General features: G+C 57.2%; 56 protein-coding genes and 1 pseudogene (1 of these 57 cut by a window edge). 11 read left to right on the top strand and 46 right to left on the bottom strand.

Annotation, left to right across the window (positions count from 1 at the left end; all coding sequences use genetic code 11):
- A protein-coding gene (gene uvrA / locus IM284_RS13230; protein ID WP_041911534.1) for an excinuclease ABC subunit UvrA crosses the window boundary here: on the top strand, positions 1-317 show its 3' end. 2506 nt of this gene lie to the left of the window's left edge; the window shows 317 of its 2823 coding nt (coding positions 2507-2823); the start codon falls outside the window, past its left edge; the stop codon is at positions 315-317.
- 3 nt (positions 318-320) lie between these two features.
- On the opposite strand, the gene IM284_RS13225 is transcribed toward uvrA, so the two are convergent.
- The 6 genes from IM284_RS13225 to dnaB all read right to left on the bottom strand — a co-directional run bounded on the left by IM284_RS13225 (position 321) and on the right by dnaB (position 5949).
- A complete protein-coding gene (locus IM284_RS13225; RefSeq protein ID WP_047366860.1) occupies positions 321-674 on the bottom strand; it encodes an MmcQ/YjbR family DNA-binding protein in 354 nt (117 codons plus the stop codon).
- A 2-nt stretch (positions 675-676) separates the two neighbouring features.
- Entirely contained in the window at positions 677-1093 is a 417-nt protein-coding gene (locus IM284_RS13220; protein WP_041911536.1) for a secondary thiamine-phosphate synthase enzyme YjbQ, read from the bottom strand.
- Positions 1094-1205: 112 nt separating this feature from the next.
- Positions 1206-1919, bottom strand: a complete 714-nt coding sequence (aphA, locus tag IM284_RS13215; RefSeq protein ID WP_047366859.1) for an acid phosphatase AphA — start codon at positions 1917-1919, stop codon at positions 1206-1208.
- Positions 1920-2137: 218 nt separating this feature from the next.
- On the bottom strand, positions 2138-3331 hold the full coding sequence (tyrB, locus tag IM284_RS13210) for an aromatic amino acid transaminase (protein ID WP_045260940.1): 1194 nt from the start codon (positions 3329-3331) through the stop codon (positions 2138-2140).
- Positions 3332-3440: 109 nt separating this feature from the next.
- Positions 3441-4520 carry an alanine racemase gene (gene alr, locus IM284_RS13205; RefSeq protein ID WP_028015170.1) on the bottom strand — a complete coding sequence of 360 codons (1080 nt, stop codon included), beginning with the start codon at positions 4518-4520 and terminating at the stop codon, positions 3441-3443.
- 16 nt (positions 4521-4536) lie between these two features.
- Positions 4537-5949: a replicative DNA helicase gene (gene dnaB, locus IM284_RS13200; protein WP_008503375.1), complete on the bottom strand. Its 1413-nt coding sequence runs from the start codon at positions 5947-5949 to the stop codon at positions 4537-4539.
- A 66-nt stretch (positions 5950-6015) separates the two neighbouring features.
- Here dnaB and IM284_RS13195 point away from each other — a divergent pair, with 66 nt between their 5' ends.
- The gene (locus IM284_RS13195; RefSeq protein WP_193055824.1) at positions 6016-6999 is read left to right on the top strand and encodes a quinone oxidoreductase; all 984 of its coding nucleotides are present in this window, start codon (positions 6016-6018) and stop codon (positions 6997-6999) included.
- 184 nt (positions 7000-7183) lie between these two features.
- Here IM284_RS13195 and pspG read toward each other — a convergent pair whose 3' ends face one another.
- The 4 genes from pspG to IM284_RS13175 form a co-directional block, all read right to left on the bottom strand.
- On the bottom strand, positions 7184-7426 hold the full coding sequence (gene pspG / locus IM284_RS13190) for an envelope stress response protein PspG (protein WP_028015168.1): 243 nt from the start codon (positions 7424-7426) through the stop codon (positions 7184-7186).
- A gap of 135 nt (positions 7427-7561) precedes the next feature.
- Entirely contained in the window at positions 7562-8557 is a 996-nt protein-coding gene (dusA, locus tag IM284_RS13185; RefSeq protein ID WP_047366857.1) for a tRNA dihydrouridine(20/20a) synthase DusA, read from the bottom strand.
- A gap of 82 nt (positions 8558-8639) precedes the next feature.
- Complete coding sequence (gene traF, locus IM284_RS13180; protein WP_226838756.1) at positions 8640-9899, bottom strand: conjugal transfer protein TraF; 1260 nt, start codon at positions 9897-9899, stop codon at positions 8640-8642.
- A gap of 225 nt (positions 9900-10124) precedes the next feature.
- On the bottom strand, positions 10125-10613 hold the full coding sequence (locus IM284_RS13175) for a cupin domain-containing protein (RefSeq protein ID WP_045260944.1): 489 nt from the start codon (positions 10611-10613) through the stop codon (positions 10125-10127).
- Positions 10614-10728: 115 nt separating this feature from the next.
- On the opposite strand from IM284_RS13175, the gene zur reads away from it, so the two are divergent.
- Positions 10729-11241, top strand: coding sequence for a zinc uptake transcriptional repressor Zur (gene zur / locus IM284_RS13170; RefSeq protein WP_028015164.1), 513 nt, complete (start codon positions 10729-10731; stop codon positions 11239-11241).
- A gap of 48 nt (positions 11242-11289) precedes the next feature.
- Here the strand turns inward: zur and IM284_RS13165 are convergent, their stop codons facing one another.
- The 5 genes and pseudogenes from IM284_RS13165 to IM284_RS13150 form a co-directional block, all read right to left on the bottom strand.
- A complete protein-coding gene (locus IM284_RS13165; protein WP_014882139.1) occupies positions 11290-11499 on the bottom strand; it encodes a CsbD family protein in 210 nt (69 codons plus the stop codon).
- A 49-nt stretch (positions 11500-11548) separates the two neighbouring features.
- Positions 11549-11623, bottom strand: a pseudogene (locus tag IM284_RS23765) (hypothetical protein); the annotation flags it as partial.
- Positions 11620-12957, bottom strand: a complete 1338-nt coding sequence (gene dinF, locus IM284_RS13160; RefSeq protein ID WP_045631375.1) for an MATE family efflux transporter DinF — start codon at positions 12955-12957, stop codon at positions 11620-11622. The gene dinF and the pseudogene IM284_RS23765, both read right to left, overlap by 4 nt.
- A gap of 63 nt (positions 12958-13020) precedes the next feature.
- Positions 13021-13629 carry a transcriptional repressor LexA gene (lexA, locus tag IM284_RS13155; RefSeq protein WP_028015162.1) on the bottom strand — a complete coding sequence of 203 codons (609 nt, stop codon included), beginning with the start codon at positions 13627-13629 and terminating at the stop codon, positions 13021-13023.
- Between the two features lie 108 nt (positions 13630-13737).
- The gene (locus tag IM284_RS13150; RefSeq protein ID WP_014830281.1) at positions 13738-14106 is read right to left on the bottom strand and encodes a diacylglycerol kinase; all 369 of its coding nucleotides are present in this window, start codon (positions 14104-14106) and stop codon (positions 13738-13740) included.
- A 154-nt stretch (positions 14107-14260) separates the two neighbouring features.
- On the opposite strand from IM284_RS13150, the gene plsB reads away from it, so the two are divergent.
- Positions 14261-16681 (top strand): glycerol-3-phosphate 1-O-acyltransferase PlsB, encoded by a 2421-nt coding sequence (gene plsB, locus IM284_RS13145; RefSeq protein WP_028015161.1) that lies wholly within the window; start codon positions 14261-14263, stop codon positions 16679-16681.
- Positions 16682-16783: 102 nt separating this feature from the next.
- Here plsB and gntU read toward each other — a convergent pair whose 3' ends face one another.
- The 5 genes from gntU to IM284_RS13120 form a co-directional block, all read right to left on the bottom strand.
- A complete protein-coding gene (gene gntU, locus IM284_RS13140; protein ID WP_047366855.1) occupies positions 16784-18124 on the bottom strand; it encodes a gluconate transporter in 1341 nt (446 codons plus the stop codon).
- Positions 18125-18127: 3 nt separating this feature from the next.
- Positions 18128-18655, bottom strand: a complete 528-nt coding sequence (gntK, locus tag IM284_RS13135) for a gluconokinase (RefSeq protein ID WP_045260947.1) — start codon at positions 18653-18655, stop codon at positions 18128-18130.
- 126 nt (positions 18656-18781) lie between these two features.
- The gene (gene gntR, locus IM284_RS13130) at positions 18782-19777 is read right to left on the bottom strand and encodes a gluconate operon transcriptional repressor GntR (protein WP_014882133.1); all 996 of its coding nucleotides are present in this window, start codon (positions 19775-19777) and stop codon (positions 18782-18784) included.
- A gap of 91 nt (positions 19778-19868) precedes the next feature.
- Positions 19869-20564 carry a pirin family protein gene (locus IM284_RS13125; protein WP_003861565.1) on the bottom strand — a complete coding sequence of 232 codons (696 nt, stop codon included), beginning with the start codon at positions 20562-20564 and terminating at the stop codon, positions 19869-19871.
- A gap of 123 nt (positions 20565-20687) precedes the next feature.
- The gene (locus IM284_RS13120) at positions 20688-21725 is read right to left on the bottom strand and encodes an oxidoreductase (protein ID WP_047366854.1); all 1038 of its coding nucleotides are present in this window, start codon (positions 21723-21725) and stop codon (positions 20688-20690) included.
- A 256-nt stretch (positions 21726-21981) separates the two neighbouring features.
- Here IM284_RS13120 and yhhY point away from each other — a divergent pair, with 256 nt between their 5' ends.
- A complete protein-coding gene (yhhY, locus tag IM284_RS13115; protein WP_028015158.1) occupies positions 21982-22470 on the top strand; it encodes an N-acetyltransferase in 489 nt (162 codons plus the stop codon).
- Between the two features lie 48 nt (positions 22471-22518).
- Here the strand turns inward: yhhY and ggt are convergent, their stop codons facing one another.
- Positions 22519-24264 (bottom strand): gamma-glutamyltransferase, encoded by a 1746-nt coding sequence (gene ggt / locus IM284_RS13110; protein ID WP_074171895.1) that lies wholly within the window; start codon positions 24262-24264, stop codon positions 22519-22521.
- Positions 24265-24387: 123 nt separating this feature from the next.
- On the opposite strand from ggt, the gene IM284_RS13105 reads away from it, so the two are divergent.
- Positions 24388-24759 (top strand): DUF2756 family protein, encoded by a 372-nt coding sequence (locus tag IM284_RS13105; RefSeq protein ID WP_045260950.1) that lies wholly within the window; start codon positions 24388-24390, stop codon positions 24757-24759.
- Here the strand turns inward: IM284_RS13105 and ugpQ are convergent.
- The 10 genes from ugpQ to livK form a co-directional block, all read right to left on the bottom strand.
- Positions 24749-25489, bottom strand: a complete 741-nt coding sequence (gene ugpQ, locus IM284_RS13100) for a glycerophosphodiester phosphodiesterase (protein ID WP_047366853.1) — start codon at positions 25487-25489, stop codon at positions 24749-24751. The two genes, IM284_RS13105 and ugpQ, sit on opposite strands and share 11 nt — an antisense overlap.
- Positions 25486-26556, bottom strand: a complete 1071-nt coding sequence (locus IM284_RS13095; protein ID WP_047366852.1) for a sn-glycerol-3-phosphate import ATP-binding protein UgpC — start codon at positions 26554-26556, stop codon at positions 25486-25488. Before IM284_RS13095 ends, ugpQ begins: the two co-directional genes overlap by 4 nt.
- A 1-nt stretch (position 26557) precedes the next feature.
- Positions 26558-27403, bottom strand: coding sequence for a sn-glycerol-3-phosphate ABC transporter permease UgpE (ugpE, locus tag IM284_RS13090; RefSeq protein WP_028015153.1), 846 nt, complete (start codon positions 27401-27403; stop codon positions 26558-26560).
- Positions 27400-28287: a sn-glycerol-3-phosphate ABC transporter permease UgpA gene (gene ugpA / locus IM284_RS13085; protein WP_047366851.1), complete on the bottom strand. Its 888-nt coding sequence runs from the start codon at positions 28285-28287 to the stop codon at positions 27400-27402. Before ugpA ends, ugpE begins: the two co-directional genes overlap by 4 nt.
- 106 nt (positions 28288-28393) lie before the next feature.
- Complete coding sequence (ugpB, locus tag IM284_RS13080) at positions 28394-29710, bottom strand: sn-glycerol-3-phosphate ABC transporter substrate-binding protein UgpB (RefSeq protein WP_023310025.1); 1317 nt, start codon at positions 29708-29710, stop codon at positions 28394-28396.
- A 256-nt stretch (positions 29711-29966) separates the two neighbouring features.
- Entirely contained in the window at positions 29967-30680 is a 714-nt protein-coding gene (livF, locus tag IM284_RS13075) for a high-affinity branched-chain amino acid ABC transporter ATP-binding protein LivF (RefSeq protein WP_082131782.1), read from the bottom strand.
- A gap of 1 nt (position 30681) precedes the next feature.
- The gene (livG, locus tag IM284_RS13070; RefSeq protein WP_028015149.1) at positions 30682-31449 is read right to left on the bottom strand and encodes a high-affinity branched-chain amino acid ABC transporter ATP-binding protein LivG; all 768 of its coding nucleotides are present in this window, start codon (positions 31447-31449) and stop codon (positions 30682-30684) included.
- Positions 31446-32723: a high-affinity branched-chain amino acid ABC transporter permease LivM gene (locus tag IM284_RS13065; RefSeq protein WP_045631383.1), complete on the bottom strand. Its 1278-nt coding sequence runs from the start codon at positions 32721-32723 to the stop codon at positions 31446-31448. The genes livG and IM284_RS13065 overlap by 4 nt, the downstream gene beginning before the upstream one ends.
- Positions 32720-33646 (bottom strand): high-affinity branched-chain amino acid ABC transporter permease LivH, encoded by a 927-nt coding sequence (gene livH / locus IM284_RS13060; protein WP_028015147.1) that lies wholly within the window; start codon positions 33644-33646, stop codon positions 32720-32722. Before livH ends, IM284_RS13065 begins: the two co-directional genes overlap by 4 nt.
- A 46-nt stretch (positions 33647-33692) precedes the next feature.
- Positions 33693-34802 carry a high-affinity branched-chain amino acid ABC transporter substrate-binding protein LivK gene (livK, locus tag IM284_RS13055; RefSeq protein WP_028015146.1) on the bottom strand — a complete coding sequence of 370 codons (1110 nt, stop codon included), beginning with the start codon at positions 34800-34802 and terminating at the stop codon, positions 33693-33695.
- A gap of 424 nt (positions 34803-35226) precedes the next feature.
- On the opposite strand from livK, the gene panM reads away from it, so the two are divergent.
- A complete protein-coding gene (gene panM / locus IM284_RS13050) occupies positions 35227-35610 on the top strand; it encodes an aspartate 1-decarboxylase autocleavage activator PanM (RefSeq protein WP_047366850.1) in 384 nt (127 codons plus the stop codon).
- 177 nt (positions 35611-35787) lie between these two features.
- Here the strand turns inward: panM and livJ are convergent, their stop codons facing one another.
- The 6 genes from livJ to ftsY form a co-directional block, all read right to left on the bottom strand.
- Positions 35788-36888 carry a branched chain amino acid ABC transporter substrate-binding protein LivJ gene (gene livJ, locus IM284_RS13045; protein ID WP_072201786.1) on the bottom strand — a complete coding sequence of 367 codons (1101 nt, stop codon included), beginning with the start codon at positions 36886-36888 and terminating at the stop codon, positions 35788-35790.
- Between the two features lie 197 nt (positions 36889-37085).
- A complete protein-coding gene (locus tag IM284_RS13040) occupies positions 37086-38351 on the bottom strand; it encodes a 4-aminobutyrate--2-oxoglutarate transaminase (RefSeq protein WP_193055823.1) in 1266 nt (421 codons plus the stop codon).
- Positions 38352-38487: 136 nt separating this feature from the next.
- Entirely contained in the window at positions 38488-39345 is an 858-nt protein-coding gene (rpoH, locus tag IM284_RS13035) for an RNA polymerase sigma factor RpoH (RefSeq protein ID WP_028015143.1), read from the bottom strand.
- Positions 39346-39596: 251 nt separating this feature from the next.
- The gene (gene ftsX, locus IM284_RS13030; protein ID WP_028015142.1) at positions 39597-40652 is read right to left on the bottom strand and encodes a permease-like cell division protein FtsX; all 1056 of its coding nucleotides are present in this window, start codon (positions 40650-40652) and stop codon (positions 39597-39599) included.
- Positions 40639-41310: a cell division ATP-binding protein FtsE gene (gene ftsE / locus IM284_RS13025; protein ID WP_003861525.1), complete on the bottom strand. Its 672-nt coding sequence runs from the start codon at positions 41308-41310 to the stop codon at positions 40639-40641. The genes ftsX and ftsE overlap by 14 nt, the downstream gene beginning before the upstream one ends.
- 2 nt (positions 41311-41312) lie before the next feature.
- Positions 41313-42773 carry a signal recognition particle-docking protein FtsY gene (gene ftsY, locus IM284_RS13020; protein ID WP_041911558.1) on the bottom strand — a complete coding sequence of 487 codons (1461 nt, stop codon included), beginning with the start codon at positions 42771-42773 and terminating at the stop codon, positions 41313-41315.
- 127 nt (positions 42774-42900) lie between these two features.
- Here ftsY and rsmD point away from each other — a divergent pair, with 127 nt between their 5' ends.
- The gene (gene rsmD, locus IM284_RS13015) at positions 42901-43503 is read left to right on the top strand and encodes a 16S rRNA (guanine(966)-N(2))-methyltransferase (RefSeq protein WP_028015140.1); all 603 of its coding nucleotides are present in this window, start codon (positions 42901-42903) and stop codon (positions 43501-43503) included.
- Positions 43487-43768, top strand: coding sequence for a DUF1145 family protein (locus IM284_RS13010; protein ID WP_014882110.1), 282 nt, complete (start codon positions 43487-43489; stop codon positions 43766-43768). The genes rsmD and IM284_RS13010 overlap by 17 nt, the downstream gene beginning before the upstream one ends.
- Positions 43769-43827: 59 nt before the next feature.
- Here the strand turns inward: IM284_RS13010 and IM284_RS13005 are convergent, their stop codons facing one another.
- Positions 43828-44184 carry a DUF2500 domain-containing protein gene (locus IM284_RS13005; protein WP_047366847.1) on the bottom strand — a complete coding sequence of 119 codons (357 nt, stop codon included), beginning with the start codon at positions 44182-44184 and terminating at the stop codon, positions 43828-43830.
- Positions 44185-44313: 129 nt separating this feature from the next.
- Here IM284_RS13005 and IM284_RS13000 point away from each other — a divergent pair, with 129 nt between their 5' ends.
- Together IM284_RS13000 and zntA are read left to right on the top strand one after the other, a co-directional pair.
- Complete coding sequence (locus IM284_RS13000) at positions 44314-44940, top strand: lysoplasmalogenase (protein WP_028015138.1); 627 nt, start codon at positions 44314-44316, stop codon at positions 44938-44940.
- A gap of 76 nt (positions 44941-45016) precedes the next feature.
- Complete coding sequence (gene zntA / locus IM284_RS12995; protein WP_047366846.1) at positions 45017-47188, top strand: Zn(II)/Cd(II)/Pb(II) translocating P-type ATPase ZntA; 2172 nt, start codon at positions 45017-45019, stop codon at positions 47186-47188.
- A 93-nt stretch (positions 47189-47281) separates the two neighbouring features.
- On the opposite strand, the gene IM284_RS12990 is transcribed toward zntA, so the two are convergent.
- The 8 genes from IM284_RS12990 to malK form a co-directional block, all read right to left on the bottom strand.
- Complete coding sequence (locus IM284_RS12990; protein ID WP_045260960.1) at positions 47282-48568, bottom strand: TRAP transporter large permease; 1287 nt, start codon at positions 48566-48568, stop codon at positions 47282-47284.
- A gap of 10 nt (positions 48569-48578) precedes the next feature.
- Entirely contained in the window at positions 48579-49088 is a 510-nt protein-coding gene (locus IM284_RS12985; protein ID WP_047366845.1) for a TRAP transporter small permease, read from the bottom strand.
- 12 nt (positions 49089-49100) lie between these two features.
- Positions 49101-50072: a TRAP transporter substrate-binding protein gene (locus IM284_RS12980; RefSeq protein WP_041911564.1), complete on the bottom strand. Its 972-nt coding sequence runs from the start codon at positions 50070-50072 to the stop codon at positions 49101-49103.
- Positions 50073-50273: 201 nt separating this feature from the next.
- Positions 50274-51143, bottom strand: a complete 870-nt coding sequence (ubiA, locus tag IM284_RS12975; protein ID WP_028015133.1) for a 4-hydroxybenzoate octaprenyltransferase — start codon at positions 51141-51143, stop codon at positions 50274-50276.
- A gap of 12 nt (positions 51144-51155) precedes the next feature.
- Positions 51156-51653, bottom strand: a complete 498-nt coding sequence (gene ubiC, locus IM284_RS12970) for a chorismate lyase (RefSeq protein ID WP_014882105.1) — start codon at positions 51651-51653, stop codon at positions 51156-51158.
- Positions 51654-51833: 180 nt separating this feature from the next.
- On the bottom strand, positions 51834-52787 hold the full coding sequence (malM, locus tag IM284_RS12965) for a maltose operon protein MalM (protein ID WP_047366844.1): 954 nt from the start codon (positions 52785-52787) through the stop codon (positions 51834-51836).
- Between the two features lie 113 nt (positions 52788-52900).
- Positions 52901-54256, bottom strand: a complete 1356-nt coding sequence (locus IM284_RS12960) for a maltoporin (protein WP_047366843.1) — start codon at positions 54254-54256, stop codon at positions 52901-52903.
- A gap of 71 nt (positions 54257-54327) precedes the next feature.
- A complete protein-coding gene (malK, locus tag IM284_RS12955) occupies positions 54328-55437 on the bottom strand; it encodes a maltose/maltodextrin ABC transporter ATP-binding protein MalK (RefSeq protein WP_028015130.1) in 1110 nt (369 codons plus the stop codon).
- Between the last annotated feature and the right edge of the window lie 307 nt (positions 55438-55744).

The raw sequence follows: 55744 nt of genomic DNA, 5'->3' as shown, positions 1-55744 counted from the left end.
AGCGCGTGAAGCTGGCGCGCGAGCTGTCCAAGCGTGGTACCGGCCAGACGCTCTACATTCTGGATGAGCCGACCACCGGCCTGCACTTTGCGGATATCCAGCAGTTGCTTGAGGTGCTGCATCAGCTGCGCGATCAGGGCAACACGATTGTGGTCATCGAACATAATCTGGACGTGATTAAAACCGCGGACTGGATTGTCGATCTCGGCCCGGAAGGCGGCAGCGGCGGGGGTGAAATCCTCGTCTCCGGTACGCCAGAGACCGTTGCAGAGTGCGAAGCCTCGCACACCGCGCGCTTCCTTAAACCGTTGCTGTAATTGTTACACGGAGAGCTGCTGTCGGGTCGCTTCCGGCAGCAGCTCAACCGCCTGCTTGTAGGACGCATCCACCAGATAGTAAATTTGCGAGCCGGGCAGCGAGCCGTCCAGATAAACGGTACTCCAGTGCGCCTTATTGAGGTGCTGGCTCGGCCTCACATCATCATGCTGCTGACGTAATAGATCCGCCAGTTCCGGACTGGTTTTCAGCGACGCCGCCGGGCGCCCTTCAACCTCTTTCACCATCGCAAACAGCACGTCTCCCACTTTGATCTGCGTGGCTTTCCAGTCGCTGTGAACGCTTTGTTCCGCGCCAGGCTTGCTCATGCAGTACTGAAGTATCTCCGAAAATGTCATCTTTATTCCCCTTGTAGCGTTGCGATAATTTTACGCGAACCACCGTGAATGCGATGTTCTCCCAGCCAGATCCCTTGCCACGTTCCCAGCATTAGCCGCCCGTTATGAACCGGCAGCATCAGCGATACGCCCAGCAGAGAAGATTTGATATGCGAAGGCATGTCATCTGCGCCTTCATAATCGTGCTCGTAGGGGGCGTTGTCCGGAACCGTCTTCAGGAAATGGTGTTCCATATCAGACCGGACGGTAGGGTCGCAATTTTCATTAAGCGTGAGGGAGGCTGACGTGTGCTGAAGCAGCAGATGCAGTAAACCCGTTTTGACGCGCGACAGGTCGCGGAGTTGCCCGATGACTTCGTCCGTCACAAGGTGAAACCCGCGGGGTTTAGCGCTTAAGGTCAGGGTCTGTTGATACCACATGAGCTGCTCCGTTCTGAAAGATGAATCTTTCTAAGTGTGCAGCAAGAAGGCGAAAGGTAAAACCCGCAGCGGCGGATTTGTTCAAAAAAGAATCAAACCCGCCGATCAAGAACTAATACTCGGAGTTAACAATCACCTCCTCGCCAAACTTGCCTGCCATCGGCAGCGGTCGATAGGTCGAGTTAGAGGCACGCAGCACCCGGATCGCTCTGGCCCCCACATCCTGCGCCGCGGTAATGTCGTTATCCGAATCACCGTAGAACACTTTGATGTTTTTCTGCTCCAGCCACTGGGTTTTGGTGTTTTGTCCCTCTTTATCACCGGCAAAAATGACCGGATTCATGCTGGCCGCCGGGATCTGAAAATCGTCCTGCAGGGTTTTGGAGACGGTCTCCGTTTTGGTCTGGCTACGGCCGGTGACAAAGTAAATGCTGTCGCCGCGCTTAACGTGCATGGCGATCAGCGCGCGGGCCACCTCTTTCGGAATGCTGAACTCATCCCAGCCGTTATTCATTTTTTCCCAGAACTCCGGGTTCTTCAGATACGCTTCGCTGTCCGGAGAATACGTTTTCTTGCCACGCCAGAAGCCAGGGCTTGAGAACAGCACGGTATCGTCAATGTCGAAGCCCACGGCCATTGGCGGGCGGCCCACCAGGCTGTTTTCGATTTGGGCCACGGAAACCCAGTGAATGGGTGCCTGCTCGGCAAGGATAGCGGCGGTGGTGCCGGTGTAAAGCGGCGTCGGTGCGGAAGCGCGCGCGACGACGGCGCTATTAAGCGAGAACAATAAGCAGGCGGCGCTGAGCGCCAGTGTGATCTTGCGCATATTTTCCCCTGAATATTCAGTTTGTTATCTTTATATTTTGAGTGGATGGTCAAAAATCTATCCGACCATAACCCCGGCGGGAGGGGAAGGAAAGGAGTTTTTACTTATAAAGATGAATAAAAAGAAGACGATCACAAAGTGCCGGGGGACGTGTTTATGCGGTCTGATGCCCTCACCCCAGCCCTCTCCCACGGGGAGAGGGCTGGGTTAGTGAGCATTTACATTACAGCAGCAAACGCCTGCGCCACGCGCTGGACGTTGCCGGCATTCAGGCCCGCCACGCACATACGGCCGCTGGCGATCAGGTAGACGCCGAACTCGTCACGCAGGCGATCGACCTGTGCCGCGCTCAGTCCGGTATAGCTGAACATCCCGCGCTGCTTGAGCAGATAGTCGAAGTTATGCCCCGGCACCGCCTCTTTCAGCACGTTAACAAGTTCCTGACGCATCGACAGAATGCGCTTGCGCATCGCTTCCACTTCCGCAAGCCAGGTGGCTTTCAGCTGTTCGTCGCCCAGAACGGTCGCCACCACCTGCGCACCAAAGTTCGGCGGGCTGGAGTAAATACGGCGGACCGTCGCTTTCAGTTGGCCGAGAACGCGCCCCGCGGCTTCGGCGTCTTCACACACCACGGACAGACCGCCAACGCGCTCGCCGTAGAGAGAGAAGATTTTTGAGAAGGAGTTGCTGACCAGCGCTGGCAGCCCGGCGCTGGCAACGGCGCGGATGGCGTAAGCATCTTCTTCCATGCCCGCGCCAAAGCCCTGATAGGCGATGTCGAGGAACGGGATCAGGTTACGTGCCTTCAGCACCTCGATCACCGCATCCCACTGGGCATTGGTGAGGTCCGCCCCGGTCGGGTTATGGCAGCATGGGTGCAGCAGCACGATGCTGCGCGCCGGCAGGGTGTTAAGCTTTTCCAGCAGCGCTTCGACGCGCACGCCATTGGTTTCGCTGTCGAACCACGGATAGGTCTCGACCTTAAAGCCCGCACCTTCAAAGATGGCCACGTGGTTTTCCCACGTCGGGTCGCTGACCCACACGCCGGAATCCGGGAAATATTTTTTCAGGAAATCTGCGCCTACCTTCAGCGCACCCGAGCCGCCCAGCGTCTGGATAGTCGCCACGCGCTTTTGCGCGAGCACCGCGTGGTCCGCACCAAACAGCAGCGGCGCAATCGTATTACGGTAGGTGTTTAACCCTTCCATCGGCAAATAAAGCGAAGCACCGTGCGGGGTTGCGTTAAGACGCGCTTCGGCTTCGGCAACGGCTTTCAGTTGAGGAATGATGCCGTCCTCGTTGTAATAAAGACCAATGCTGAGGTTCACTTTATCGCTGCGAGGATCTTCTTTGAAACGCTCCATCAAGGAGAGTATAGGGTCGCCGGCGTAGGCGTCTACTTTCTGAAACACGCGATGTTCTCCGGATTATTATGAGGCAGGGTTTTCAACAATAAACCGGAAGCGGAATAAGATCGAGGGGATGTTAACACAAGCGGGATGCATCGCATCCCGTTAAAGCTCAGTCGATGTATTTCATCGCCACCCGCGACGTCAGACGCGTAATAAGTTCGTAAGCACTCACTTTTGTAATTTCAGCAATGCGTTCAACGGGCAGACCTTCACCCCACATCACCGCATCGTCGCCCGCTTTATCCTGCGCGCCGGGCCCAAGATCCACGCAAATCATATCCATCGCCACGCGGCCGACAATTTTCACTTCACGACCATTGACCAGCACCGGCGTGCCCGTTGGTGCCGCGCGCGGATAGCCGTCGCCGTAGCCCATCGCCACCACGCCAAGCCGCGTGTCGCGCTCGCTGGTCCAGGTACCGCCGTAACCCACCGGCTCGCCCGCTTTGTGCTCTCGCACGGCAATCAGCTTTGATACCAGCGACATCACCGGCTTAAAGCCTAAGTCCGGCCCCCAGGGTTTATTCTCAAGCGGGGAAACGCCATACAGGATAATCCCCGGACGCGCCCAGTCGAAGTGGGATTGCGGCCACAGCAGAATGCCGCCGGATGCCGCAATGGAGCGCATTCCCGGCTTGCCTTCGCAGAAGGTGTTGAAGATATCAAGCTGCTGCTCGGTTGCGCCACATTCGGGCTCATCGGCACGGGCGAAGTGGCTGACGATATTGACCGGCTGACGCACATTTTTGCACTGGCACAAACGCTGATAAAACGCCTCCGCGTTTTCCGGACGCACGCCCAGCCTGTGCATGCCCGTATCGAGCTTCATCCAGACGGTGACCGGCTCGCTCAGTTCAGCCGTTTCCAGCGCGGCCAGTTGTTCTTCGTTGTGTACCGCCGTGTGCAGCTGCTGGTCTGCAATGGTCGGCAGATCCGAGGCTTCAAAAAAGCCTTCAAGGAGCAGAATCGGTTGCGTAATGCCGCCTGCGCGCAGGCGGAGAGCTTCTTCGAGACGGGCGACGCCAAAGGCGTCGGCATCGGGGAGCGTTCGCGCGGTCTCAAGAAGACCGTGTCCGTAAGCGTTCGCTTTCACGACTGCAACGAGCCTGCTGGCGGGCGCCAGTTCACGCAGACGTTGCAGGTTGTGTCGCAGAGCGCGGCGGTTAATAACAACAGTTGCCGCTTGCATTTGAATTCCTTAGAAATTACTCATCATCATATTGAGGACCGGCATAGTTGTCGAAACGCGACCACTGTCCGTTAAAGGTCAGACGTACCGTACCGATGGGGCCGTTACGTTGCTTACCAATAATAATTTCGGCGATCCCTTTCAGGTCGCTGTTCTCGTGATAGACCTCATCACGGTAGATGAACATGATTAAGTCGGCATCCTGCTCAATGGAGCCGGATTCACGCAGGTCGGAGTTGACCGGGCGTTTGTCTGCACGCTGTTCCAGGGAGCGGTTAAGCTGCGACAGCGCCACTACCGGCACGTGCAGCTCTTTAGCTAACGCCTTGAGCGAGCGGGAAATCTCTGCAATTTCCAGCGTACGGTTGTCGGAGAGCGACGGGACGCGCATCAACTGAAGGTAGTCGATCATGATAAGGCCGATGCCGCCGTGTTCACGGGCGATGCGGCGCGCGCGGGAGCGCACTTCCGTCGGCGTCAGGCCGGAGGAGTCATCGATATAGATGTTCCGTTTTTCCAGCAAAATGCCCATGGTGCCGGAGATGCGCGCCCAGTCCTCGTCGTCGAGTTGGCCGGTACGGATGCGGGTCTGATCCACGCGCGACAGGGATGCCAGAGAACGCATCATGATCTGCTCCGAGGGCATCTCGAGACTGAAAATAAGCACCGGCTTATCCTGCAACATCGCCGCGTTTTCGACGAGGTTCATCGCAAATGTCGTTTTACCCATCGACGGACGCGCCGCGACGATAATTAAATCCGACGGCTGTAAACCGGCAGTTTTTTTGTTCAGATCGTCATAGCCTGTGTTCACCCCGGTCACACCGTCGTGCGGCTGCTGGAAAAGCTGCTCTATACGCGCAACGGTGGCGTCGAGCACGTCGGCGATGTTTTTCGGGCCTTCATCTTTGTTGGCACGGCTTTCGGCGATTTTAAAGACGCGGGACTCAGCAAGGTCGAGCAGGTCTTCGCTGGTGCGGCCCTGCGGGTCGAATCCGGCTTCGGCGATTTCGTTCGCTACCGAGATCATCTCGCGGACGACGGCACGTTCGCGCACGATGTCGGCGTAAGCGCTGATGTTCGCCGCACTTGGCGTGTTTTTTGACAGCTCTGCCAGGTAGGCAAAGCCGCCGACGCTGTCCAGCTGCCCCTGACGCTCCAGCGATTCCGCGAGCGTGATCAGGTCAATCGGGCTGCCGGACTCCTGCAGGCGCGCCATTTCGGTAAAGATATGGCGGTGCGGACGGGTGTAGAAATCTTCAGACACTACGCGCTCGGCGACGTCGTCCCAGCGTTCATTATCCAGCATTAAACCGCCCAACACCGACTGTTCCGCTTCAATCGAGTGCGGCGGGACTTTTAACCCTGCGACCTGGAAATCACGCTCGCGAGGTTCAGTCTGTTTGTTGAAGGGTTTGTTTCCTGCCATAGTGAATGGAGTTACCGAGATAAAGAGTGGGTCGAAAGATTACCATATTTTTCTTACGGAGGGAGCATGGCAACGCGCATTGAGTTCCAGAAACACGGCGGTCCTGAAGTGCTGAAAGCGGTGGAGTTTACCCCCGCTGCGCCTGGCGAGAACGAAATCCAGGTGGAAAACAGAGCTATTGGCATTAACTACATTGATACCTATATTCGCGGCGGTCTCTACCCGCCTCCGTCAATGCCGAGCGGCCTGGGCACTGAAGCGGCCGGCATCGTCAGCAAAGTGGGCAGTGCGGTTAAGCACATTAAAGAAGGCGATCGTGTGGTGTATGCACAGTCTGCCCTGGGCGCTTACAGCTCCATCCACAACGTCCCGGCGGATAAAGCCGCCCTGCTGCCGAACGCCATCACCTTTGAGCAGGCGGCCGCCTCATTCCTGAAAGGGCTGACGGTCTATTACCTGCTGCGCAAAACCTACGAAATTAAGCCCGATGAGCAGTTCCTGTTCCATGCTGCCGCCGGTGGCGTGGGGCTGATTGCCTGCCAGTGGGCAAAAGCCCTGGGCGCAAAGCTGATCGGCACCGTGGGCAATGCCCAAAAAGCCCAGCGTGCGCTGGACGCGGGCGCGTGGCAGGTGATCAACTACCGGGAAGAGAGCATCGTCGAGCGGCTAAAAGAGATTACCGGCGGCAAAAAAGTACGCGTCGTGTATGACTCGGTGGGGAAAGACACCTGGGAAGCGTCGCTGGACTGCCTGCAGCGTCGCGGACTGATGGTGAGCTTTGGTAACGCCTCAGGCGCTGTCACCGGCGTCAATCTCGGCATTCTGAATCAGAAAGGGTCGCTGTACGTGACGCGCCCTTCTTTGCAGGGTTACATCACCAACCGGGAAGAACTGGAGGAAGCCAGCAACGAGCTGTTCTCGCTAATAGCCAGCGGCGTGATTAAGGTGGATGTGGCGGATGCGCAGAAATACCCGCTAACCGATGCGCAGCGCGCGCATGAGGTGCTGGAAAGCCGGGCGACGCAGGGTTCAAGTTTGCTAATTCCCTGACCCCCAAAAAGAAATTGGGCTTCCCGTGGGAAGCCCTTTCTTTTTTTAGTTCGGCTGTATGTAGGGTACAGCTCGATGAATTCTGTAGCGGCAGCCATAGTGACAGATTCGATAAGTAAATCCTATTCTGTTCTAAGCCATGCTGCCGGAAAAGTTACAAGTATGTGACGAACCCCTCAATACCTTAGTAACGGAAGCGGTTATTGCGCTGATAAGTCGGCAGTTTTGGCGCTTTAATCGCCCGTATTACCCACACCACGGCGATAGCCAGCAGCAGCCACGGCAGCAATTTGATCGTCAGGGCAAATAATCCGCCGATAAACATAACCACCGTAGCCACAACGAGCGCGGCCAGAATGCCGAGCAGCGACACGCCCGTGACCATCAGCATGACAAAAAAGCCAATCACAAAAAGTAGTTCAAGCATGGTGCTCTCCCACGAGTTCCCGAATGATGCTGCAATCATTACAAGAATCATGCCAAAACTAACCTATTGTTCTTAAAGCAAAACGCCCCGCGAGGATCCGCAGGGCGTGGTGAATTTGACGATCTTTTAGCGAAATTATCGCTTATCCGCCACCAGCCGCAGCGCATGTTCCAGCACCTCAATATCGGCACCGGCTTTATGCGCGTTCTCACTGAGGTAGCGACGCCACTGGCGCGCGCCCGGAATACCCTGGAACAGGCCAAGCATATGGCGGGTGATGTGGCCAAGATAGGTGCCATTGCTCAACTCGCGCTCAATGTAAGGGTACATGGCACGCACGACGGTAACCGGATCGGTGTCTGCGCCTGCAACGCCAAAGATTTCGCGGTCGACCGTCGCCAGAATGCCCGGATTTTGATACGCCTCGCGCCCAACCATCACGCCATCCATATGCTCAAGGTGCGCTTTCGCCTCTTCCAGCGACGTAATACCGCCGTTGATTGACATCGTCAGGTGCGGGAAATCACGTTTCAGCTGGTACACGCGCGGGTAGTCCAGCGGCGGGATCTCACGGTTCTCTTTCGGGCTAAGGCCTGAAAGCCAGGCTTTGCGGGCGTGGATGATAAACATCTCACACTCTCCTTTCCCTGACACCGTATTGATGAAATCACACAGGAATTCGTAGCTGTCCTGGTCGTCGATGCCGATACGGGTTTTGACCGTCACCGGAATGGAGACCACATCGCGCATCGCTTTGATGCAGTCCGCCACCAGCTGTGCGTTGCCCATCAGACAGGCGCCGAACATGCCGTTTTGCACGCGGTCGGAAGGGCAGCCAACGTTCAGGTTGATCTCGTCGTAGCCGCGTTCTTCCGCCAGCTTTGCACACTGGGCCAGCGCGACCGGATCGCTGCCCCCCAGCTGCAGCGCAACCGGATGCTCTTCTTCACTGTATGCCAGGTAGTCGCCCTTACCGTGAATAATTGCGCCCGTGGTCACCATTTCGGTGTACAGCAGCGTATGGCGGGAGAGCTGGCGCAGGAAATAGCGGCAGTGTCTGTCCGTCCAGTCGAGCATCGGCGCAATAGAGAAACGGTGTGCAGGAAAAGCGGTCTGGTGTTCTGACAACATGGCGAAGTTTTAAGCATCTGGTGGAAAAGGGGCGCTACTATAGCACAAAGAAAAGCCGGAGGCGCAGCGCCTCCGGTGTACTTTAGAACGTCATGCTCAGCTGAGCCCCTGCGCCCCAGGTTTCGTCCTCGCCATACAGGCCCATCAGGTCAACATGAACGGTATTGAACGGCGCGAAACCGACACCGCCGGTAAAGACGTTGCTGTCGTTCCCTTTCATATCCGCACGATAACCGGCACGCACCGCCAGCCAGCTCAGCGGAGTCACTTCAGCACCGACCCCAACATACTGCGACGTATCTTCGCTCTTAAAGCCTTTGGTTTCGGTCAGATCGCCATCGGCGGTCAGGGTCACCAGATCGTTGTGCCAGGCAGCGCCCGCGGTCACCAGCGGACGGATCTGGTAGGTGTCTTTATAGCTCACCACTTCCCCCGTACGCCCGTTGCGGATGCGGATATCTTTGGTGTCGATATCGCGCGACATCAGGTTTTGCCCGCTCACGCCGACCGTCCAGTTTTCGCCAAAATCAGCGGCAATACCGGCATCGACGTTAAAGCCGGTATCGTCTGTACGGTAGCGGCTATCGTTCCACTTATTACTGTCGTAATCGTAGATCGAGGTGGTGTAGTTATAGATCCAGCTTTTTTGCAGTTTTGGCGTCACGCCCACGGAAACCGGAACGCCGCCAAGGTCAAACTGGCGGGCAACGGCAATACCGTAGTCGGAAATAATCGCCGCCCGACCGGACGCCGTTGAGTTGAGGTTTTTAGTGATCTGGTCCGTGCCATTCAGCGCAGCGTCCAGGGCAACGCCGGCAGCCACCAGATTGCTTCTTTGAATACCGCGCAGATAATCAATATCCTGCTGGTCGATAGACGAACTTACCCGGCCATGGGCGTACCCTTTCGCCATAAAGGCCACGGAAAGCACATCGTTAGGGATACTCACGGAAAGGCCTGCTCCTGCCGTCGCGCGAGCGGTTTTGCCCTTGAGATAGTCCAGCTCATCGGCCAGATCTTTGGCCGCGCCCTGGAACTGGTTGATGGAGCCTAACGGATTAGTAATAACCTCGATTGGCGTAAGGTTATCAACCACATCCTTATAGTGATTGATTTTGTCGTTGATGGTATCAATCTCATCCTGAAGATTGTCCTCATCCGTTACCTGCACCCCAACGGATGGCAAAATAACCGTCACGTCATCGTCCGGTTTTGCCTTTGCCAGCAGCGCGGGGTTAATTAACGCCCCGCTACCATAATTGCCCGAAGCAACGCCGGTGCCCCCCATCGCGTCGCTACGTGATTCTGTCCAGGTATTGGCTGCTCCCGCCTGATTTGCCATAAACAAGGAGACAGCGATGCTAACCACCGAAAATTTAAAATGTTTTTTCACAGTATGCCCGTCTTATAGTCTGTTATGAAATAACCCCTGTCTGTTATCCCCCAAACAGGCGCGAACTATTGCTGTGAATAAAGATAAAAAGACCCGCTAATTCATTCCCTAAGTAAAACTTCCTTACGGCCTGTTGTAATTTGTGACGGCCCTCAATATTTATAGAAGAGGAAATTATTTTTTCCCAGGTTTTCCATCGTGCGGCCCAAAAAACTGTGGCGGATGGTCTACCCAGCGATCTTCCCGCGTGGCGGCATAAACCGGGTTAAGCGGATAGTAGATGCGGTTGTGCTTCTTGTTGGCCTCCCCCACCACCAGTAGCCGAACCTCTTCCTCTGTGTTGTTGATAAAGGTGTGGCACACCCCCGTTCCGGCGGGAAAGCCCACGCTGTCTCCGGGTTCGAGTTTCCACAAATAGCCATTAATCCAGGCTTCAGGATAGCCCTCAAGCACGTAGATAAACTCTTCTTCGTCACTTTCCGCATGGGGATAGGACGTCCGACGCCCCGGCGGTAAACGTTCATGATGAATGCCTATACGCCTGAGGCCCAGGCTGCGCGCCAGCGGCGATCCGATGGAAAAAAGCTCGTTACTGTCGGGGTAGGTGGCGTCATCTGGCCCTTCTACGTCGCGCCAGTGCTTGATACAGTCTGGTTTTTTCATTGTTACATTCCCGGTTTGCGATGCGTCAGGTATAGCACAGCCTGGCGGATATCGGTGTTTTTGCCAGAACATGATAAAGTGAGGGTTTTATCTCCCAGAACATCCGAGGTGCTAAATGGATAAGTCCACAAAAGAGCTGTTAGCGCAGGCCGAAAAGCTGTGCGCGCAACGCAATGTGCGCCTGACCCCGCAGCGCCTTGAAGTCTTGCGCCTGATGAGCCTGCAACAGGGGGCGATCAGCGCCTACGATCTACTCGACCTGCTCCGCGAAAGCGAGCCGCAGGCTAAACCGCCCACGGTATATCGCGCGCTGGATTTCCTGCTGGAACAAGGGTTTGTGCATAAAGTCGAATCCACAAACAGCTATGTCCTGTGCCATCTTTTCGATCAGCCAACGCATACATCGGCCATGTTTATCTGCGATCGTTGCGGCGTGGTGAAAGAAGAGGGAGCGGAAGGCGTTGAGGACATTATGCACACGCTGGCGGCAAAAATGGGTTTTGCCCTGCGTCATAACGTGATTGAAGCGCACGGGCTGTGTTCTGCATGCGTTGAGGTGGAAGCCTGTCGACATCAGGATGCGTGTCAGCACGACCACTCAATTCTGATAAAGAAAAAGCCGCGTTAGCAGCAAAATAAAGGCGGCTCTTAAGCCGCCTCTGTGGGTTATTCAGCGTTACCAGCGGTAATCGTTACGCGTTTCCCAGTCTTTGACTTCGTTTTCCGCCTGGTCTTTCGCGTAGCCGTAACGTTCCTGAATTTTACCGACAAGCTGATCGCGCTTGCCTTCAATGACGGTCATATCGTCATCAGTCAGCTTACCCCACTGTTCTTTCGCTTTACCTTTGAACTGCTTCCAGTTGCCGCCGATTTCGTCTTTATTCATCATCGTGTCCTCTTAGTTAAGCGTCGGGTCGTAACGTCCGTTACGTTCTTTTCTGCTGGACGTGATAATAATTGTAGCTAAGGATTCGGCAGTTAATTTCATATTCGGAATCTTTAACCGTCACGATATATCGTGACGGGAAGGAAGCCAGGTATTATTTTGCCAGTGGCGATGCCAGATAAAGGCAAGGGAGAGGCCGCGCAGGGAGAGAAAGACCGCAAGCGCCAGCCACAAACCGTGATTACCCAGCCACGGAAGCGTCAGCAGCGTCAAACCAAACCCCGCCGCCGCAACCGCCATACTGTTGCGCATTTCCGCTCCGCGCGTCGCACCGATAAACATACCGTCCAGCAGATAACACCACACTCCCACCACCGGCAAGATCACCTGCCAGACGATGTAGTGGTCCGCCAGTTCGCGTAAAGCCGGGATCGAAGTGAGTAATGCAATAATGTCACGGCCAAAACAGGCATAAATCAGTGCAAACGCCAGCGCGACCAGTCCCGCTTGTCGACAGGCTGCCCGCCAGACATCCCTAAGCTGGCCACTTTCCCGCGCGCCGTACGCCTGCCCGGAATGCGCCTCAACGGCGTAGGCGAAGCCGTCCAGCGCGTAGGCGGTAAACGTCAGCAATGTCATCAGGACCGCATTCACCGCGACGATCTCAGGCCCAAGACGGGCACCAAAAACCGTCAATGCGCCAAAACAGAGTTGTAGCAGAAGCGAGCGCAGCATGATGTCACGGTTGAGCGCCAGCAGTTTACGGATATTGCCGCGCCATGCGGTTTTCAGCATTACGAGAGATATCCCGCGCAGGGCCAGCACGCGCCAGACCATCCACAGCCCAATGAGTAAGGTTCCGTATTCGGCAATCGCTGTCGCCAGTGCCGCACCGCGCACGTCCATATGCAGGCCCATCACCAGCCAGAGATCGAGCACAATGTTGAGAAGGTTTCCCACGACCAGCAAAATCACTGGCGCACGGGCGTATTGCACACCCAGTAACCAACCCAGCAGAACCAGGTTTGCCAGCGAAGCGGGCGCGCTGAGCCAGCGGATTTCCAGGAAGCGACGCGCCTGCTCCAGTACCGCCTCGCTGCCACCAACAACATGGAGCGCAAGGTCTATCAGGGGCGTGCGCAGTAAAACAATGAGTACCCCCGCGCCAAGCGCCAGGATCAGCGGCTGCACCAGCGCACGCGCCAGACGTAACGGATCTTTCGCACCATACGCCTGTGCCGTGAGCCCGGTGGTGCTCATACGCAAAAAGAGCAGCAGCATAAACAGAAAGCTGGTTGCCGTCGCGCCAATCGCCACGCCGCCAAGATAAACAGGGGAATCGAGATGACCAATAACGGCCGTATCGACCAGACCCAGCAAGGGCACGGTGATATTGGAGAAAATCATCGGCAGGGCAAGACGCCACAATGCCTTATCAGATGCCGTCAGCAGTGACATGAGAGATACCGGGAAGGGTAAATGAAGCAGGCTACAGCGGAAGCGTAGCCTGTCAGGAAGAGATTACAGCCATTCGCCGTTACGAATCACGCCAACAGCCAGACCTTCAATAGAGAAGCTCTGTTCGCGGAGGTCGACCACAATCGGGGTGAACTCGTTGTTTTCGGGCAACAGCTGAACAGTGTTACCCTGTTTTTTCAGGCGCTTAACGGTCACTTCGTCATCAATGCGCGCAACCACCACCTGGCCGTTTCGCACATCCTGCGTTTTGTGAACGGCCAGAAGATCGCCATCAAGAATGCCGATGTCTTTCATCGACATCCCGCTAACGCGCAGCAGAAAATCAGCGCTCGGCTTGAACATACCAGGATCGACCTGGTAGTGACCTTCAATATGCTGTTGTGCCAGCAGCGGTTCACCTGCGGCAACGCGGCCTATCAGCGGAATGCCCGTCTCTTCTTCTACCAGCAGGCGGATACCACGCGACGCGCCTGACACAATCTCAATCACACCCTTACGCGCCAGCGCTTTCAGGTGTTCCTCGGCAGCATTCGGAGAACGGAAACCCAGACGCTGCGCGATTTCCGCACGCGTGGGTGGCATACCCGTCTGGCCGATATGATCCCGAATGAGATCAAACACCTCTTGCTGCCTGGTCGTTAATGCTTTCATTCCGCCCCCTGGGTGTATATACAGTTATGCTGTGAGTATATACAGTCAAAGGCGATTTTGGAACCAAAAACTGCACAAAAAACCAGGGACTTAATTATTCCTCGAGCATCATCGGAAATGTGACCAAAGCAGCGTGACCCAGGTAATGGCTGCGGTGATAATCGCCAGCAGGACAGCGGCGGAGCCCATATCTTTCGCGCGGCCAGAGAGCTCGTGAAAATCAGAGCCGATCCGGTCGACCACGGCCTCAATAGCGCTATTGAGAATTTCCACTATCATCACCAGAAGTACGGAACCGATGAGAAGCACGCGGGTAATGGCATCTACATCAAGGAAACAGGCGATGATAACCGCGACGATAGCGGCGACACCTTCCTGGCGAAAAGCAGCTTCATTGACCCACGCGGCACGGAAACCTTTCCATGAATAGCCGGCGGCTTTGATGATACGCGTCAACCCAGTGGTATTATTGGCCATTAAAAGAACCTTTTTTAAAAAAGAGCGTCAGTAACAGGAGCTGCAGCGCGTTTCGCTGCCGCCTGAAGTATGACGGGTAACAACAGAAATTTTGCGCGCTTTCTGTTATCCTTGCGCCGCAATTGCATTATTAACCAGAGGCTTTACATCGTTTATGTCCGGCTGGCCACGAATTTACTACAAATTACTTAATTTACCATTAAGCATACTGGTAAAAAGCAAGTCTATCCCAGCAGAACCCGCGCTGGAACTGGGGCTCGATACGTCGCGCCCTATTATGTACGTTTTGCCTTATAACTCTAAGGCAGACCTGCTAACGCTCCGTGCCCAGTGTCTGGCGCATGATTTACCCGATCCGCTTGAACCACTGGAAGTTGACGGCACTTTGCTGCCGCGCTACGTGTTCATTCACGGCGGGCCGCGCGTGTTTACCTATTACACACCGAAAGAAGAGTCCATCAAGCTGTTCCACGACTATCTCGACCTGCACCGCAGCAATCCTGACCTGGATGTGCAGATGGTGCCGGTATCGGTGATGTTTGGTCGCCGTCCGGGCCGCGAAAAAGGCGAAGAGAACCCGCCGCTGCGCATGCTTAACGGCATCCAGAAGTTCTTCGCGGTCTCCTGGCTGGGACGCGACAGCTTTGTGCGCTTCTCCCCTTCCGTCTCCCTTCGCCGAATGGCGGACGAGCACGGCACTGACAAGATCATCGCGCAAAAACTGGCGCGCGTGGCGCGTATGCACTTCGCCCGTCAGCGCCTGGCGGCCGTAGGGCCACGTCTTCCGGCGCGTCAGGACCTGTTCAACAAACTGCTGGCCTCCAAAGCGATCGCCCGCGCCGTTGAAGACGAAGCGCGCAGCAAGAAAATTTCCCATGAGAAAGCCCAGCAGAACGCCATTGCGCTGATGGAAGAGATCGCAGCGAACTTCTCCTACGAGATGATTCGCCTGTCCGATCGTATTCTCGGCTTTACCTGGAACCGTCTGTATCAGGGCATCAACGTGCATAACGCTGAGCGTGTACGTCAGCTGGCGCACGATGGCCATGAGATTGTCTATGTCCCCTGCCACCGCAGCCACATGGACTACCTGCTTCTCTCCTACGTGCTCTATCACCAGGGACTGGTACCGCCGCACATTGCCGCCGGTATTAACCTGAACTTCTGGCCAGCAGGCCCGATTTTCCGCCGCCTGGGCGCGTTCTTTATTCGTCGTACCTTCAAGGGCAACAAGCTCTACTCCACCGTGTTCCGCGAGTATCTCGGCGAGCTGTTCAGCCGCGGCTACTCCGTAGAGTACTTCGTCGAGGGCGGGCGCTCCCGTACCGGTCGTCTGCTCGATCCGAAGACCGGCACGCTGTCGATGACCATTCAGGCGATGCTGCGCGGCGGTACGCGTCCAATCACGCTCGTGCCAATTTACATTGGCTATGAGCACGTGATGGAAGTGGGCACGTACGCCAAAGAGCTGCGCGGCGCGACCAAAGAGAAAGAGAGCCTGCCGCAGATGCTGCGCGGCCTGAGCAAGTTACGCAACCTGGGTCAGGGCTACGTAAACTTTGGCGAGCCGATGCCGCTGATGACGTATCTGAACCATCATGTTCCGGATTGGCGCGAGTCTATCGATCCTATCGAAGCGGTGCGTCCGGCCTGGCTGACGCCAACGGTGAACGGTATCGCGTCCGAACTGATGGTGCGCATTAACAACGCCGGTGCGGCCAATGCGATGAACCTGTGCTGTACGGCGCTGCTGGCTTCACGTCAGCGTTCCCTGACCCGTGAACAGCTCACGGAGCAGCTGGACTGCTATCTGGACATGATGCGCAACGTGCCATACTCGGTTGATTCGACAGCCCCTTCTGCTACCGCCAGCGAGCTTATCGATCACGCGCTGCAGATGAACAAGTTCGAAGTCGAGAAAGATACGATCGGCGATATCATCATTCTGCCGCGCGAGCAGGCCGTACTGATGACGTACTACCGCAACAACATCGCTCATATGCTGATGCTGCCGTCGCTCATGGCGGCCATTATCACCCAGCATCGCCGTATTTCACGTCAGGAGCTGTTGCGCCACGTTGAGACGCTCTACCCAATGCTTAAAGCGGAGCTATTCCTGCGCTGGAGCAAGGAAGAACTGGCCGTTGAGCTGGATAAACTGACGGAAGAGCTGCGCCGTCAGGGGCTGATCACCGTTGCGAACGACGAGTTGCACATCAATCCGTCACGCTCCCGTACCCTGCAACTGCTGGCGGCCGGTGCGCGCGAAACGCTGCAGCGCTACGCCATTACGTTCTGGCTGCTGAGCGCGAACCCGTCGATCAACCGCGGCACGCTGGAGAAAGAGAGCCGGACGCTGGCGCAGCGCCTGTCCGTTCTGCACGGCATTAACGCCCCGGAATTCTTCGACAAAGCGGTCTTCAGCTCGCTGGTGCTGACGCTGCGTGACGAAGGCTTCATCAGCGATACGGGCGATGCCGAGCCAGAAGAGACGCTGAAGGTTTACCAGATGCTGGCTGAACTGATTACGTCGGATGTGCGCTTGACGATTGAGAGCGCGACGCAGGGCGAGTAACACAATGCCGGGTTATGGCCCGGCCTGATGCCCTGGATAATAAAAAAGGCCCGGTAAGCGATGACGCTACCGGGCCTTTTTTGCCTTGTTAAATCATTGCATTTAGCTGAGCAGCGTAAAGGCAATCATCCCGACAATGGCCCCGGTGGTGCCGAGGATGGTTTCCATCAGCGTCCAGGTTTTCAGCGTTTGCGCTTCGGTGGCGCCAGTAAACTTGCCGAACAGCCAGAAGCCAGCGTCGTTAACGTGAGAGACCACAATTGACCCGCCCGCGATGCAGATAGACAGCGCAGCCATCTGCGCACCGGAGTAGTTGAGCTGTTCAATTACCGGCATCACCAGACCCACGGCGGTTAAGCACGCCACGGTTGCAGACCCCTGAATGATACGCACCGCCGCAGCCAGCACGAAGCAGGTTACCGCAATCGGCAGGCCCATTCCGGTCAGTGCTTCACCCAGAGCCGGGCCCACGCCGGAATCCACCAGCACCTGCTTGAACACGCCGCCGGCACCGATCACCAGCAGGATAATACCCGCAGGCTGCAGCGCGGCACCACAGATCTCCATCACGCGGTCTTTCGGCATACCCTGGCGCATCGCCAGGCCGTAAATCGCCACCAGACACGCCACCAGAATCGCCGTGAACGGGTGACCGATGAACTCAAACCATTCGTACGCGGCAGAACCGACCGGCACAAAGCGCGCGGCGATGGTTTTCAGGCCCACCAGCACCAGCGGGAGCAGGATCAAAGAAAGGCTAAAGCCGAATGACGGCATTTTGCCTTCGCCCAGGTGCGGCTCGGTGATGTCGTCCGGAATGTGCAGCTCAACGTAACGGCTGATGAAATTGCCCCACAGCGGACCGGCGATAATCATCCCCGGGATGGCCGCACACAGGCCAATCAGGATCATCCAGCCAAAGTCCGCGTGCATCTGGGAGGCCAACAGCATAGGGGCAGGCCCGGGCAGCAGAAACGCCGCAGCCGCCGCCACGCCCGCAAACAGCGGAATGACCAGCTTCACGAGGTTAGTGCCGGTATGGCGCGCCATGGAGAAGGCGACGCTGATGAGCAGCACCACCGCCACTTCGAAGAACAGCGGCAGTGCGCAAATCAGACCGGCCAGGCCAATCGCGTAGTGCGCGCGGCTGTGCCCGAAGGATTTGAGCATTTTGACGGCAATCTGGTCGACCGCGCCCGTCTCATGCAGAATCTTGCCAAACATCGCGCCCAGCGCGACCACAATCGCCAGGAAGCCCAGCGTGCCTCCCATCCCTTTTTCCATCGTCGCGGCGATCTTGTCGAGCGGCATACCGGAAAAGAGACCTGCACCAATAGAAACCACCATCAAAGCAACGAAGGCGTGCATACGCGCCTTCATCACTAAAAACAGCAGCAGCAATACCGAACCCACTGCTGTCAAAACTAGCGTTAATGTACTCAAAACTTACTGCCTTTTGTTAATGACCTCGATGGTGCTGGCTACAACACCTTCCAGCGGCTGATCGATATCAACCACTAAGACGTCTTTTTCATCTTCACCCGGCTCCTGAAGCGCTTCGAACTGCGTCACCAGCATCTGGGTTTTAAAGAAGTGGCCTTTACGCGCTTTCAGACGGCTTTCAATCACCCCGAAATCGCCTTTCAGGTAGATGAACGAGAGGTTCGGATTGCCGTCGCGCAGCAGGTCGCGGTAGGTTTTTTTCAGCGCGGAGCAGACGATCAGGGAAACTTTGTTGGTGCGCTGCATCGCGAACGCGGCGTCATTCAGCGCCTGCAACCACGGTTTGCGGTCGTCGTCGTTCAGCGGCTCGCCGGAAGCCATTTTCATGATGTTGCTGCGCGGATGGAGGAAGTCACCATCAAGAAACGCAGCCTGAAGTTGATGCGCCACTTCGCTCGCCACGGCAGATTTACCGCTACCGGACACGCCCATCAGGACGTAAACGTGGTGATCGTGATTAGTCGTGCTCAAAGGGTGTCCCTCAGTCAATTGTTACGGGTAACAGTTATCGGTAACATTGTCCTGCTGGGGCAAAAGAGAAGCAATATCCAAACGTGCGCGAAGTGAATAAGTGTGAGCTACTTCAAATTTGTCAGTTCAAATAGATCCACCCGGTGACAAGGTGAAACCTAAATCTAACATTTTAGGGGTAACCGTCTCTCCACGAATGCGCGCCAGCAGGCGTTCTGCGCCAATGCGGCCCATGCGTTCACGCGGTGTCAGAACGCTCGCCAGACGCGGCTCCATCACCTGACCAATATCGTGGCCGTGGAAGCCGGCAATCGCCATATCCTCAGGGATCTTCAACCCCAGACGCTGGCATTCGAACGCTGCACCGACCGCAAGGTCATCGTTGGTACAGAAAATACCGTCCAGTTGCGGATACTCGCGTCGTGCCTGACGCATCAGCTCAATACCCGAGGTGTAAGATGAGGACTGCTCCACCATCACGCTGTACGGGGTTAAATTTGCGTCGAGCATCGCCTGCTCGTATCCCTTCTGTTTGATGATAGTACGTTCATCAAGACGCGCACCCAGATAGGCAATATGACGATGACCGCGGGCGATGATCGCCGCTGTCATCTGACGAGCCGCTTCAAAGTTATCGAACCCAACGGCGATGTCGAGGCATGGCGACTGGCTGTCCATGAGCTCCACCACCGGAATACCGGCGACTTCAATCATTTTGAGCGTGCGGGCAGTGTGGGTACGTTCGGTTAAAATCAGGCCGTCAATGTTCCAGGAAAGCATTGATTCAAGACGTTCCTCTTCCAGTTCCGGCTTGTACCCATAGTGAGCGAGCATGGTCTGGTAGCCAAACGCATCGGTGACGCTTTCAATGCCGCGCAGAACTTCAGCGAAAACCTGGTTGGTCAGGGAAGGAAGCAGAACGCCCACCGCACGGCTGGTCGCATTGGAGAGAATATCGGGGGCGCGGTTGGGAATATAACCCAGTTCATCAAGGGCGGCGGCAATCTTGCCACGCAACGCCACGGAAACCTGTTCCGGGTTACGTAAAAAACGGCTGACCGTCATTTTGGTCACACCGACGCGATCGGCGACATCCTGAAGTACGGGGCGTTTCTTTTTCATCGTCCTGAGAAATCTTGAAGTGAGAGATTTGCTCAGTTTATCACGGACAAAGCTCAACCTTCCCCGTTTAAAGGGAAGGTTGAGAAATTATTTAGACCGGAGGCAGGTCAAACAGCAGGATTTCGCTTTCGCTGTCGGCGTGTACGGAGAGCGCCTGCTCATCCCAGACGGCCAGACCATCGGCGGTGGTGGCTTTGGTGCCGTTGATAGACACTTCCCCTTTCACCACCTGGATCCAGACGCGGCGGTTGGCGGCAATCTGGTGCACGGACTGTTCGTCTTTCGCCAGCGCCCAGCGGTACAGCTCCATATCCTGATGCACTTTCAGGGAACCTTCACGCGCGTCCGGGGACAGCACCAGCTGTTTGCCCTGTTTCGCGTCGAAGCGGCGCTGCTCGTAGCGTGGCGTGATGCCGGTCTCTTCTGGAATGATCCAGATTTGATACAGGTGCAATTTTTCCGTTTTGCTCGGGTTGTACTCAGAGTGACGCACCCCGGTACCCGCGCTCATAATCTGGAACTCGCCCGCCGGCACCTGCTCTTTGTTGCCCATGCTGTCCTGGTGCTCAACCGCCCCTTCCAGCACGTAGGTCAGGATTTCCATGTCTTTGTGCGGGTGGGTACCGAAGCCCTGGCCTGCATCAATCACGTCGTCGTTAATCACGCGCAGCGCGGAGAAGCCCATGAAGTTCGGGTCGTAGTAGTCGGCAAACGAGAATGAATGCCATGAGTCCAGCCAGCCATGATTTGCGTGACCGCGTTCGTTTGCTTTGCGTAAGTAGATCATTGTTTTCACCCTCAGTTCGTTTCGATGGAGTAAGTGTGGACTCAAACGGTCGGGGATCATAGAGGGTGAAAATTGACTCCTCTGTTCAAAAATTATGAACAAGCCCAGAGGAGTCGTTTTTGCTTATTTCGCGAGGGTTACCGTGGCAGGAGAAGCCTGCTCGAATGCCCGTTCAAGGATTTCAAGGTTGGTCAGAACGTCAGATTCCTTGACGTAATTCGGCGCGCCGCTGGTGAGGGTTTCATACAGTGCATCGTAGACGCGGCCATAGTCGCCGGTTTCCGGTTTCAGCTCTTCTTTGACCGTTACGCCCTCATCGTTCACGTACTCCAGCACGCCCACGGAATCGTCCGCCGCAAAGCCCGGTTCGCCCGGCATGATGTTGGCCTTCAGGCTGGTCTCCTGCTGGTCAATGCCGTACTTAATGAACGAGCCTTTGGTGCCATGAACGATAAATTTCGGGTAGTCGATTTTCACCAGGTGGCTGGTTTTGACGATGGCTTTCAAGTCGCCGTAGAACAGCTGGGCCTCGAAGGTGTCGTCCGGGTTGGCTTTATTGCGCAGGCTGCGGATGTCGTAAGCCACGTGGTCCGGGCGGCCAAACAGGGAGATGATCTGGTCCATGGTGTGCACGCCCAGACCATAGAACGAGCCGTCCTGCGGCAGGCCGGGCTGGGTTTCCGCCACCGGGCGGTAATAATCGAAGTGGCTTTCGATTTCCACAATGTCGCCAAGCTTGCCGCTCTCAATCGCCTTTTTCGCCGTCAGAAAACAGCTGTCAAAGCGACGGTTCTGATACGGTGTGACGGTCAGCCCTTTGCTTTTCGCCAGAGTAAACAGCGCTTTCGCTTCGGCAATGGTCGGGGTGAACGGCTTTTCCACCAGCACGTTCTTGCCCGCTTCGAGCACGCGTTTCGCATAGTCAAAATGGCTGTCGGCGTGGGTGCAGACAACCACCAGCTTTACCTGCGGGTCATTCAATACTTCATCGAGATCGCTGGTGAAGTGAATGTGGGAGTACTGCGGGGATTGCTCTTCCGGCTTCGCGCGGCGGCGGTAGATATGGGCCACATGCCAGGTGTCTTTACGGTGGAGGACATACGGAAGGTGGTAACGCGTGGTGCTTTTGCCAAATCCAATAAATGCGCAATGTAGTGTCATGGCTCAGTCCTTTTGGAAGGTTACTGAATCTAACCATAACAAAAAAAAAGCCAGCGAGAAGCTGGCTAAAGTAATACTGGAAGCAATGTGAGCAATGTCGTGCTTTCAGGTTCCCGTAGGGGTCCTCCTGAATGCAAAGCAATAATAATCATTCTCATTCGCACTTGTCCAATACTTTTTGCAAAAAATAGCGGTTGACTCAAATTTTAAAGTCATTGATGTTGGAGGGGACTTTTAACCGACTGAGGAACAAGGAATGAGTGAGATAGTGATACGCCACGCGGAACCGAGAGATTACGATGCCATTCGTCAGATCCACGCCCAGCCGGAGGTGTACCACAACACGCTACAGGTTCCTCATCCCTCAGAGCAGATGTGGCATGACCGGCTAACCGATCAGCCCGGCATTAAACAGCTGGTGGCTTGTATCGACGGGACCGTCGCCGGGCACCTGTGCATTGCCGTCGCACAACGCCCGCGTCGCAGCCACGTTGCCGATTTCGGTATTTGTGTGGGTGCGCAATGGCAAAATCGGGGCGTTGCCAGCGCGCTGATGCGAACCATGATTGATATGTGCGACAACTGGCTGCGCGTCGATCGCATTGAGTTAACGGTATTTGTTGATAACGAACCCGCAATCGCGGTGTACAAAAAGCACGGGTTCGAAATTGAAGGCACCGGCAAGCGCTACGCCCTGCGCAACGGCGAATATGTGGACGCGTACTTCATGGCGAGAATGAAGTGACACACTCCCCTCTCCCCTAGGGGGAGAGGGTTAGAGTGAGGGGAATAATCAGTACCCCGCCGTTAAATCATCCACCGAACGCGGATCCGACGCGCCAAACAGCGCGCCGTCTGGCCCCACCATAATGCTCTGGGTGCTGCCCATCGCCTCTTTCACAGCCACCTTCTGTCCGCGCTGCTCCAGCAGCTTGATGGTGTCCGGGCTAAAGCCCTTCTCCACGCGCAGTTCATCCGGCAGCCACTGATGATGGAAACGCGGCGCATTGGTCGCCTCGGCGACGTTCATGCCAAAGTCGATGCTGTTCACCACCATCTGTAGCACGGTAGTTATGATGCGGCTCCCGCCAGGGCTGCCGGTCACCAGCCAGGTTTTCCCGTCTTTCACCACGATGGTTGGCGACATGGACGACAGCGGACGCTTCTTCGGCCCCACCGCATTCGCATCGCCGCCGACCAGCCCGTAGACGTTTGGCACGCCCGGCTTGGCGGAGAAGTCATCCATCTCGTTGTTCAGCAGAATGCCGCTGTTGCCCGCCACAATCCCGGTGCCAAAGGTGGTGTTGAGCGTGTAGGTCACCGCCACCGCATTGCCGTCTTTATCCACCACCGAGAAGTGCGTGGTCTGGTTGCTTTCATACGGCGCCAGCTTGCCGGGGCGGATCTCGCTCGACGGCTTAGCCTTGTTGATGTCGATCTGATCGGCAATGGATTTTGCATACGCCTTGTTGGTCAGCGCCTGCCACGGCACCTTCACGAAGTCCGGATCGCCGAGATATTCCGAGCGGTCGGCATAGGCGCGTTTTTCCGCCTCCGCCATCACCTGCATGGCATCTGCGCTGCCGAAGCCGAACTTGTGCATATCAAAGTTTTCAAGAATATTGAGGATCTGCACGATGTGAATGCCCCCGGAGGACGGCGGCGGCATGGAGAAGACCTCGTAGCCGCGATAGGTGCCGCTAATCGGCTCGCGCTCCACCGCCCTGTATTCCGCCAGGTCCGCTTTGGTGATAAGCCCGCCGTTCTTCTGCATCTCTTCCGCAATCTGGTCGGCAATCGCCCCTTTGTAGAACGCGTCCGGGCCGTGCTCCGCAATCAGCTCCAGGCTTTTGGCGAGGTTCTTCTGCACCAGCTTATCGCCCTTCTTCAGCGGTTCACCGTCTTTCCAGAAGATCGCCTTGCTGTTTTCGTGATTGGGAATGACTTCACTGCCGTAGGTCTTGAGGTCGTCCGCCAGGGCGTCATTGACCACAAAACCCTCCCGCGCCAGCCTGATGGCAGGCTGCACCACCTTGTTCAGCGGCATCGTGCCGTATTTTTCCAGCGCCAGCGAGAAGCCCGCAACGGTGCCCGGCGTGCCGGAGGCGAGGTGCGAGGTCAGAGATTTTTTACTGTCCGGGTTCCCTTGGTCGTCGAGGAACATATCGCGGGACGCCTGAGAAGGCGCCATTTCGCGGAAGTCGATGGCCGTGGTTTTGCCGTCTTTGGTGCGCAGCATCATAAAGCCGCCGCCGCCCAGATTCCCCGCCTGCGGATGCGTTACCGCCAGCGCATAGCCGACCGCGACCGCTGCATCCACCGCGTTACCGCCCTGCTTAAGAATATCGACGCCCACTTGGGTCGCCAGCGCGTCAACCGAGGCCACCATGCCGTGCGTGGCCCGCACGGGGTGAAAAACATCCTCCTCCACGCCGTAAGAGACGGGAGGAGCGGCGGGCGGGTTGGCCGCCACGGTAAATGTGCCGCCTGCCATCAGCGCGGCGATGGCGACCCAGCGCAAGAAGGTTGGTTTCATCATTATTGTTCTCCAGGTGAAGGGATCCATATTCCCCGCTTAAGCCTGGTTCACAACTCCTAAAAAATCATCGTCATGGTGAAATCAGGGTAAACTTAAGAGAGGCCTCAAGAGGAGGAAATGACAATGAAACGCTTGATGATTATTGCGGCGCTGATCCCGTTTGCCGCGCTCGCACAGCCACTCAACACCATGAACAATCCGAACCAGCAGGGTTACGTTATCCCGAGCCAGCAGCGTATGCAGACCGAGATGATGAGCCAGCAACAGCAGCAGAAAGGGATGCTCAATCAGCAGCTGAGAACGCAGACCCAGATGCAGCAGCAGAGCCTGCAAAACCAGATGAACGCCAACACCCAGCGCGTGCAGCAGGGACAGGTGCGCGAGCAGCCGCTGCCAAATAAAAACGGCGGGATGTTAGGGGGCGGGATGTCGCAAAGCAGCGGTCAGCAGCATATGCTGCCGACCCAGCAGAACGGCAGTATGCTCAATAAATAAATTTCGGGCCGATCTGGTCAATCGCATCGGTACAGATACTGTCCACGCCCCAGCGCAGCAGCTCGGCTGCGCGCTGGGGTTTGTTAACGGTGTAGACCAGAATATGCAGACCCGCGTCTTTCAGCATTTTCACCCGCGCCTCATCCAGCAGCTTGTGGTTCAGATGGATAGAAACGCAGCCTAAGCGGCCCGTCAGTTCACGCCAGTCCTCACGCCACTCGTCCAGCAGCAGCCCGCGCGGCAGCTCAGGTACAGCTGCCTGTGCGGCCTCCAGCGCGTCGGTGTCAAACGACGACAGCAGCGGCGCGGTCATGCCTTCCCACAGCTCGCGCGCGGCAAGGGCAATCACTTTGCCCGTCAGCGGCCCGGTGCCGGTGGTCGGTTTGATTTCGATGTTCGCCATCATGCCGTGCTGCCGACAGCGATCGGCCACTTCCGCCAGCAGGGGCAGCGGTTCGCCTTTGAACTCGCCGCTATACCAGCTTCCGGCGTCCACCTTCAGCAGATCGCGCCACGGCAGTTCACCCGCCACGCCCCAGCCGTTGCTGGTGCGTTCAAGGTTGTCGTCATGCAGCAGGAAAATTTCGCCGTCCTTCGACAGCTTGGCGTCGAACTCGATCATCGTGTGGCCGTAGCGCGCGCCGACATCGATCGCCGCCAGAGTGTTTTCCGGGGCCAGCTTACCGCCGCCGCGGTGGGCGACGACGTGGGGATAAGGCCAGTTGCTCATACTCGTTGTCCTGTTTCACCGTCAAAAAGGTGCAAATGGTTTTCCGGCAGGTGGAGCCACAGCGTGCTGCCCGCTTTCGGGCGCTCCTGATGCGCCAGGCGCACCACAATTTTTTGCTCGCCCCAGCGTCCGTGCGCCAGGTTATCTGCACCCAACATCTCCAGCGTGTCCATCACCAGCGGCACGCCGCCGTCCGCCTGAGAGGTTAAACCAATATGCTCGGGGCGGATACCGAGCGTCATCTTACGCCCGGCGTAGCCACGATAGTACCAGTTGATCGGCAGCGCCATCCCGCTTTCCAGTTCAAAGTGGGTGCCCGCGCTGCTGATGCGCCCTTCCAGCAGGTTCATCGCCGGGCTGCCGATAAAGCTCGCCACAAAGCGGGTGGCCGGTTTTTCGTACACTTCCACCGGGGTGCCAATCTGCTCGGCAACGCCTTTGTTCATTACCATCACGCGCTGGGCGAGAGTCATGGCTTCGACCTGATCGTGGGTCACGTACAGAGACGTTGTTTTAAGACGACGGTGCAGTTGCTGCAATTCGAGGCGCATCTGTACGCGCAGCTTGGCGTCGAGGTTAGACAGCGGCTCGTCGAACAGGAATACCGCCGGGTCACGCACGATGGCGCGCCCCATTGCCACGCGCTGGCGCTGGCCGCCGGAGAGCTCGCGCGGACGGCGCTTCAGCAGGCCGTCCAGCTCAAGAATGCGGGCGGCTTCTTTCACGCGCTCGTCGATATGGCCTTTGCCCATGCCGCGGATTTTCAGCCCCCAGGCCATGTTCTCTTCCACGCTCATGTGCGGATAGAGGGCGTAGTTCTGGAACACCATCGCGATGCCCCTGTCTTTCGGCTCCATCTCGGTGACGCGCTGGCGGTCAATCCAGATGTCCCCCGAGGTCACGCGCTCCAGCCCCGCCACCATGCGCAGCAGCGTGGATTTGCCACAGCCGGACGGGCCGACCATCACGATAAATTCGCCGTCCGCCACGTCGAGCGTCAGCGGCTGAATGACCTGGGTTTTACCGTCCCAGCTTTTGGTAACTGCCTGAAGTTTTAAACCTGCCATCTTATTTCTCGCTATCGACCAGGCCGCGGACAAACGCGCGCTGCATGGCTAAAACAATGACTACGGGTGGGATTAGGGTGAGCAGCATCGCCGCCATCACCTGGTTCCAGAGGGTGGTGCCTTCACCGGTGGCAATCATGCCTTTGATGCCCGCCACGGCGGTGCCGAGGTTGACGTCCTGAATAATCAGCAGCGGCCACAGGTACTGGTTCCAGCCGTAGATAAAGGTGATCACAAACAGCGCCGCAAGGTTGGTTTTCGACAGCGGCAGCACGATGTCGCGGAAGAAGCGCATCGGGGAGGCACCGTCGATGCGCGCGGCCTCAATCAGCTCGTCCGGCAGGGTCATAAAGAACTGGCGGAACAGGAAGGTGGCGGTCGCCGAGGCCATCAGCGGCAGGGTTAAGCCCGCGTAGCTGTCCAGCATCTTCAGGTTGGCAATCACCTCCACCGTCGGGAAGATACGCACCTCCACCGGCAGCATCAGGGTGATGAAAATCATCCAGAAGAACAGGTTACGCAGCGGAAAGCGAAACCAGACGATGGCGAAGGCCGAGAGCATCGACACCGTGATTTTGCCCACCGTAATGCCGAACGCCATGATGAAGCTGTTGAGCATCATCAGCCAGAACGGCGCGCTGTTGGCGCCCACGCCCTGGGTCCAGATGGTTTTCATGTTCTCGAAAAGATGCCCGCCCGGGATCAGCGTCATCGGCGTGTCGAACACCGCTTTGGTGTCCAGCGTGGCGGCGACAAAGGCCACGTAAAGCGGGAACAGGATGACGATAATCCCTAAAATCAGCATGGTGTGGCTGAAAATCGTCAGCCCGCGACGGTTCTCAATCATTGGTAGCGCACCTTACTTTCAACATAGCGGAACTGCACCACCGTGAGGATGATGACGAGGAACATCAGCACCACCGACTGCGCGGCGGAGGCCGAGAGATCCAGCCCAGCGAAACCTTCGCGGTAGATCTTGTAAATCAGCGTGGTGGTCGCCTGGACCGGGCCGCCCGCGGTGGCGGCGTCGATCACCGGGAAGGTGTCGAAAAAGGCGTAGACGAGGTTAACCACCAGCAGGAAAAAGCTCACCGGGGCGATCAGCGGCAGCGACAGCCTGAAGAAGCGCCGAATCGGCCCTGCGCCGTCAATTGCCGCGGCCTCCACCAGCGAGCGCGGAATGGACTGCAGCGCGGCAAAGAAGAACAGGAAGTTATAGCTGATCTGCTTCCACACCGAGGCGAACACCACCAGGAACATCGCCTGACCGCTGTTCTGGGCGTGGTTCCAGTCGTAGCCGAACTCTGCCAGGAAGTGAGTAATCAGCCCGCGTCCGGGGTTAAACAGGAAGATCCACAGCACAGCGGCAACGGCGGGGGCCACGGCGTAAGGCAGCAGCATCAGGGTCTGATACAGGCGGCTGCCGCGCACCACGTAGTCCACCAGCGCGGCGAAAAACAGCGAGGCAACAAGGCCGCTGACGGTCACCAGCGCGCTGAACCTGATCGTCGTCCAGAAGGAGTCCAGGTAGTAGCTGTCATGGAATAGCGCGGTAAAGTTGTCCAGCCCGACGAACTGGCTGGAGAGCCCGAACGGATCGACGCTTTGTACCGAGTACCACAGCGCTTCGCCCGCAGGCCAGATAAAGAAGATAACGGTGATGACCAGCTGAGGCGCGACCAACAGGTACGGCAGCCAGCGGGAGCGAAACACCGGACGGGATGAGGACATGGAGATTGGGTTCCTGAACAATGCCGGGTGGCGGCTGCGCCTTACCCGGCCTGGATGGGGCACGTCGTAGGCCCGGTAAGCGCAGCGCCACCGGGCGAATCACAGATTACGATTTGGTCGACTGCTCAAAGCGGCGCAGCAGCTGATTCCCGCGCTCTACTGCGGAATCCAGCGCCTGCTGTGGCGTTTTCTTCCCGGTCCACACGCTTTCAAGCTCTTCATCCACGATGGTGCGGATCTGCGGCATGTTGCCCAGACGCAGGCCTTTGGTGAACGGCAGCGGCGGCTTGTTCAGCATCTGACGCGTCGCGATATCTGCGCCAGGGTTTTTGCTGTAGAAGCCCTGCTCGCGGGTCAGGTCATACGCGGCTTTGGTGATCGGCAGGTAGCCGGTCTTCTGGTGCCACTCGGCGGCGTTTTCCGGCTTGGCCAGGAAATCGAGGAACTCGGCGACGCCTTTGTAGGTGCCCTTATCTTTACCCTGCATCACCCACAGGCTCGCCCCGCCGATGATGGCGTTCTGCGGCGCGCCCTTCACGTCAGCGTCGTACGGCATCATGCCCACGCCGTAGTTGAATTTGGCGTAGTGACGAATATCCGCCAGCGAGCCGGATGAGGCGGTGGTAATGGCGCAGTCGCCGTTGTAGAACTTCTCGGTGGATTCGTCTTTCCGCCCGAAGTAGCTGAAGTCGCCCTTCTTGTTCAGATCGGCAAGCAGCGCAATGTGCTTCACCTGCTCCGGCTTGTTGAACTCGAGTACCGCGTCAGTGCCGTCGAAGCCATTGTTTTTGGTGGCAACAGGCAGGCCGTGCCAGGCGCTGAAGTTTTCAATCTGGATCCAGCCCTGCCAGCCGCTGGCGTAGCCGCACTTCATGCCCGCCGCTTTCAGCTTCGCGGTGTATTCGGCCAGGTCCTGCCAGGTTTTTGGCGGCTGCTCCGGATCTAAACCGGCTTTTTTGAAGGCGTCTTTGTTGTAGTACAGCACTGGCGTGGAGCTGTTAAACGGCTGGGACAGCAGGTGACCGGTTTTGGAATCGGTATAGTAACCCGCTACGGTCGGCACAAACTGGGATTCATCGAAGTTGATGCCCGCCTCTTTGAACACTTCGTAGACCGGCTTGATGGCTTTCGAGGCCATCATGGTCGCGGTGCCGACTTCATACACCTGTAACAGCGCAGGCGCGTTGCCGGTACGGAAGGCGGCGATGCCCGCGCTCAGGCTCTGCTCGTAGTTACCTTTGTACACCGGCACAATTTTGTAATCCGGATGGGTGTCGTTGAAACGCTGCGCCAGGGAGTCAACCTCTTTACCCAACTCCCCTTCCATGGAATGCCAGAACGGAATGGTGGTCACAGCCATTGCGTTCGTCGCAAAAGCCAGACCCAGTGCCAGACCCAAAGCTGTGTGTCGTAACGATGTCATTGTCATCTCTCTTATTGTGCCGGATGCGCGATATCACGCGTTTTATGCTCGCGAGGTAACATGACATGCTCGAATGACAGAAAAATAACTGTTTGTTTACAGATAAGTGACAGTAAAGGGTCAGGGGGATGATGGTTGTGTGAAGGGAATTAGGTGCATGATTGGGTGCGGTCTGGTGCCCTCACCCCGGCCCTCTCCCACAGGGAGAGGGAGAAAACACTAAAAAAGGCAACTTGCGTTGCCTTTTTGCTTTTATCTACCCGCCTAAATACGCGCTCCGCACCGCTTCGTTCGCCAGCAGCGCGTCGCCGATGTCTTCCAGCACCACGCGGCCGTTCTCCAGCACGTAACCGCGGTCAGCGAGCTTCAGCGCCTGGTTGGCGTTCTGCTCGACGAGGAAGATGGTCATCCCCTCTTTACGCAGTTGCTCGATGGTGTCAAATATCTGCTGGATGATGATCGGTGCAAGACCGAGCGACGGCTCGTCCAGAAGCAGCAGACGCGGCTGGCTCATCAGCGCGCGGCCAATCGCCAGCATCTGCTGTTCACCGCCGGACATGGTGCCCGCACGCTGAATGCGGCGCTCCCACAGGCGCGGGAAGAGTTCGTACACCCACTTGATGCGGGTCTGGTATTCATCGCGATGGGCGAAGAAACCGCCCATCGCCAGGTTTTCTTCCACCGTCATACGCGAGAAGACGCGACGCCCTTCCGGGACAATCGCCACCGCCTCACGCATGATTCTGGCGGTCTGCCAGTCGGTAATGTCTTTACCATCGAACACAATCCGACCGCTGGTGGCGCGCGGGTCGCCGCACAGGGTGCCGAGCAGCGTGGTTTTGCCCGCGCCGTTGGCGCCAATCAGGGTGACGATTTCACCCTGATTGATGTGCAGGCTGACGTCGTGCAGCGCCTGGATCTTGCCGTAGTGCGCATTGACCTTGTCGAACGTTAACATCGCTTTTTCCATCTTATGCCTCACCAAGGTATGCGCGGATCACGTCCGGGTTGTTGCGGATCTCTTCCGGCGTGCCGTTTGCCAGCGGCGTGCCCTGGTTTACCACGTAGATACGGTCCGAAATGCCCATCACCAGCTTCATGTCGTGCTCAATCAGCAGGATGGTGGTGTCGTGATGATCGCGCAGCTCGGCAATCAGCTCGTCCAGCTCTTTGGTCTCTTTCGGGTTGAGGCCCGCCGCCGGTTCGTCGAGCATCAGGATCTCCGGCTGGGTCACCATGCAGCGCACAATCTCCAGTCGACGCTGGTCGCCATAGGCCAGGTTGCTCGCCTGACGGTTGGCGTGCTGCAGCAGGCCGATGCGGTCGAGCCAGGTGGCGGCACGATCGAGCGCCTCCTCCTGCGCGCGGCGGAAGGCCGGGGTTTTCAGCAGGCCGGAGAACAGGCCGGTTTTCAGCTGCTGATGCTGTGCCACCAGCAGGTTCTCAATCACCGTCATCTCGCGGAACAAACGCACGTGCTGGAAGGTACGCACCACGCCCATGCGGGCAATCTGCTGGCCCGGCAGCCCTTCCAGGTGCTGGTCGCGCAGCATGATGGTGCCGCCCGTCGGCTTGTAGAAGCCGGTCAGACAGTTAAAGACCGTGGTTTTCCCCGCGCCGTTCGGGCCAATCAGGGAGACGATCTCTTTTTTATGCAGGTCAAGGTTCACGTTGTTGACCGCCAGCAGGCCGCCAAAACGCATCATCAGACCGTTTACGGATAATAATGGCTGACTCATGCCTGCTCTCCTTTCGCTTCCACATTCTTAAGCTTCAGCTGTGGACGCGTCATCGGCAGCAGACCCTGCGGACGCCAGATCATCATCAGCACCATCAAACCACCCAGCATCAGCATGCTGTATTCGTTAAAGTCGCGCATCAGCTCGCGAGAGACCACCAGCAGGATGGCCGCGAGGATAACGGCGAACTGCGAGCCCATCCCGCCGAGTACCACAATCGCCAGCACAAAGGCCGATTCGGCAAAGGTGAACGACTCGGGGCTGACGAAGCCCTGGCGCGCGGCGAACAGCGTGCCGGCGAAACCGGCAAACGCGGCGCTGATGGTGAACGCGGTCAGCTTGATGCGGGTCGGGTTCAGGCCCAGAGAGCGGCAGGCGATCTCATCTTCGCGCAGCGCTTCCCACGCTCGGCCCAGCGGCATGCGCAGCAGGCGGTTGATCACGAACAGGGTGATGACCACCAGCAGCAGCGCCACCAGATAGAGCCAGATCACGCGGTCGGACGGGTCATATTTGATGCCAAAGAAGTTGCTGAAGGTATCCCAGCCGCCTTCGCGGGCGGTACGGCTGAACTCCAGGCCAAAGAAGGTCGGTTTTGGGATCTGGCTGATGCCGTTCGGGCCGCCGGTCACTTCGGTGTTGTTGAGCAGCAGGATACGGACGATTTCACCGAAGCCTAAGGTCACAATCGCCAGGTAGTCACCGCGCAGGCGCAGCACCGGGAAGCCGAGCAGGAAGCCTGCGGCGGCAGAGACCAGCCCCGCCAGCGGCAGGCAGGTCCAGAAGCCCAGGCCGTAATAGTGGTTCAGCAGCGCAAAGGTGTAGGCACCGATGGCGTAGAACCCGCCGTAGCCCAGCACCAGCAGGCCAGAGAGACCGACCACCACGTTCAGACCGAGGCCGAGGATCACGTAAATCATGGTCAGGGTGGCGATGTCCACCGTGCCGCGCGACACCATAAACGGCCACGCCACGGCAGCCACCAGCAGCGCCACGAGGAACAGCTTCTGTTTGACCGTTGTACCGTCGATAGCCGGCAGGACGAATTTCGGTCCGGAGACATTTTTCAGCGTCTTCTGGAACAGCGGGCGCAGTAGCTGGAACAGGAACACCACGGCGGTGCCGATAAAGACCCACTGCCAGCGAATATCAGCTGCAGTATCGACAACGAGTTTGGTGCCATTCAGCTCAAGCTGGACGCCCATAAAGACGCTGGCCAGCACGAAGAACATGGCGGCAGAGAGCAGCGCCATTGCAAAATGCATCGGTTTCATACTTTCTCTACCTCCGGACGGCCCAGAATACCGGTAGGCATCACCAGCAGAACCAGAATCAGCAGGGCAAACGACACCACGTCTTTATATTCGGTGCTCAGGTACGCCGAGGAGAGCGCTTCCGCCACGCCCAGGATCAGGCCGCCAATCATCGCGCCAGGAATACTGCCGATGCCGCCCAGTACCGCCGCGGTGAAGGCTTTCATCCCGGCCATAAAGCCGATGTACGGGTTAATTACGCCGTAGAACTGGCCGAGCAGCACGCCAGCCACCGCCGCCATCGCCGCGCCAATCACGAAGGTCAGGGCGATTACGCGGTCGGTGTTGATGCCGAGCAGGCTCGCCATCTTCAGGTCTTCCGCGCACGCGCGGCAGGCGCGTCCCATGCGGGAGTAGCGGATGAACAGGGTCAGGGCGAGCATAGCGACAAAGGTCACGACCCAGATCACCAGCTGCATCGTGGTAATAGAGGCAGAGAAGTTTTCGCTGGCCCCCACAATCCACTGGCCGTTAAACAGGCTTGGCAGCGCCACGTCGCGCGAACCTTCGGTCAGGCTGACGTAGTTTTGCAGGAAGATCGACATCCCAATCGCGGAAATCAGCGCAATAAGACGCTTGGAGCTGCGCACCGGCCGGTAGGCCACGCGCTCGATGCTCCAGCCGTAGGCGCTGGCGATCACGATCGCGCCAACAAACCCGGCGGCGACCAGCAGCCAGCTGCTGTCGATGCCCATCATCATCAGCGCGGCGATAATCATAAAGGAGACGTAGCTACCGATCATATACACCTCGCCGTGGGCGAAGTTGATCATGCCGATAATGCCGTAAACCATCGTATAGCCGATGGCGATCAGCGCGTAGGTGCTTCCCAGCGTGACGCCGTTAAACATCTGCTGCAAAAAGTAGAGAAACTGCTCGGACATATGCAAACCTTTTTATACCCGCCCGGTGAGCCGGGCGGTGGGATAATTATTTGGCGACCGAGGACGAACCGTCGGCGTGCCACTTAAAGACACCAAACTCAAATCCCTTCAGATCGCCTTTCTCATCCCAGTTCAGCGGCCCAATCACGGTGTTCGCCCCGTGTGCTTTTAAATCTTTCACCAGATCCAGCGGCTCTTTGCTGCCGGTACGCTCCAGCGCGGTTGCCAGAGACTGCACAGCCGCGTAAGTGATCCAGACGTATGGACCACTCGGATCTTTCTTCTGCGCCTTGAGCGCATCCACGATAGCCTTGTTGGCCGGATCCTGGTCATAGCGTTTTGGCATCGTCACCAGCATGCCTTCGGCAGAATCCCCTGCGATGTTTGACAGAGAGGCGTTGCCCACGCCCTCTGGCCCCATAAACTGGGTTTTCAGACCGGTGGCGCGCGCCTGGCGCAGCATCTGGCCCATTTCCGGGTAGTAGCCACCGTAGTAGACGAAGTCGATGTTCTCTTTTTGCAGACGGGCGATCAGCGCGGAGAAGTCTTTTTCGCCTGCGGTAATGCCGTCGAAGAAGACGATGTTCGCGCCGCCTTTTTTCAGGCCGTCCTGCACGGAGCGCGCCAGACCTTCGCCGTACTGCTGCTTGTCATGAATGATGGCGATACGCTGTGGCTTAACAGTCTCGAGGATGTATTTGGCCGCGGTTGGCCCCTGGGAGGAGTCCAGCCCGGCGGTACGCATGATGTGCTGGTAGCCGCGCTGCGTCAGCTCAGGGTTGGTGGCGCCCGGAGTGATCATCAGAATACCTTCGTCCTCGTAGATGTCGGACGCGGGCTGGGTGGAGGATGAGCACAGGTGGCCGATGACGTACTGAATCCCGTCGTTGACGATTTTGTTGGCGACCGCAACGGCCTGTTTCGGATCGCAGGCGTCGTCATACTCCACGCCTACCAGCTTGTCGCCCTTGATGCCGCCTTTGGCGTTGATGTCTTTGATGGCCTGACGCGCGCCGTTAAACTCCATGTCACCCCACTGGGCTACAGGGCCGGACATCGCACCGACTACCGCAACTTTAATCTCTTCCGCCATGGCCGCATGCGAGATCGCCAGTGCAACCATTCCCGCGATAAATGTCTTCGCGTTCCTTTTCATCTCAGAATCCCCATTCGTGATGTCGTGTTTATATTTTGTTTTATTATGGTTAAAAAGCATTCTGTACTTTTAATGAACAACGCTATTTTTACCAGTGCCTTTAATGGTTTAGCGCAGTTTTTTGTCAAAAACCAGACTAAAATCTCTATTTTTCAGGCGATTAAGGAAAGATAATATTCTGAAATCAGGCAGAGATAAACAAATAAAAGTGCAGTTTGCAGCATAAAATAACGGTACAAAGCGCCGAATAAATCGCTGCCATTCAGGTTAAAATTCTGCTTATTTTTCGATCCATGTGTTTTCACACTGCCCATTGCATTGCTAAAAAACTAATCACCTGGTTAATGAGAATAAAAAGAGGAAGCCGCTGAGTGAATAAATTGAGTACACTGCCTCTACTCAATTTGATTTGGACAAGCTGCTAATGAAACTGACTATCGTGCGTCTGGTGACCTTTAGCGACCAGGATCATATCGACCTGGGCAAGATCTGGCCGGAATATTCCCCTTCGTCGCTGCATGTCGACGAGAACCATCGCATTTATGCCGCGCGCTTCAACGAGCGCCTGCTGGCCGCGGTTCGCGTGACCCTGAGCGGCACGGAGGGAGCGCTGGACTCGCTGCGCGTGCGTGACGTGACCCGTCGTCGCGGTGTGGGACAGTATTTAATTGAAGAAGTGATCCGCGTAAACCCGAACGTAAACTCATGGTGGATGGCCGACGTGGGCGTGGAAGACCGCGGCGTGATGGCAGCGTTTATGCAGGCGTTAGGGTTTACGGCGCAGGAGAGCGGGTGGGAGAAGCGCTAAAAGAAAGCCGGGTGGCGGCTGCGCCTTACCCGGCCTACAATTTCTACCGCATTTTCCCAAGCATTTCGTGTTGCAGGAAGGCGGCAAGTTATGAAATCCCCGGGAGCTTACATAAGTAAGTGACCGGGGTTGAATAACGCAGCCAACGCACCTGCGGCGCGAAAGGCGACGGGAAAATTATTTGGCGTCAGTTGCCGTTCCGTTCGCATGCCAGTCAAACACGCCGAACTCAAAGCCCTTCAGATCGCCCTTCGCGTCCCAGGAGAGAGGCCCCATCACGGTCTCGACCGTGTTCGCTTTCAGCCAGGTGGCAATCTCAGCCGGATCGGCTGACTGGTTCAGACCCGCCTGCAGAGACTGCAGCGCTGCGTAGGTTGTCCAGACGAACGCGCCGCTTGGATCCTGCTTCTTCGCCTTGATGGCATCTACGATAGGTTTGTTCGCTGGCACCTGGTCGTAGTTCTTCGGCTTGGTCACCAGCAGACCTTCGGCAGATTCACCCGCGATGTTAGACAGGGAAACGTTCGCCACGCCTTCCGGGCCCATGAACTGGGTTTTCAGACCCGCCGCGCGCGCCTGGCGCAGGATCTGGCCCATTTCCGGGTGGTAGCCGCCGTAGTAAACGAAATCGATATTCTCTTTCTTCAGACGCGCCACCAGGGTGGAGAAGTCTTTCTCGCCAGCGGTGATCCCATCAAAGAAGACCACGTTGGCATTGCCTTTTTTCAGACCGTCCTGCACCGCACGGGCCAGACCTTCACCATACTGCTGTTTGTCGTGAACAATCGCGATACGCTGCGGCTTCACTTTTTCCAGAATGTACTTAGCCGCCGTTGGGCCCTGATCGGAGTCCAGACCGGTGGTACGCAGGGTCAGCTTGTAGCCGCGCGCGGTCAGCTCCGGTGCGGTCGCAGCCGGGGTGATCATCAGAATACCTTCGTCTTCGTAGATGTCAGACGCGGGCTGAGTAGAAGAGGAGCACAGGTGACCGATAACGTATTTGATGCCGTCGTTGACCACTTTGTTCGCCACCGCGACCGCTTGCTTCGGGTCACAGGCATCGTCGTATTTTACGATCTGCAGTTTTTCGCCCTTGATGCCGCCCTTAGCATTAATGTCTGCAACCGCCTGTTCTGCGCCCGTAAATTCCTGGTCGCCGTACTGTGCTACCGGACCGGACATTGCGCCCACCACGGCCACTTTAATATCTGCCTGCGCCATGGTGCTGAATGCCAACGCGATACATCCTGCCAGTAACGCTTTACCCTTCATGTTCATCCTGATATTCCCCATTATTATGGTTATTACGATTGTTGTGATGTTGTTGTGCAGCGCTTTATTTCAGTTATTGGTGTGCTGTTCGCGCTTTTTCAGCATACTCTGCTAAAACATACCCCATTTTTATGATTTTGGAATAGCTAATTTGAAATGAATATATGATAAGCCCGACAGGATTTACCGCCGGGCTGGTGGCTTTAACGTGTCAGCGACGCGGAGATAATGTCCAGCGCTTTGCGGAACTGCGCTTCGGGGATGGTAAGCGGATAAAGGAAGCGGATCACGTTGCCGTAAACGCCGCAGCTCAGGAGCAGCAGCCCTTCGTTCAACGCGCGCTCCTGCACCTGACGGGTAAATTCCGGCGACGGTTGCCCAGATTGCGGATCGTTAAACTCTACCGCGACCATCGAGCCCTGGGCACGGATGTCGGCGATGAACGGGCAGTTTTCCTTCGCTTTGTTGAGCACTTCTACCAGATGATGGCCGAGATGCGCCGAGCGCGTGCAGAGATCTTCCTCGTCAATCACGTCCAGCACCGCGTGCGCCGCGGCAATCGCCAGCGGGTTACCTGCGTAGGTACCGCCCAGACCGCCAGGTGCAGGCGCGTCCATCACCTCGGCGCGGCCCGATACTGCTGAGAGCGGCATCCCGCCCGCGAGGCTTTTTGCCATGGTGATCAGGTCCGGCTTCACGCAGTGGTGTTCCATCGAGAACAGTTTGCCGGTGCGGGCGAAGCCGCTTTGCACCTCGTCGGCAATCAGCAAAATTCCGTGGGTATCGCACAGGGCGCGCAGCGCCTGCATAAAATCAGCGGGCGCAATGTTGAACCCGCCCTCCCCCTGAACCGGTTCGAGAATAATGGCCGCCACCTGGTCTGGGGCGATATCGGCCTTAAAGATGCGCTCCAGGCTTTTTAATGCTTCCGCCGTGCTGATGCCGTGCAGACCGTCAGGGAATTGAGCGTGGTATACCGAACCGGGGAACGGGCCGAAACCCAGCTTGTACGGCGCGACCTTACCGGTCAGCGCCATGGTCATAAAGGTGCGCCCGTGGAACGCGCCGCCGAAGGTGATAAGGCCGGGGCGTCTGGTATACGCGCGGGCAATTTTGACCGCGTTTTCGACCGCTTCAGCACCCGTCGAGAAGAAGGCGGTTTTGGCCGGGCCGTTAATCGGCACGCGCTGGTTGATGCGCTCGGCAAGCGCCACATAGCCCTCATACGGCACAATCTGGTAGGCCGTGTGGGTAAAAGCGTGGAGTTGTTTTTCGATAGCGGAGATAACTTTGGGATGGCGATGGCCAGTATTCAGCGCCGCGATCCCGGCGGCGAAGTCGATGTACTCATTGCCTTCCACGTCCCACACCGTGGCGTTTTCGGCTTTATCAGCATAGAAGTTACACATCACGCCGATGCCGCGCGGCGTCGCCTGTAAACGCCGGTCATTCAGTTCGTTATTTTTCACCCTGACCCCCTGAGAAAATCGCCTGCTTAGCGCATCAGTAAGTGTTTGCCAGGGGGGAGAAATTCGCCAGAGCGGGCGCTAAAAAAACAAAACCCCCGAATTTGCATTCGAGGGCTCTCGGTGTACTTCGCGGTAATTACGCTTCGATAGCGGCGCGAAGTTTTTTCATGGCGTTCTTTTCAAGCTGACGGACACGTTCAGCAGAAACGCCGTAGCGGTCGGCCAGCTCCTGCAGCGTGGACTTGTTGTCTTCGTCCAGCCAGCGGGCGCGGATAATGTCCTGGCTACGCTCGTCGAGGCCTTCCATCGCATGGGTCAGCTTGTTCGCGGCCTGATCTTCCCAGTTGTCCTCTTCAATGCCGTCGGCAAAGTTAGAGGTTTTATCCTGCAGATACAGAACCGGTGCCATCGGCTGGCTGTCAGATGCGTCGTCGTCGGAGGACATATCAAAGGTCATGTCCTGCGCGGCCATACGGGATTCCATCTCACGGACGTCTTTGCTGGATACACCCAGCTCGCGCGCCACCATTTCCACTTCATCCTGATTGAACCAGCCCAGACGCTGCTTGGTTTTACGCAGGTTGAAGAACAGCTTACGTTGCGCTTTTGTCGTGGCGACTTTCACGATACGCCAGTTGCGCAGCACGTATTCATGAATTTCTGCTTTGATCCAGTGTACGGCGAAGGAGACCAGTCGCACGCCCACTTCCGGGTTAAAGCGACGTACAGCCTTCATCAGGCCGATGTTACCTTCCTGAATCAAGTCCGCCTGCGGCAGGCCATAGCCCGCATAGTTACGAGCAATGTGAACAACAAAGCGCAGGTGAGACAGGATCAGCTTTTTCGCTGCTTCCAGATCGCCCTGGTAATGCAGCTTTTCAGCAAGCTCCTTTTCTTCCTCGGCCGTTAACATCGGCCAGGTGTTCGCAGCCCGGATGTAAGATTCCAGGTTACCAACAGGGGCTAAAGCTAAAGTTTGCATTTCTTTGGTCATTCATTCCTCTCAATGTTTCTTCTGGTCCAGGCTGTCCCCGTCAGGCAACAACCATGCCAAAGCGTTTGAGCAACGAGATTAGCATTCACTCTTTTATCAGACAGTGATTTTATCCACAAGTTCCAGGTGCAACAGTGAATAAATTACGCACAAAATGTGACATGGAGATGATAACAGGGGAAGAGACAACAGGGACGCTTTCCCTGCAGAGCGAACATCTCGGTGCAGGGAAAGATTATATCACGCTTTTATTAGTCGGGAGTAAAGTGGCGTAAATGTTGAACCGTTGCCAGCCATGCGGCAATCCAGCCGATCATGGAGCACACCAGCAGCAACAGCAGGCACTCATCGAAGCCTAAGCCACTGATATCAAACTTAGTTCCGAAAACCTGCGCCACTTCTGTGACGGCAGACGAAAGCCGCATCACCAAAATTTCTGACAATATCAGTGAAAGAAATGCGCCGGAGAAACCGAGCAGTGCGCCACCGTAGAGGAACGGACGCAGGATGAAACCATCCGTTGCGCCAATCAGTTTTTGCACATTGATGGTATCGCGACGCGCAAAGATGCTCAAACGCACGCTGTTACCGATGACGAGGAACACCGCCGCCACCATCAGCACGCCGATCATCGCCGACACGCGCCCTACCAGCCCGGTCAGCGCCGCAAGACGGGCAAACCAGCTGTCGTCCATGCGCACTTCATCAATCCCGTTGATGCGTGTGATGCGGTCGCGCAGGGTATTCAGCGAATCGGTACCCTGGAAATCCAGCTTCGGGATCACCACCGCCACGGCGGGCAGCGGGTTCTCTTCCAGCATGTCCAGCGCGCCGCCAAAGCCTGACCAGTTACGGAACTCGCCCAACGCTTCTTCACGGGAGAGATAATTCACCTTCTCCACGCCCTGCTCGGCCTGGATTTGCCCGACCACCTGCGCCGCCGCGTTATCGTCGAGCGCTTTATCCAGATAAACGGTGATCTGCGGTGACGGGTAATACTGCGACGCCGCCTGGTTGACGTTCTTATAGACCATGTAGCAGACGCTTGGCAGCGTCAGGGAGATGGCAATCACCATCACCGTCAGGAACGTCGCCAGCGGTTTGCTTTTCAGATCCTGCAGCGCGCCGTGGAAGGCGTAGCGCACCTGTTCGTTAAACACGTTGGTCTTGCGGGAGGCCGGTTTCGGCGCCGCTTTCTGGCGCTTAGGCGCATTACGATTGCCGTCACCGCCGCCCTGCGGCTTACGGAAACGGTCGAACCGGTTCCCGAACTGCCGAATCTGGTTCATTGCATCACGCTTGTTCACCGTGGCCTCCGTGCAAATGCCCGTCGCTCAGGGTCAGCATGCGGTACGAACGACGGGAAATCAGCCCCATGTCGTGCGTCGCCATCAGTACCGTTACCCCTACGCGGTTGAATTCCTCAAACAGACGCAAAATCCCTTCGGACAGGGCATCGTCCAGGTTACCGGTCGGTTCATCCGCCAGCAGTACGGCAGGCTTGTTCACCACCGCGCGGGCGATGCCCACGCGCTGCTGTTCACCGCCGGAAAGCTGGATCGGGAAGTTCTTCGCTTTGTCCAGCAGCCCGACCTTGTCCAGCGCCGCAGAGACGCGACGGCGGATATCGTCATAGCTGGCGCCGGCAATAATCAGCGGGATCGCCACGTTATCGAAAACGGTGCGATCCATCAGCAGGTGGTGATCCTGGAAAATCATGCCGATCTGACGACGCAGAAACGGCACTTCACGGTTTTTCAGACGGCTAATTTCGTGGCCGCTGAACCAGATTTTCCCGGCGCTTGGCCGTTCGATCCCACAGATAAGCTTGAGCAGGGTACTTTTCCCCGCGCCGGAATGGCCGGTCAGGAATGCCATCTCGCCTGGCTGCAGGTGGAACGTCACCCCCTGCAGCGCTTGTCTCCCACCGAGATAGGCCTTGCTGACGTGTTCAAAGCGAATCATTGTTAGTCCTCTCGGGCAAATAATGCCTCAATAAAGTCGTCCGCCTTAAACGGACGCAAATCCTCAATACGCTCGCCCACACCGATGTAGCGGATAGGAATGCCGAACTGGTCGGCCACGGAGAAGATCACCCCGCCTTTCGCGGTGCCGTCCAGTTTGGTCAGCGTGATCCCCGTCAGCCCTACCGCTTCATGGAACAGCTTCGCCTGGCTAATGGCGTTCTGCCCGGTGCTGGCGTCGATAGTCAGCATAATTTCATGCGGTGCATCTTCGTCCAGCTTCTTCATGACGCGGACGATTTTCTTCAGCTCTTCCATCAGATGCGATTTGTTTTGCAAACGCCCTGCGGTGTCGGCAATCAGCACGTCCACGTTGCGCGACTTCGCCGCCTGGATGGCATCGAAAATCACGGATGCGGAATCCGCGCCGGTGTGCTGGGCAATCACCGGAATGTTGTTGCGCTGGCCCCACACCTGGAGCTGCTCAACCGCTGCCGCACGGAAGGTATCGCCCGCCGCCAGCATCACCGATTTGCCCTGCTGCTCAAACTGGCGCGCCAGCTTGCCGATGGTGGTGGTTTTACCCACGCCGTTAACGCCAACCATCAGAATAACAAATGGCGTTTTGCCTTCAATATTAAGCGGTTCGTCAACTTTTGCGAGAATTTCACCCATCTCGTCTTTCAGCAGGCCGTACAGCGCCTCGGCGTCGCGCAGCTGTTTGCGGCTCGCCCCTTCGGTCAGGTTGGCGATGATCTTACGGGTAGTTTCCACGCCCACGTCCGCAATCAGCAGCTGCTCTTCCAGCTCTTCAAACAGATCGTCGTCGATCTTCTTGCCGCGGAAAAGACTGATAAATCCGGAACCTAAGTTTTCTTTGGTTTTGAGCAGGCTGCGCTTCAGGCGCGCGAAGAAACCTTCTTTGGTCGGTTTTTCCTGCTCCTGAACGATCTCTTCTTCGGCCTGCTCTTCCACCGGCACGACGATTACCGCTTCTTCAGCCGCTTCCGCCGCCAGCGCCTGAGCTTCCAGCTCTTCGTCGGTCAGCTCTGGCTCAAGTGCCGCCTCTTCTTCCACCGCCTCAACGATTTCAACGGTTTCCGCTTCGGCCTGCCACTCTTCGGCAGAAACCTCTTCAGCTTTAACCTCTTCGGGCAGCGGCAGCGCTTCGTGTTCGATAGCGGCCTGCGGCGCTTCGGTAAGGGTTTCTACGATAACCGGCTCTGGCTTCTCGCTCTCCTGAACCTGCTCAGTGACCTCAACCACCTCTTCAGCAAAGGATTCAATCTCTTCTTTGCTGTGCGCTGGTTCTTCCGCTTCGACAATCGCAGCGGTTTCGACTGGCGTTTCAGGCTGTGACTGCTCTTCTACAACCTGTTGCTCTTCGGTTTTCTGTTCTGTTTCTTGCTCTTTTTCACCGAAACCCAACCAGGAAAAGAAGCCACGTTTTTTTTGTTTTGCCATCTGCGACTACACTCCTCGCGGCGCTATATACAGGGAAGCTAAAAAAATGATGAAATAGTCTAACACTTTACTTAATTGACATCACCGCCCGCAATCGCAGGGCTATGGTTAACAGAGCTTTCCAGAGATGAAGAAACCCACCCGCGCCCCGGCCGGTCAAATTCGCATTATCGGCGGTCAGTGGCGAGGCCGGAAATTACCGGTGCCGGACAGCCCCGGTTTACGCCCTACAACCGACCGCGTTCGCGAGACGCTGTTTAACTGGCTTGCCCCATCAATGGTAGACGCCCACTGCCTGGACTGCTTCGCCGGAAGCGGTGCCTTAGGGCTGGAGGCGCTATCGCGCTACGCCGCCAGCGCCACGCTGCTGGAGATGGAGCGCGGCGTTGCGCAGACGCTGCAGCAAAATCTGGCGACGCTGAAGGCGACGAACGCGAAAGTGGTCAACACCAATACGCTGAGCTTCCTCGCGCAGCAGGGTACGCCGCATAATGTGGTCTTTGTCGACCCGCCGTTCCGCAAGGGGTTGCTGGAAGAGACCTTATCCCTGCTGGAGCACAATGGCTGGCTGGCGGATGACGCGCTGATTTATGTAGAAAGCGAAGTGGAAAACGGCCTGCCACCCGTTCCCGTTCACTGGGATCTGCACCGCGAAAAGGTTGCAGGCCAGGTGGCTTATCGTCTGTATCACCGTCAGGCACAAGGAGGATCCGATGCCGGTACTGATTAACCTGGGACGCTTGCTGATGCTGGGCGTCTGGGCATTTTTGATTTTGAATCTGGTGCACCCGTTCCCGCGCCCGTTGAACATCTTCGTTAACGTGGCGCTGATTTTCACCTCGTTCATGCACGCCCTGCAGATGGTGATGCTGAAAAACGGCCTGCCGAAAGATGGCCCGCCGATGACCGGCTGGCAGCAGCTGCGGGTGTTTATTTTCGGCGTGTTTGAACTGCTGGTGTGGATGAAGAAGTTTAAGGCGCAGGTGAAGAAGTAAGGTGCGGTGTGATGCCCTCACCCTAACCCTCTCCCACGGGAGAGGGGACCGATCGCGCATTATTCAGCCCTAAAACCTACAAAACGCGACCCTTTATAGCTCAGCGTGCCTTTCTCTCCCACCGTAAGCTGATGGTACTGCTGCGCCTCCAGGCGGAAGGTCATCTCCAGACCGCCGGTTTCCGGCTTAAAGCTGGCTTCATAGCGCATGCCGGTGCCCACAGGCGTCACCTGCTGCTGGCGAGAGCGGCGGTCGTTAAGCGGTTTCTCGCGTTTGTTCGCCACCACTACGCGCTTGTGCATCAGCGGCGCGGCGTCGTTGTCCGCCTTTTCGCGGCGCTGCTGCACGAAGCGAAACGAGGCGGCAATGACGATAATCGCCACCACGATAATGAAAAACAGCGGCATCTTGCTCATTGAAACATCCCATCAGATTATGCGGAATTCAGGATACCTCGCCTGCCCCGGCATTGCCAAACGCCCGCTCGCGTCACTACACTGGATCAGAAACTGATTATTCAGCCTCAACAGTTACAGGGAGTTAATATGCTTTGGTCATTTATCGCTGTCTGTTTTTCCGCATGGCTTTATGTCGATGCGTCCTATCGCGGTCCAGCCTGGCAGCGCTGGTTGTTTAAACCCGTCACGCTGCTGTTGCTTCTGCTGCTTGCCTGGCAGGCTCCGATGTTTAACGCCATCAGCTATCTGGTGCTCGCCGGGCTGTGTGCCTCCCTGATTGGTGATGCCTTAACCCTGCTGCCGCGTCAGCGCCTGCTGTATGCCGTGGGGGCATTTTTCCTCTCCCATCTGCTGTATACCATCTACTTTGCCAGCCAGATGACGCTCTCCTTCTTCTGGCCGCTACCGCTGGTGCTGCTGGTGATTGGCGCGCTGCTGATTGCGGTGATCTGGTCGCGTCTGGAAGAGATGCGTCTGCCGGTATGCACGTTTATCGCCATGACGCTGGTGATGGTGTGGCTGGCCGGTGAGCTGTGGTTCTTCCGCCCGACATCTCAGGCGATGTCCGCGTTCTTCGGCGCGGCGCTGCTGTTAATCGGCAATATCGTCTGGCTGGGCAGCCACTATCGCCGCCGCTTCCGCGCGGATAATGCGATTTCGTCCGCCTGCTACTTTGCCGGGCACTTCCTGATCGTGCGTTCATTGTATATCTAAATAACGCTTGACTCTGGAGTCGACTCCAGAGTGTATGCTGCGGTTAATGAGAAAATTATCATTACCGGAGACTGCCATGTCGACTCCAGAAATTCCAAAAAAAGTCCCACAATTCTCAGCGCTTAAGCTCAGCCCGGTTCCGCCGAAAGACGACTGCTGCTGCGAGGGCGCGTGCGAAACGCAGGTCGACGCGCTGCCTGAAGGCGGCAACCGCTACAGCTGGGTCATCAACGGCATGGACTGCGCGGCCTGCGCCCGCAAAGTGGAAAACGCGGTGAGGCAGGTACCGGGCGTGAACCACGTTCAGGTCCTGTTCGCCACCGAAAAGCTACTGGTCAGCGCCGAAAAAGACGTCAGCAAGCAGGTAGAAGCCGCCGTCAGCAAGGCGGGCTATACCCTGCGCAGCGAAACGGCACCTGCCGAAAAAACCTCTCCCCTGAAAGAAAACCTGCCGCTTATTACCCTCATCATCATGATGGCCCTGAGCTGGGGTCTGGAGCAGATTAACCACCCGTTCGGTAATCTGGCGTTTATTGCCACTACCCTGGTCGGGCTGTTCCCGATTGCCCGTCAGGCACTGCGCCTGATGAGAAGCGGCAGCTGGTTTGCCATTGAAACGTTGATGAGCGTGGCGGCCATTGGCGCGCTGTTCATTGGCGCGACGGCGGAAGCGGCGATGGTGCTGCTGCTGTTCCTGATCGGCGAACGGCTTGAGGGCTGGGCAGCGAGCCGGGCACGCAAAGGGGTGAGCGCGCTGATGGCGCTGAAGCCAGAAACCGCCACGCGGGTTAATGAAGGCAAACGTGAAACGGTCGCCATCAACACGCTGCGCCCGGGCGACGTGATTGAAGTCGCCGCGGGCGGGCGTCTGCCTGCCGATGGGGCTCTCGTTACCGCCACCGCGAGCTTTGACGAAAGCGCCCTGACCGGGGAATCCATTCCGGTTGAGCGTGCGGCAGGTGAAAAAGTCCCTGCCGGTGCCACCAGCGTCGACCGCCTGGTGCAGCTCAAAGTCCTGTCCGAGCCGGGCGACAGCGCCATCGACCGTATCCTGAAGCTGATTGAAGAAGCCGAGGAGCGCCGCGCGCCGGTCGAACGCTTTATTGACCGCTTCAGCCGGATTTACACCCCCGCCATCATGCTGGTCGCCCTGCTGGTTACCGTCGTTCCACCGCTGTTCTTCGGCGCGCCGTGGGAGGGCTGGATTTATAAAGGGCTGACCCTGCTGCTGATCGGCTGCCCGTGCGCGCTGGTGATCTCTACGCCCGCGGCGATTACCTCGGGGCTGGCGGCGGCGGCACGTCGCGGGGCGCTGATTAAGGGCGGCGCGGCGCTGGAACAGCTGAGCCAGGTTCAGCACATCGCCTTCGATAAAACCGGCACGCTGACGGTTGGCAAGCCGCAGGTCACCGGCATCTATCCGCAGGACATCAGTGAAGACGAACTGCTGATAATGGCCGCCGCCGTTGAGCAGGGCTCCACTCACCCGCTGGCGCAGGCGATAGTGCGTGAAGCGCAGAGACGCGGGCTGGCTATCCCTTCGGCAACCGCCCAACGGGCGCTGGTCGGGTCAGGGATTGAGGCCGTCGTCGACGGCAAAAAGGTGCTGATTGTTGCGGCAGGCGCGTTCTCTCATCCACAGGTTGAGGCGTTAGAACAGGCCGGGCAGACGGTCGTTGCCGTGATGCAGGACGGCGTGTCGAAGGGCATGCTGGCACTACGCGACACTCTGCGCGATGACGCCAAAGACGCCGTGGCGGCGCTGCATCAGTTGGGCGTACAGGGCGTGATCCTCACCGGCGATAACCCGCGCGCGGCGGCTGCGATTGCTGACGAGCTGGGGCTGGCGTTTAAGGCCGGATTACTGCCTGCGGACAAGGTCAGCGCGGTAACCGAACTGAACAGCCGCGCGCCGCTGGCGATGGTCGGTGACGGAATTAACGATGCCCCGGCGATGAAGGCCGCCACCCTCGGTATTGCGATGGGCAGCGGCACCGACGTAGCGCTGGAGACGGCGGATGCGGCGCTGACGCATAACCGTCTGACCGGGCTGGCGCAGATGATTAGCCTGGCGCGGGCGACGCGCGCCAATATTCGCCAGAACATCGGCATTGCGCTGGGTCTGAAGGGGATATTTCTCGTCACCACGCTGCTCGGCATGACCGGACTGTGGCTGGCGGTGCTGGCGGACACCGGGGCGACGGTGCTGGTCACGGCGAACGCGTTGAGATTATTACGGCGGAAATAAAAACGCCCGGTGGCGGCTGCGCCTTACCGGGCCAATAACAACTCTGAACCGTAGGCCGGGTAAGGCGCAGCCGCCACCCGGCAAAAAACGGCGTTACTGCATCCCTAACATCCTCGGCAGCCACAATGATATCGCCGGGATATACGTCACCATCCCCAGCACTACCAGCAGGATGCCGTAAAATGGCAGCATCGCCCGCACCACGGTTTCAATCTTCTGCTTACTCACCGCGCTAGCCACAAACAGCACCGATCCGACCGGCGGGGTAATCAGCCCGATCCCCAGGTTAACCATCATGATCATCCCGAAGTGCACCGGGTCGATCCCCAGCGCGTTGGTCACCGGCAGCAGCACCGGCGTCAGGATCAGGATGATCGGCGCCATGTCCATCAGCGTGCCGATCAGCAGCAGCATGATGTTGAGATACATCAGGATCACGTACTTATTATCAGAGAGCGACGTGAAGAACTCGGTGATGCGCATCGGCAGCTGCATGTAGGTCATCACCGCGCCAAACGCCGCGGCAAAGCCAATCAAAATCATCACGATGGTGACGGTTTTCACCGTGCGGCACATCAGCTTCGGCAGTTCGCTCCATTTGTAGTCGCGGTAGATAAACATGGTGACGAAAAACGCCCACAGGCAGGCCACGGCGGCAGATTCGGTGGCGGTAAAAATCCCGGACAAGATCCCGCCGAGGATAATCACCACCGTCATCAGCCCCCACAGGGCATCGAGCATGATTTTCAGCGCCTGTCTGAACGGGATTTTATCCCCCTTCGGGTAGCCGCGTTTGCGGGCGAAGCACAGGCAGAGCACCATCAGGCTCACGCCCAGCAGCAGGCCCGGCAATACGCCCGCGATAAACAGCGTGGCGATGGAGACCGTTCCCCCCGCCGCCAGGGAATAAATCACCGAGTTGTGGCTGGGCGGGATCAGAATCGCCTGCACCGACCCGCTCGCCGTGACCGCCGCCGCGTATTCGCGCGGATAGCCCTTCTTCTCCATCTCCGGGATCATCACGCTGCCGATGGACGCTGTATCCGCCACCGACGAGCCAGAAATCGCGCCGAAGAACGTCGAGGCGACGATGTTCACCAGCGACAGCCCGCCGCGGATAAAGCCGACAAACACATAGGCGAAGTTAACCAGCCGTCGGGCAATGCCCCCTTCCGCCATGATCGCTCCGGCGAGGATGAAGAACGGGATCGCCAGCAGGGTAAATTTGTTCACCCCACTGGTGATCTGGATCATCAGCGCCTCCAGCGGTAAATCAATCCACAGCGCACCTGCCACGGCGCTCAGCCCCACGGCGAAGGCCACCGGCATCCCCAGCGCCAGCAAAATGGCGAGGGTGAATAACAAAACAAAAGCATCCATTGTTCACCCCTTAACTGTGATTGCCGATCAGCACGACCGGACGGTTTTCCTGCGCGCCAAACAGCAGGCGTTCAAGCACAAACAGAATCAAAATCGCCGACCCGATCGGCAACGGCAGGTAGCTTTCGCCGGAAGTCAGGATCGGGAACTCCGCCACCGGCTGCTCCCAGAGCTCGACGCACAGCCAGTAGCTGTACCAGCACATCAGACCGGAAATCAGCAGCATCAGCAGATCAACCACACGTGAACACAGCTTTTGCAGCGACGCGGGCAGACGGTCGGTGAGCATATTGACCGCAATGTGCGACCCGGCGCGGTAGCTCACCGCCGCGCCGATGAAGGTGAACGTTACCATGCAGATAATGGCGACGGGCTCCGGCCAGGATTCGCCGCGGTTGAGCACGTAGCGTGAGAAGATGCCGATGGGGATGACAATCGTCATCACCAGCAGCGAGACACCCGCCACCGCCATGGCGAGCAGGTACAGACGGTCCATCCACTTCAGGTAGAGTTCGGACATACGTGCTCCGTATTACTGGACGTCAGCGATGGCTTTCATCAGATCCTGATGCTTGTCGCCATACTGGGCGCGCACCGGCTCTGTGGCCTTGATGAATACCGTCTTATCGATATCGTGGAACTGCACGCCGCCCGCCTTCATTTTCGCCAGCGCCTGGTCGTTATACGCATTCCACAGCTTGCGCTGTTCGAACTGCGCTTCACGGGCCAGGGTCAGGATTTTTTGCTGTTCATCAGCGCTCAGCTTGTCCCATTTCACTTTTGAATAGAGCAGCATTTCCGGGGTGATAAAGTGGCCGCTGAGGGTGTAGTTTTTAGCAACCGGCATGTAGTTGTGGGCGATAAAGGTGGGCGGGTTATTCTCCGCGCCGTCGATCACGCCGGTCTGCATGCCGCTGTAAACCTCGCTAACGCCCATCGCCACCGAGTTCGCCCCCATGTCCTTCAGCGTGGCGAGTGCCACCGGGCTGCCCTGCACGCGGATTTTCTTCCCTTTCAGATCTTCAGGTTTGACGATCGGCTCTTTGGTGATCAGGTTGCGGGTGCCGGAATCCATCCAGCCGAGGAACACCAGGCGGGATTTCGGGTTCGCGGTCAGCTTGTCGCCGATCTGCTTGCCGATATCCCCGTCGATCACTTTATGCATATGATCCTCATCGCGGAAAACGTACGGCAGGGTGAAGACTTCGATATCCGGCAGGATGGCGGCAACCGGCGCCATGGAGACGCGGATCATGTCAATCGCCCCCATCTGCGCCTGCTCAATCATCTGCTTTTCATCCCCCAGCACGCCGCCGGGGAAGACCTTAATCTCCAGCTTGCCGTCGGTTTGTTGTTTGAGTTTTTCACCCATGTGCTGAACCGCGACCACGTTCGGGTAGCCTTCAGGATGCACATCGGCGGCTTTGATGGTTTGGGCAGAAACGGTGCAGGCAAAAGCAGACAGGCACAGCGCGGCCAGTAACGGCTTGAGGGTCGTTTTCATTGAGTCAGCTCCAGGGTAGCGATGTCAGCGTTAAAACAGTGTTTTATTTTTTTACGCTTAGAAAATAGACTAGCCCGGGAGAAGCGTAGGTGAAGCGCCTCACAAAAGCGCGAATTTATGAAACGATGGTTTAAATTTGTGAGGGCGGTAATGCCGGGTAACGATGCGGCCATACCCGGCGGGGGCATGACCGCGCGTCAATCAGGAAAAATAGCTCATGACCAGGCCTAAAAACAGCACCAGACCGACATAGTTATTGTTCATAAACGCCTTAAAGCAGGCTTCGCGTTCGCGTTTTGCAATCAGCTTCTGCTGGTAGGCAAACAGCAGCCCTGCTACCAGTATCGACCAGTAAAATTCCCAGTTCAGTCCGTTCAGGCGCGCAATCGCGACCATCAGCGCCAGTACAGCAACCTGCAGAATGCCAATGATAAGTTTGTCCTGGCGTCCAAAGAGAATGGCGGTGGATTTAATGCCAATTTTCAGGTCATCGTCGCGGTCAACCATCGCATATTGCGTGTCATACGCTACGGCCCAGAGGATGTTCGCAAGGAACATCAGCCAGCAGCTAAGCGGTAAGGACTCACTAACCGCCGCAAACGCCATCGGAATCGACCAGCCAAACGCCGCCCCCAGCACCACCTGAGGCAGATGGGTGTAGCGCTTCATAAAGGGATAAACCCAGGCCAGTGCGAGCGCCGCGACGGACAGCAGAATCGTCATGGTGTTCAGGGTTAATACCAGCAGGAAAGAGAGCAGCACCAGAACGATGAACAGTACGCGCGCTTCTTTCCCTGTCACCTGACCGCTGGGTAGCGGGCGGTTGGCAGTGCGCTTTACGTGGCCGTCAAATTTACGATCGGCATAGTCATTCACCACGCAGCCCGCCGCGCGCATCAGCCAGACGCCGGCAACGAATACGCCCAGGATCCACAGCGGCGGCATGCCCGGCGTGGCCACCCACAGCGCCCATAAGGTCGGCCACAGCAGCAGCAGCGCGCCAATGGGTTTATCGGTACGCATTAAGCGGTGATACGCCAACAGCTTATTCTGCGTCAGGGTCCACTCCATTTTTTCTTCCTCTTAGTACAACGGTGATGCCGGTAAAAATAGCTCCGTCAGGATTAACGGCTTACCGCTCAGGCGAAGGCGGGAACGGCGCCCCCACAGTTCGGCATCACGCCCAATTTCAATGAAATCCCTGGTCAGCTCAGATGAGGTGAAAAGATAACGTCCCAGCGGCGTTTTCCCCAGCCGCTGCAGCGCCAGCTCAGGCCCGGATAGGGTAGATTCGGGCACCACCGTCCGCCCGGCAAGCCAGGGTTCGCCATCGGCACAGAGCAAAATTTCACGCAGCCAGTAGCGTTCCTCTTGCGGCAACAGCGGCAGCTCGCTGGCGATCTCATCGCCGGAGACAAACCCTTCCTGTATCAGGGTTACCGTGACCGTTTTACCCTGTTGCTCAAAACGTTTTGTCATGGAATCTTCCAGCAGCAACCAGTCCAGCTGCTGCGGATCAAGCGCAGGTATTTGGTCGAAATAGCGCAGCGCACGCAGTTGCGTTAGCGCGGGGTGTGACATGCCAGACTCTCCGATACATAACGTAATGGCATTGTATCGCAGAAACGGGCAATGAGGGGGGGCCAAACGTTATTTAACGATCACTATCGCAACATGGGCGCAACAGCCTGGCGAATACGAAAAAAAGTGCGCCCACTCAGGCGCACTAAACTACTAACAAATCAGCACTGTGGGGAACAGTTACCCCTTGCCTTTTACACTGCTGATAAAGGTGGAACGGGCAGTGGTTGAACCTAAACGTTCGGCTTCATCAAGCAGTTTCAGCGCTTTATCGACATCGCCGCGCTTCACCGCCTGCTTAATGGCGTTGTTGAAGTACTCTTCGGTGTCGTTCAGTACGGGCTCGGCTTTCTTCGCCGGGGCTGGCGCTGCGGCTGGCGCTGCGGCTGGCGCAGCGGCAACTGGCGCGGCATAGGCTGGAGCGGCGGTATTACCGACGGTGACCGGCCCCGGACCAGACGAACCAAACAGCGGGCCAACCAGCACGCTGGAAGCGCTATTGGTGGAGACTTTTAACTTCACCAGACCGTCCGTTGCGTGGCGGGCAATCGGGTCGGGAATATCGGGCACCGCATTGCCGGTACCTTTTGCATACGCTTTTGCCGGATCCACTAACCTGGTGGTTTGCTGCAAATCTTTATCGGTGGTGAATACCAGCACGTAGATTTTTTGCTGACCCAGCGCTGGCGTCAGACGCATCACGCCCTGAAGCCGGTCCGCGCTCATCACGCCGGGCTCCTGATAGGTAAAATACTCGCTCGGGAAGAAGGCAGATGGCGTCATGTTCTGGTCGAGGATCAGCACGTTCGGCGCAAATACGCTGGTCTGCTTATTCACTTCACTGGTCAGCGTCAGGGTCAGCTCGCCAATATTGGCCGGAACGCTGTAGGCAGCAACCGGGCCGGAAATGCCGGGCACATTCAGCTGTTGCCCGCCCGTGGAAAGCTGTGTGGACTGCGTTTTGGACTGATCAACCGGTGTCCAGGTCAGCTGCTGCAGCGCTGCCGTCGGAACGGAAGGCGCCGTGGACGTATTCTGAGGAACAAAATTCACTTCTGCGAACGTTAGCGCCGGCACGCTGGCCAGCAGCCCCGCAGAGAGGTACAGCGCGACGAGACTTTTCTTCATTTTCATTGTTATTACCTCTGATAGCATCAGCTCTGCGGTGGCCAGGCAATAGCGCGCAGGGCCCTAAGGAGAGAGGGGCTTACGCCCCTCTTTCAGGTCATTACGTCAGGTCTTGCGAATTACCACCAGATTTCCATCTGGGCACCGAAGCTCCACTCGTCAGTGTCGCCGCGGCCAAGGCCTGCAGTCTGCATACCGAAGTTGGAGTTATAGTTGGAACTCGTAGAGATCGGGCTACCGGAAGTGTCATAACCCCACTTCTCATCCCACTTGGCGTAGGTTGCGAAGACACGGATTGCAGGACGAGACCAGATGCTGTCGCCAGCCTGCCACTGTTGTGCCAGGGTGATTTTGTACTGGTTGTTGGTTTCGTCAGTTTTCTGAGATTTGACGTTGTCGTAGCCTACTTCCAGCAGGGTGCTCATGATTGGCGTCCATTTGTACATAGGACGCACGCCGACGGTCCACCACTTGGTGCCGTTGTTGTTATCCCAGTCGATATCCTGATACATACCGACGTACATCAGGTCCCAGCTGTCGCCCAGGGAGATTGCACCGTGGTCAAGGATACGCAGCAGGCTACCGTTGTTGTTGATGCCGTATCCGTACAGTTTGCCATCGGAATCGTCATTGCCAAGACCAATGCCCGCGCCCTGGTTCAGACCTTTACCCTGGGAGGTCATAGAGTCCGTTGCGTACTGAACAACGAACTTGTTGAAGCCCTTCAGCATGCTCTGGGTATGTTCTGCGGTGAACATCCAGCCATCTTTCGAAGCTTTTGGCTGCAGGTAGTAATCATCGTTAACGTTGGTGTGACCGTAGTCAACGCCCAGCTCCAGCGTACCGCCCGGGTTGACTTCCATCTGCGCTAAACGCACGTCAAACACGTCGTTCGCGGTGTCGGTGGTGTAGTCACGGATGTTGTTGCTGGCGAAGGTAGAAGAACCGCCTGCTTCAGTGGAGCGGCTGGCTGCCAGAGAGAGTTTACCGAAGCCCAGGTCGATGTTTTCGATACCCGCACCAGGACCGGAAATGTCCCAGTAGTAGAAGTCGATCATGTGGACGTCATGACGCTGATAGAAGCGCTTACCGGCCCAGATGGTGGACCCTGGCAGCCATTCAATCAGGTTTTTACCCTGCACGTTGGCTTCACGGAAGGCCGGATCAGTGGCTTCCCAGTCATTCTGCTGCGCAACGGAATACGCGACGTTAGTGTCGAAATAGAAGCTCTTATCGCCCTCTTTCCACACTTCCTGGCCCAGCTTCAATTCCGCATAGGTTTCACATTCGTTACCCAGACGGTATTTACTTTGAGCACCCGTTGCCTGGAAGCACTGCTGGGCACCGCCACTCCCGGTCCAGCCAATGCCGGAACGAGCATAACCTTTAAAGTCCACGGCGCCAGCCTGGGCAGACAGGATGCCTGCCGCAATGGCGACCGCCAGAGGGACTTGTTTGCGCAGAGTAATCATCATTCTATCTCCTGAGATCATTGCTTTTCTTTGAACACTTCACCTGTCGGTTTCGTGTCTTCTTTTGGGATTGCTTAAACGCCTGGCTCTTTGTGCAGCCGACGACATGCGGTGCCATCCTCACGGAACAGATGGCAACGCTCTGGCGGCAAGCCGATAGCGAATGTGGCACCCTCTTCTACCAACACCACGTCATTCTGGCGGTAGACCAGGTTCTGACGGATGGCGGGGATCTGGATATGAATCTGTGTTTCGTGACCAAGCTGTTCGACGACCTGAACTTCACCTTCCAGCGTCACATCCGCAATGTGGCTTGGCAGTAGATGCTCAGGACGGATACCGAGGGACATATTTGCCCCGACCTGTACGTTGGCGCTGTCGACCGGCAGCCAGACCTGCTGGCGGTTTGGCAGCTCCACCTGTACCTGTTCAATGGCTGTCGCCGTCACTTTGACGGGCAGGAAGTTCATCTTTGGCGAGCCAATGAAGCCCGCAACAAAGCGGTCTGCCGGGTAGTGATACAGCTCCAGCGGTTTGCCCACCTGCGCCACGCGACCGGCGTCCAGCACCACGATTTTGTCGGCGAGGGTCATCGCTTCGACCTGATCGTGGGTGACGTAAATCATCGTGCGGCCAAGGCGCTTGTGCAGGCGGGAGATTTCAATACGCATCTGGACGCGCAGGGCGGCATCCAGGTTAGAGAGAGGTTCATCGAGCAGGAACACGCGCGGCTCGGCCACCAGCGTACGGCCAATCGCCACGCGCTGACGCTGACCGCCGGAAAGCGCTTTCGGTTTACGCTCCAGCAGGTGCGCCAGCTGCAACACTTCAGCCACCTGCGTGACGCGCTGGTTAATGACCTCTTTTTTCGCCCCGGCCAGCTTCAGGCCAAAGGACATGTTCTCGGCAACGGAAAGATGGGGATAAAGCGCATAAGACTGGAACACCATGCCTACGCCGCGTTCGGCTGGCGGGATGTCGTTCATTCGGGTATCACCGATTAGCAGGTCGCCGCTGGTGATAGTTTCAAGACCGGCAATCATACGCAGCAGAGTAGATTTACCACAGCCTGATGGGCCGACAAACACCACAAACTCGCCTTCAGTGATGTCCAGATTGATGTCTTTCGACACCACTACGTCGCCCCAGGCTTTCGTTACATTACGCAGCTGTACGCTCGCCATGCCCTTCTCCCTTCGTTACAACCTGTCACCGACAGAAACATTCAAGATAAGTTCACTATGGGGTATCCATTACTTTCGTGAATCCTCCACCCCCCGCCTTTTTTATGGGGGAGGAGGCGGGAGGATGAGAGAACAGGCTCTGCGACCGCAGCCGGGGGGCTGAGGCGAAATTCGTGAAGCCGCCTGCAAAATTCGGTGGGTTTTTATGTGCGCCAGCACTCATAACTTAAATTTATGCAACGGAGATCACACAAACGGGGGGTGGGGCGTAGGGGTTGGGAGGATGGAAAGAGGATGTCAAATAAGG

Origin of the sequence: Enterobacter cloacae complex sp. P12RS (assembly GCF_014895875.1) — a bacterium.
Taxonomy (GTDB): Bacteria; Pseudomonadota; Gammaproteobacteria; order Enterobacterales; family Enterobacteriaceae; genus Enterobacter; species Enterobacter bugandensis.
The sequence above is the reverse complement of the archived record's forward strand: the minus strand, read 5'-3'. Positions and strand labels throughout refer to the sequence as shown.

What these genes read in the sequence shown, in the direction of transcription:
- IM284_RS13125 (WP_003861565.1), bottom strand. Translation starts at nt 20,564, where the DNA reads ATGATCTACTTACGCAAAGCAAACGAACGCGGTCACGCAAATCATGGC.
- IM284_RS13105 (WP_045260950.1), top strand. Translation starts at nt 24,388, where the DNA reads ATGAAACGCTTGATGATTATTGCGGCGCTGATCCCGTTTGCCGCGCTC.
- ggt (WP_074171895.1), bottom strand. Translation starts at nt 24,264, where the DNA reads ATGATGAAACCAACCTTCTTGCGCTGGGTCGCCATCGCCGCGCTGATG.
- IM284_RS13065 (WP_045631383.1), bottom strand. Translation starts at nt 32,723, where the DNA reads ATGAAACCGATGCATTTTGCAATGGCGCTGCTCTCTGCCGCCATGTTC.
- lexA (WP_028015162.1), bottom strand. Translation starts at nt 13,629, where the DNA reads ATGAAAGCATTAACGACCAGGCAGCAAGAGGTGTTTGATCTCATTCGG.
- aphA (WP_047366859.1), bottom strand. Translation starts at nt 1,919, where the DNA reads ATGCGCAAGATCACACTGGCGCTCAGCGCCGCCTGCTTATTGTTCTCG.
- zntA (WP_047366846.1), top strand. Translation starts at nt 45,017, where the DNA reads ATGTCGACTCCAGAAATTCCAAAAAAAGTCCCACAATTCTCAGCGCTT.
- IM284_RS13005 (WP_047366847.1), bottom strand. Translation starts at nt 44,184, where the DNA reads ATGAGCAAGATGCCGCTGTTTTTCATTATCGTGGTGGCGATTATCGTC.
- gntR (WP_014882133.1), bottom strand. Translation starts at nt 19,777, where the DNA reads ATGAAAAAGAAACGCCCCGTACTTCAGGATGTCGCCGATCGCGTCGGT.
- pspG (WP_028015168.1), bottom strand. Translation starts at nt 7,426, where the DNA reads ATGCTTGAACTACTTTTTGTGATTGGCTTTTTTGTCATGCTGATGGTC.
- dinF (WP_045631375.1), bottom strand. Translation starts at nt 12,957, where the DNA reads ATGTCACTGCTGACGGCATCTGATAAGGCATTGTGGCGTCTTGCCCTG.
- malM (WP_047366844.1), bottom strand. Translation starts at nt 52,787, where the DNA reads ATGAAAATGAAGAAAAGTCTCGTCGCGCTGTACCTCTCTGCGGGGCTG.
- IM284_RS12960 (WP_047366843.1), bottom strand. Translation starts at nt 54,256, where the DNA reads ATGATGATTACTCTGCGCAAACAAGTCCCTCTGGCGGTCGCCATTGCG.
- plsB (WP_028015161.1), top strand. Translation starts at nt 14,261, where the DNA reads ATGTCCGGCTGGCCACGAATTTACTACAAATTACTTAATTTACCATTA.
- IM284_RS12990 (WP_045260960.1), bottom strand. Translation starts at nt 48,568, where the DNA reads ATGGATGCTTTTGTTTTGTTATTCACCCTCGCCATTTTGCTGGCGCTG.
- malK (WP_028015130.1), bottom strand. Translation starts at nt 55,437, where the DNA reads ATGGCGAGCGTACAGCTGCGTAATGTAACGAAAGCCTGGGGCGACGTA.
- IM284_RS13225 (WP_047366860.1), bottom strand. Translation starts at nt 674, where the DNA reads ATGACATTTTCGGAGATACTTCAGTACTGCATGAGCAAGCCTGGCGCG.
- ugpQ (WP_047366853.1), bottom strand. Translation starts at nt 25,489, where the DNA reads ATGAGCAACTGGCCTTATCCCCACGTCGTCGCCCACCGCGGCGGCGGT.
- ftsE (WP_003861525.1), bottom strand. Translation starts at nt 41,310, where the DNA reads ATGATTCGCTTTGAACACGTCAGCAAGGCCTATCTCGGTGGGAGACAA.
- IM284_RS13095 (WP_047366852.1), bottom strand. Translation starts at nt 26,556, where the DNA reads ATGGCAGGTTTAAAACTTCAGGCAGTTACCAAAAGCTGGGACGGTAAA.
- rsmD (WP_028015140.1), top strand. Translation starts at nt 42,901, where the DNA reads ATGAAGAAACCCACCCGCGCCCCGGCCGGTCAAATTCGCATTATCGGC.
- IM284_RS13150 (WP_014830281.1), bottom strand. Translation starts at nt 14,106, where the DNA reads ATGGCCAATAATACCACTGGGTTGACGCGTATCATCAAAGCCGCCGGC.
- livF (WP_082131782.1), bottom strand. Translation starts at nt 30,680, where the DNA reads ATGGAAAAAGCGATGTTAACGTTCGACAAGGTCAATGCGCACTACGGC.
- IM284_RS13195 (WP_193055824.1), top strand. Translation starts at nt 6,016, where the DNA reads ATGGCAACGCGCATTGAGTTCCAGAAACACGGCGGTCCTGAAGTGCTG.
- livK (WP_028015146.1), bottom strand. Translation starts at nt 34,802, where the DNA reads ATGAAAAGGAACGCGAAGACATTTATCGCGGGAATGGTTGCACTGGCG.
- IM284_RS12985 (WP_047366845.1), bottom strand. Translation starts at nt 49,088, where the DNA reads ATGTCCGAACTCTACCTGAAGTGGATGGACCGTCTGTACCTGCTCGCC.
- traF (WP_226838756.1), bottom strand. Translation starts at nt 9,899, where the DNA reads ATGGCAAATCAGGCGGGAGCAGCCAATACCTGGACAGAATCACGTAGC.
- ugpE (WP_028015153.1), bottom strand. Translation starts at nt 27,403, where the DNA reads ATGATTGAGAACCGTCGCGGGCTGACGATTTTCAGCCACACCATGCTG.
- IM284_RS13220 (WP_041911536.1), bottom strand. Translation starts at nt 1,093, where the DNA reads ATGTGGTATCAACAGACCCTGACCTTAAGCGCTAAACCCCGCGGGTTT.
- IM284_RS13010 (WP_014882110.1), top strand. Translation starts at nt 43,487, where the DNA reads ATGCCGGTACTGATTAACCTGGGACGCTTGCTGATGCTGGGCGTCTGG.
- IM284_RS13175 (WP_045260944.1), bottom strand. Translation starts at nt 10,613, where the DNA reads ATGAAAAAACCAGACTGTATCAAGCACTGGCGCGACGTAGAAGGGCCA.
- yhhY (WP_028015158.1), top strand. Translation starts at nt 21,982, where the DNA reads ATGAGTGAGATAGTGATACGCCACGCGGAACCGAGAGATTACGATGCC.
- ubiA (WP_028015133.1), bottom strand. Translation starts at nt 51,143, where the DNA reads ATGGAGTGGACCCTGACGCAGAATAAGCTGTTGGCGTATCACCGCTTA.
- IM284_RS12980 (WP_041911564.1), bottom strand. Translation starts at nt 50,072, where the DNA reads ATGAAAACGACCCTCAAGCCGTTACTGGCCGCGCTGTGCCTGTCTGCT.
- ubiC (WP_014882105.1), bottom strand. Translation starts at nt 51,653, where the DNA reads ATGTCACACCCCGCGCTAACGCAACTGCGTGCGCTGCGCTATTTCGAC.
- zur (WP_028015164.1), top strand. Translation starts at nt 10,729, where the DNA reads ATGGATAAGTCCACAAAAGAGCTGTTAGCGCAGGCCGAAAAGCTGTGC.
- alr (WP_028015170.1), bottom strand. Translation starts at nt 4,520, where the DNA reads ATGCAAGCGGCAACTGTTGTTATTAACCGCCGCGCTCTGCGACACAAC.
- rpoH (WP_028015143.1), bottom strand. Translation starts at nt 39,345, where the DNA reads ATGACCAAAGAAATGCAAACTTTAGCTTTAGCCCCTGTTGGTAACCTG.
- ftsY (WP_041911558.1), bottom strand. Translation starts at nt 42,773, where the DNA reads ATGGCAAAACAAAAAAAACGTGGCTTCTTTTCCTGGTTGGGTTTCGGT.
- ugpA (WP_047366851.1), bottom strand. Translation starts at nt 28,287, where the DNA reads ATGTCCTCATCCCGTCCGGTGTTTCGCTCCCGCTGGCTGCCGTACCTG.
- livJ (WP_072201786.1), bottom strand. Translation starts at nt 36,888, where the DNA reads ATGAACATGAAGGGTAAAGCGTTACTGGCAGGATGTATCGCGTTGGCA.
- IM284_RS13165 (WP_014882139.1), bottom strand. Translation starts at nt 11,499, where the DNA reads ATGAATAAAGACGAAATCGGCGGCAACTGGAAGCAGTTCAAAGGTAAA.
- ugpB (WP_023310025.1), bottom strand. Translation starts at nt 29,710, where the DNA reads ATGACATCGTTACGACACACAGCTTTGGGTCTGGCACTGGGTCTGGCT.
- IM284_RS13000 (WP_028015138.1), top strand. Translation starts at nt 44,314, where the DNA reads ATGCTTTGGTCATTTATCGCTGTCTGTTTTTCCGCATGGCTTTATGTC.
- dnaB (WP_008503375.1), bottom strand. Translation starts at nt 5,949, where the DNA reads ATGGCAGGAAACAAACCCTTCAACAAACAGACTGAACCTCGCGAGCGT.
- livH (WP_028015147.1), bottom strand. Translation starts at nt 33,646, where the DNA reads ATGTCCGAGCAGTTTCTCTACTTTTTGCAGCAGATGTTTAACGGCGTC.
- IM284_RS13120 (WP_047366854.1), bottom strand. Translation starts at nt 21,725, where the DNA reads ATGACACTACATTGCGCATTTATTGGATTTGGCAAAAGCACCACGCGT.
- panM (WP_047366850.1), top strand. Translation starts at nt 35,227, where the DNA reads ATGAAACTGACTATCGTGCGTCTGGTGACCTTTAGCGACCAGGATCAT.
- livG (WP_028015149.1), bottom strand. Translation starts at nt 31,449, where the DNA reads ATGAGTCAGCCATTATTATCCGTAAACGGTCTGATGATGCGTTTTGGC.
- dusA (WP_047366857.1), bottom strand. Translation starts at nt 8,557, where the DNA reads ATGTTGTCAGAACACCAGACCGCTTTTCCTGCACACCGTTTCTCTATT.